The organism is Microbispora hainanensis (assembly GCF_036186745.1).
In the GTDB taxonomy this organism is placed as follows: domain Bacteria; phylum Actinomycetota; class Actinomycetes; order Streptosporangiales; family Streptosporangiaceae; genus Microbispora.
The window spans coordinates 228552-284729 of sequence record NZ_CP108086.1 but is presented as its reverse complement, the minus strand read 5'-3'; the positions used below and the strand labels follow the sequence as shown (position 1 = coordinate 284729).

The 56178-nt window shown below is 72.2% G+C and carries 51 protein-coding genes (2 of these 51 running past the window's edge); 26 read left to right on the top strand and 25 right to left on the bottom strand.

Features of this window, described 5'->3' with window-relative positions; all coding sequences use genetic code 11:
- The 6 genes in view from OHB01_RS01325 to OHB01_RS01300 are tightly spaced (at most 40 nt apart) and all read left to right on the top strand, a layout consistent with a single transcriptional unit that may run on beyond the window.
- On the top strand, positions 1–430 hold the 3' end of the coding sequence (locus OHB01_RS01325) for a hypothetical protein (protein WP_142648565.1). The gene continues 431 nt to the left of window position 1, outside the view; 430 of the gene's 861 nt are visible here — the last part of the coding sequence; its start codon lies beyond the left edge, outside the window; its stop codon occupies positions 428–430.
- Complete coding sequence (locus tag OHB01_RS01320; RefSeq protein WP_147943571.1) at positions 427–1008, top strand: hypothetical protein; 582 nt, start codon at positions 427–429, stop codon at positions 1006–1008. Before OHB01_RS01325 ends, OHB01_RS01320 begins: the two co-directional genes overlap by 4 nt.
- Positions 1001–2242 (top strand): acyl-CoA dehydrogenase family protein, encoded by a 1242-nt coding sequence (locus tag OHB01_RS01315; protein WP_142648567.1) that lies wholly within the window; start codon positions 1001–1003, stop codon positions 2240–2242. Before OHB01_RS01320 ends, OHB01_RS01315 begins: the two co-directional genes overlap by 8 nt.
- Complete coding sequence (locus OHB01_RS01310; RefSeq protein WP_142648568.1) at positions 2242–2613, top strand: holo-ACP synthase; 372 nt, start codon at positions 2242–2244, stop codon at positions 2611–2613. The genes OHB01_RS01315 and OHB01_RS01310 overlap by 1 nt, the downstream gene beginning before the upstream one ends.
- Before the next feature lie 23 nt (positions 2614–2636).
- A complete protein-coding gene (locus OHB01_RS01305; RefSeq protein ID WP_142648706.1) occupies positions 2637–3587 on the top strand; it encodes an ATP-binding cassette domain-containing protein in 951 nt (316 codons plus the stop codon).
- A gap of 40 nt (positions 3588–3627) precedes the next feature.
- A complete protein-coding gene (locus OHB01_RS01300) occupies positions 3628–4395 on the top strand; it encodes an ABC transporter permease (protein WP_142648569.1) in 768 nt (255 codons plus the stop codon).
- 47 nt (positions 4396–4442) lie between these two features.
- Here OHB01_RS01300 and OHB01_RS01295 read toward each other — a convergent pair whose 3' ends face one another.
- From OHB01_RS01295 to OHB01_RS01285, 3 genes are all read right to left on the bottom strand, one after another.
- Complete coding sequence (locus OHB01_RS01295) at positions 4443–5924, bottom strand: helix-turn-helix domain-containing protein (RefSeq protein ID WP_142648570.1); 1482 nt, start codon at positions 5922–5924, stop codon at positions 4443–4445.
- A gap of 273 nt (positions 5925–6197) precedes the next feature.
- A complete protein-coding gene (locus OHB01_RS01290; protein ID WP_328854820.1) occupies positions 6198–7151 on the bottom strand; it encodes a glycosyltransferase in 954 nt (317 codons plus the stop codon).
- A gap of 58 nt (positions 7152–7209) precedes the next feature.
- Positions 7210–7788: a D-glycero-alpha-D-manno-heptose-1,7-bisphosphate 7-phosphatase gene (locus tag OHB01_RS01285; protein ID WP_260617322.1), complete on the bottom strand. Its 579-nt coding sequence runs from the start codon at positions 7786–7788 to the stop codon at positions 7210–7212.
- 186 nt (positions 7789–7974) lie between these two features.
- Between OHB01_RS01285 and OHB01_RS01280 the strand changes: the two genes are divergently transcribed.
- The 11 genes from OHB01_RS01280 (at position 7975) to OHB01_RS01230 (ending at position 20057) form a co-directional block, all read left to right on the top strand.
- Complete coding sequence (locus OHB01_RS01280; RefSeq protein ID WP_328854819.1) at positions 7975–9615, top strand: carbamoyltransferase; 1641 nt, start codon at positions 7975–7977, stop codon at positions 9613–9615.
- Positions 9612–10619 (top strand): glycosyltransferase family 2 protein, encoded by a 1008-nt coding sequence (locus OHB01_RS01275; RefSeq protein WP_142648573.1) that lies wholly within the window; start codon positions 9612–9614, stop codon positions 10617–10619. The genes OHB01_RS01280 and OHB01_RS01275 overlap by 4 nt, the downstream gene beginning before the upstream one ends.
- A complete protein-coding gene (locus OHB01_RS01270) occupies positions 10616–11710 on the top strand; it encodes a glycosyltransferase family 9 protein (RefSeq protein ID WP_328854818.1) in 1095 nt (364 codons plus the stop codon). The genes OHB01_RS01275 and OHB01_RS01270 overlap by 4 nt, the downstream gene beginning before the upstream one ends.
- On the top strand, positions 11707–12900 hold the full coding sequence (locus tag OHB01_RS01265; RefSeq protein ID WP_142648575.1) for a glycosyltransferase: 1194 nt from the start codon (positions 11707–11709) through the stop codon (positions 12898–12900). Before OHB01_RS01270 ends, OHB01_RS01265 begins: the two co-directional genes overlap by 4 nt.
- 3 nt (positions 12901–12903) lie before the next feature.
- Entirely contained in the window at positions 12904–13455 is a 552-nt protein-coding gene (locus OHB01_RS01260) for a D-sedoheptulose-7-phosphate isomerase (protein WP_142648576.1), read from the top strand.
- Positions 13452–14924 carry a PfkB family carbohydrate kinase gene (locus OHB01_RS01255; RefSeq protein ID WP_328854817.1) on the top strand — a complete coding sequence of 491 codons (1473 nt, stop codon included), beginning with the start codon at positions 13452–13454 and terminating at the stop codon, positions 14922–14924. Before OHB01_RS01260 ends, OHB01_RS01255 begins: the two co-directional genes overlap by 4 nt.
- A 22-nt stretch (positions 14925–14946) precedes the next feature.
- Positions 14947–15627: an SDR family oxidoreductase gene (locus tag OHB01_RS01250; protein ID WP_328854816.1), complete on the top strand. Its 681-nt coding sequence runs from the start codon at positions 14947–14949 to the stop codon at positions 15625–15627.
- Entirely contained in the window at positions 15618–16565 is a 948-nt protein-coding gene (locus OHB01_RS01245) for a glycosyltransferase family 9 protein (protein WP_147943564.1), read from the top strand. The genes OHB01_RS01250 and OHB01_RS01245 overlap by 10 nt, the downstream gene beginning before the upstream one ends.
- Positions 16562–17521, top strand: a complete 960-nt coding sequence (locus tag OHB01_RS01240; protein WP_142648580.1) for a UDP-glucuronic acid decarboxylase family protein — start codon at positions 16562–16564, stop codon at positions 17519–17521. The genes OHB01_RS01245 and OHB01_RS01240 overlap by 4 nt, the downstream gene beginning before the upstream one ends.
- A gap of 106 nt (positions 17522–17627) precedes the next feature.
- The gene (locus OHB01_RS01235; RefSeq protein ID WP_328709393.1) at positions 17628–18797 is read left to right on the top strand and encodes an alpha-hydroxy-acid oxidizing protein; all 1170 of its coding nucleotides are present in this window, start codon (positions 17628–17630) and stop codon (positions 18795–18797) included.
- A gap of 129 nt (positions 18798–18926) precedes the next feature.
- Positions 18927–20057, top strand: a complete 1131-nt coding sequence (locus tag OHB01_RS01230; protein ID WP_147943563.1) for a methyltransferase domain-containing protein — start codon at positions 18927–18929, stop codon at positions 20055–20057.
- 296 nt (positions 20058–20353) lie between these two features.
- On the opposite strand, the gene OHB01_RS01225 is transcribed toward OHB01_RS01230, so the two are convergent.
- The 4 genes from OHB01_RS01225 to OHB01_RS01210 form a co-directional block, all read right to left on the bottom strand.
- Positions 20354–21487, bottom strand: coding sequence for a DUF6461 domain-containing protein (locus tag OHB01_RS01225; RefSeq protein WP_147943562.1), 1134 nt, complete (start codon positions 21485–21487; stop codon positions 20354–20356).
- A 66-nt stretch (positions 21488–21553) separates the two neighbouring features.
- A complete protein-coding gene (locus OHB01_RS01220; protein WP_328854815.1) occupies positions 21554–22471 on the bottom strand; it encodes a MerR family transcriptional regulator in 918 nt (305 codons plus the stop codon).
- Between the two features lie 38 nt (positions 22472–22509).
- Positions 22510–23229 (bottom strand): Mut7-C RNAse domain-containing protein, encoded by a 720-nt coding sequence (locus OHB01_RS01215; protein WP_142648584.1) that lies wholly within the window; start codon positions 23227–23229, stop codon positions 22510–22512.
- Positions 23230–23246: 17 nt separating this feature from the next.
- Positions 23247–23696 carry a MarR family winged helix-turn-helix transcriptional regulator gene (locus OHB01_RS01210; RefSeq protein WP_142648585.1) on the bottom strand — a complete coding sequence of 150 codons (450 nt, stop codon included), beginning with the start codon at positions 23694–23696 and terminating at the stop codon, positions 23247–23249.
- A gap of 63 nt (positions 23697–23759) precedes the next feature.
- Between OHB01_RS01210 and OHB01_RS01205 the strand changes: the two genes are divergently transcribed.
- Positions 23760–24629: an alpha/beta hydrolase gene (locus OHB01_RS01205; RefSeq protein ID WP_328709395.1), complete on the top strand. Its 870-nt coding sequence runs from the start codon at positions 23760–23762 to the stop codon at positions 24627–24629.
- A 1-nt stretch (position 24630) separates the two neighbouring features.
- Here the strand turns inward: OHB01_RS01205 and OHB01_RS01200 are convergent, their stop codons facing one another.
- Complete coding sequence (locus OHB01_RS01200) at positions 24631–26088, bottom strand: aldehyde dehydrogenase family protein (protein ID WP_142648587.1); 1458 nt, start codon at positions 26086–26088, stop codon at positions 24631–24633.
- 1 nt (position 26089) lies between these two features.
- A complete protein-coding gene (betA, locus tag OHB01_RS01195; RefSeq protein ID WP_142648588.1) occupies positions 26090–27724 on the bottom strand; it encodes a choline dehydrogenase in 1635 nt (544 codons plus the stop codon).
- Between the two features lie 29 nt (positions 27725–27753).
- Between betA and OHB01_RS01190 the strand changes: the two genes are divergently transcribed.
- Complete coding sequence (locus tag OHB01_RS01190; protein ID WP_142648589.1) at positions 27754–28596, top strand: IclR family transcriptional regulator; 843 nt, start codon at positions 27754–27756, stop codon at positions 28594–28596.
- 6 nt (positions 28597–28602) lie between these two features.
- Here the strand turns inward: OHB01_RS01190 and OHB01_RS01185 are convergent, their stop codons facing one another.
- The 6 genes from OHB01_RS01185 to OHB01_RS01160 form a co-directional block, all read right to left on the bottom strand.
- On the bottom strand, positions 28603–29769 hold the full coding sequence (locus OHB01_RS01185) for an NAD(P)/FAD-dependent oxidoreductase (RefSeq protein ID WP_328854814.1): 1167 nt from the start codon (positions 29767–29769) through the stop codon (positions 28603–28605).
- Between the two features lie 37 nt (positions 29770–29806).
- Positions 29807–30154, bottom strand: coding sequence for a bifunctional 3-phenylpropionate/cinnamic acid dioxygenase ferredoxin subunit (locus OHB01_RS01180; RefSeq protein ID WP_142648591.1), 348 nt, complete (start codon positions 30152–30154; stop codon positions 29807–29809).
- Between the two features lie 305 nt (positions 30155–30459).
- Entirely contained in the window at positions 30460–30804 is a 345-nt protein-coding gene (locus OHB01_RS01175; protein ID WP_142648592.1) for an SPW repeat domain-containing protein, read from the bottom strand.
- 138 nt (positions 30805–30942) lie between these two features.
- Positions 30943–31578 (bottom strand): hypothetical protein, encoded by a 636-nt coding sequence (locus OHB01_RS01170; protein WP_328709397.1) that lies wholly within the window; start codon positions 31576–31578, stop codon positions 30943–30945.
- Positions 31579–31659: 81 nt separating this feature from the next.
- Positions 31660–34395, bottom strand: a complete 2736-nt coding sequence (locus OHB01_RS01165) for a M14 family metallopeptidase (RefSeq protein WP_168066043.1) — start codon at positions 34393–34395, stop codon at positions 31660–31662.
- A gap of 229 nt (positions 34396–34624) precedes the next feature.
- Positions 34625–35284 (bottom strand): SDR family oxidoreductase, encoded by a 660-nt coding sequence (locus OHB01_RS01160; RefSeq protein WP_142648595.1) that lies wholly within the window; start codon positions 35282–35284, stop codon positions 34625–34627.
- Between the two features lie 148 nt (positions 35285–35432).
- Here OHB01_RS01160 and OHB01_RS01155 point away from each other — a divergent pair, with 148 nt between their 5' ends.
- Positions 35433–36200 (top strand): DUF4239 domain-containing protein, encoded by a 768-nt coding sequence (locus tag OHB01_RS01155; RefSeq protein ID WP_142648596.1) that lies wholly within the window; start codon positions 35433–35435, stop codon positions 36198–36200.
- A 1-nt stretch (position 36201) separates the two neighbouring features.
- Positions 36202–36831, top strand: coding sequence for a hypothetical protein (locus OHB01_RS01150; protein ID WP_147944328.1), 630 nt, complete (start codon positions 36202–36204; stop codon positions 36829–36831).
- A gap of 83 nt (positions 36832–36914) precedes the next feature.
- On the opposite strand, the gene OHB01_RS01145 is transcribed toward OHB01_RS01150, so the two are convergent.
- The 5 genes from OHB01_RS01145 to OHB01_RS01125 form a co-directional block, all read right to left on the bottom strand.
- The gene (locus OHB01_RS01145; protein WP_328854813.1) at positions 36915–40718 is read right to left on the bottom strand and encodes a helicase HerA domain-containing protein; all 3804 of its coding nucleotides are present in this window, start codon (positions 40716–40718) and stop codon (positions 36915–36917) included.
- Complete coding sequence (locus OHB01_RS01140) at positions 40715–41680, bottom strand: hypothetical protein (RefSeq protein WP_328854812.1); 966 nt, start codon at positions 41678–41680, stop codon at positions 40715–40717. Before OHB01_RS01140 ends, OHB01_RS01145 begins: the two co-directional genes overlap by 4 nt.
- Positions 41673–42899 carry an endonuclease domain-containing protein gene (locus OHB01_RS01135; RefSeq protein WP_328854811.1) on the bottom strand — a complete coding sequence of 409 codons (1227 nt, stop codon included), beginning with the start codon at positions 42897–42899 and terminating at the stop codon, positions 41673–41675. Before OHB01_RS01135 ends, OHB01_RS01140 begins: the two co-directional genes overlap by 8 nt.
- 283 nt (positions 42900–43182) lie before the next feature.
- A complete protein-coding gene (locus tag OHB01_RS01130) occupies positions 43183–43314 on the bottom strand; it encodes a hypothetical protein (protein ID WP_328854810.1) in 132 nt (43 codons plus the stop codon).
- 180 nt (positions 43315–43494) lie between these two features.
- A complete protein-coding gene (locus OHB01_RS01125) occupies positions 43495–44250 on the bottom strand; it encodes a DUF998 domain-containing protein (protein ID WP_142648600.1) in 756 nt (251 codons plus the stop codon).
- Positions 44251–44424: 174 nt separating this feature from the next.
- Between OHB01_RS01125 and OHB01_RS01120 the strand changes: the two genes are divergently transcribed.
- A complete protein-coding gene (locus tag OHB01_RS01120) occupies positions 44425–45030 on the top strand; it encodes a TetR/AcrR family transcriptional regulator (protein ID WP_142648601.1) in 606 nt (201 codons plus the stop codon).
- A 287-nt stretch (positions 45031–45317) separates the two neighbouring features.
- On the opposite strand, the gene OHB01_RS01115 is transcribed toward OHB01_RS01120, so the two are convergent.
- Positions 45318–47087, bottom strand: a complete 1770-nt coding sequence (locus tag OHB01_RS01115) for a bifunctional metallophosphatase/5'-nucleotidase (RefSeq protein ID WP_142648602.1) — start codon at positions 47085–47087, stop codon at positions 45318–45320.
- 121 nt (positions 47088–47208) lie between these two features.
- Here OHB01_RS01115 and OHB01_RS01110 point away from each other — a divergent pair, with 121 nt between their 5' ends.
- Both OHB01_RS01110 and OHB01_RS01105 read left to right on the top strand, forming a co-directional pair.
- A complete protein-coding gene (locus tag OHB01_RS01110) occupies positions 47209–48225 on the top strand; it encodes a DNA polymerase ligase N-terminal domain-containing protein (protein WP_328854809.1) in 1017 nt (338 codons plus the stop codon).
- 24 nt (positions 48226–48249) lie between these two features.
- Positions 48250–48618, top strand: a complete 369-nt coding sequence (locus OHB01_RS01105) for a hypothetical protein (protein WP_142648604.1) — start codon at positions 48250–48252, stop codon at positions 48616–48618.
- 12 nt (positions 48619–48630) lie between these two features.
- On the opposite strand, the gene OHB01_RS01100 is transcribed toward OHB01_RS01105, so the two are convergent.
- Together OHB01_RS01100 and OHB01_RS01095 are read right to left on the bottom strand one after the other, a co-directional pair.
- Complete coding sequence (locus tag OHB01_RS01100; RefSeq protein ID WP_142648605.1) at positions 48631–49266, bottom strand: sigma-70 family RNA polymerase sigma factor; 636 nt, start codon at positions 49264–49266, stop codon at positions 48631–48633.
- Between the two features lie 71 nt (positions 49267–49337).
- Entirely contained in the window at positions 49338–50615 is a 1278-nt protein-coding gene (locus tag OHB01_RS01095) for a site-2 protease family protein (protein ID WP_142648606.1), read from the bottom strand.
- A 246-nt stretch (positions 50616–50861) separates the two neighbouring features.
- Here OHB01_RS01095 and OHB01_RS01090 point away from each other — a divergent pair, with 246 nt between their 5' ends.
- The gene (locus OHB01_RS01090) at positions 50862–51323 is read left to right on the top strand and encodes an ester cyclase (protein WP_142648607.1); all 462 of its coding nucleotides are present in this window, start codon (positions 50862–50864) and stop codon (positions 51321–51323) included.
- Between the two features lie 271 nt (positions 51324–51594).
- Here OHB01_RS01090 and OHB01_RS01085 read toward each other — a convergent pair whose 3' ends face one another.
- A complete protein-coding gene (locus OHB01_RS01085) occupies positions 51595–53916 on the bottom strand; it encodes a cellulose binding domain-containing protein (RefSeq protein ID WP_328854808.1) in 2322 nt (773 codons plus the stop codon).
- Between the two features lie 641 nt (positions 53917–54557).
- Here OHB01_RS01085 and OHB01_RS01080 point away from each other — a divergent pair.
- On the top strand, positions 54558–55853 hold the full coding sequence (locus OHB01_RS01080) for an NAD(P)/FAD-dependent oxidoreductase (RefSeq protein ID WP_328854807.1): 1296 nt from the start codon (positions 54558–54560) through the stop codon (positions 55851–55853).
- Positions 55854–56052: 199 nt separating this feature from the next.
- Here the strand turns inward: OHB01_RS01080 and OHB01_RS01075 are convergent, their stop codons facing one another.
- Positions 56053–56178 carry the 3' end of a HAMP domain-containing protein gene (locus OHB01_RS01075; RefSeq protein ID WP_328854806.1) on the bottom strand. The gene runs 4251 nt beyond the window's last position, so only the last 126 of its 4377 coding nucleotides appear in the window; its start codon lies off the right edge, out of view; its stop codon occupies positions 56053–56055.

The following is a 56178-nucleotide window of genomic DNA, read 5'->3' as shown; positions in this document are numbered from 1 at the left end:
CCCCTACCCGGAGCCGTTCGCCCAGGACGGCGGCCTGGTGGATTCGGCGGTGCTGCTGGCGCTCGGACCCGGCGGCGGCTGGGAACTGGCCGGGGTCGGCTCCGCGGGCCCGCACTGCGACCTCGCGGATCTGCTCGGCAACCCGCCGGGACTGCCGCGGGACGAGCGGCCCGGCGAGCGGCTGGTGGTGACCGGTTCGTGGGGTGACTCCCTCGACCTGGGGCCGGCCGGGCCGAAGGCGCACCAGGCGCCTCCCGGCTCCTACTGCACCGGTGTCTGGCTGGAGTTCGCCCGGCACCACGAGGAGTGGCGCGACGCCTACCGGACGATCGTGTTCGGCGACGTCGATCCGCGCACCGGCGCCGGCCATGTGGCGACGTTCACCCGCCGCGAGCGCGCCGCCGGGAACGAGCGGAGAGGGCACCCATGACGACAGACGTATCGGCGACGTTCGGAGACTATCCGGCCCTGCTCGACGCCCTGCACGCAGACGTGGCGCCCGGTCGTCTCGTCGCCTCGCCCTCCGGGCGCGTCCTCGCGTCGGCGCAGGCGCTCGGCGAGGACGGGACGCGGAGGTTCACGCGCTTCGGGCTCGTGTGCGTGCCCGCACCCGGCGGCAGCGCCCGGGACGACGTGACGGCCGGCCGGTTCGCCGAGGGGCTGCTCACGCTGCAGCGCACGGTCGTCCACCGGACGCTGACGCACACGATCGCGCGCCTGGGCGAGCGGACGAGCGAGGGCACCAGCCTGCTGACGCGGCCTCAGCTCCAGGCCGACCTGGCCGATGTCGCGATGGAGCTGCGGGAGGCGGCGGTGGAACCGGCCGAGGAGACCGGCCGCGACCTCCGCTGGGCTCGCCACATGCGCCTGACCCGCGCGGGGCGGGTCCTGCTGCGCCTCCTCGGCGGCTCCAGCATGCTCGCCGAGGGGCCCGGGATCGATCTGTACCTGGCCGAGGTGACGGGGAACGTCTACCTCCAGCCCGAGGAGGGTGACGGCGATGTCTGAGCCCGGCCGGACGGCCTCGGCGTATCTCCCGGACACGTACGGCGGACGGGCGGGCGAGCTCGAACATTTCCTCCGGGAGGTCGCGCGGGACCTGCGCGGACCGGGCGAGGAGCTCGACGCCGATCCGGGTGCCGTCTCCCGGTTCCTGCACCTGCCCGCGGTGCGGATCCAGCAGCACATGCTCACCCCGGCCCGGTATGCCCGCGACCGGGATCTCCTGCCGCGTTTCGTGCCCGCCGAGGCCTCGTGCGCGGAGTGGGTGCTCGCGGCGGAGTGGCTCGCGTACGGCGATCCGGGCATGACGCTGGCCAGCCCGGGTCCGGCCCTGTCGACCGCGGTCCTGCGGGCACTGGCCGACGAGGCGCAGCGCGACTGGTTCTTCACCAGGACCTCCGACTGGCCCTCGTGGTCCTTCTTCGCGCTGACCGAACCCGGGAAGGGCTCGGCGGCGACCGAGCTCACGGCCCGTCTCGATCCCGCCCCCGGCGGCGACGGCTGGGTGCTGACCGGAGAGAAGATGTACATCGGCAACGGCGCGCACGCGCGGGCCGGTGTGGTGTTCTGCCGGCGGGCTCCGGGACCGTGGGGCATCGAGGCCGTCATGGTGGACACCGGCGATCCCGGCTTCCACGCCGAGATGCTCCCGATGACCGGGTTGCGCGGCGCGCGGATCAGCCGGTTGAGGTTCGACGGCATGTACATTCCGCCCGAGCGGATACTCGGCCGCGACCGGCCGCGCAGCCGGCGCGGGCTGCAGGGAGCGCTGCAGGCCATGCTGTGGTTCCGGCCGAGTGTGGCGGCGTTCGCCCTGGGTGCCGGGCGGGCGGCCTGCGACTACGTGCTGGAGCAGCGCCCCGCGCTCGCCGGTGCGGACCGCGCCCAGGTCGACGGCCTGGCCGACCGGCTGCGGCGGCTGCGCCGCCTCCTCCACGAGGTGGCGGCGGAGATCGACGCCGGTTCGCCCAACACGTTCCGGGTCAGCGGCGTCAAGATGCGCGCCGCGCACCTCGCGGAGGACGCCACGATGCTGGCCGCCCGGCTGCTCGGCCCGGCGTCGCTGGTCGAGCATCCGTGGCTGGACAAGCTCTACCGGGACGTGCGCGCGTTCGAGTTCATGGAGGGCACCGGGAACGTCCACCGCCGCGGCGTCTTCCAGGGGCTGTTGAGGGACGACTATTTCACGCCGCGAGACCGGGACGTCCGTCCCGGACGTGCCGTCGAAGGGGTGATCTGATGCGTGTCGGTGTCGACCTGATGTCCGTCGGCGAGCTGGAGCGGCTGCGCGCGCGCCGCTGGTTCGACGGCTACGCGTTCGCCCCGGCGGAGCTCTCGGAGGCCGCGGGTCTGTCGGACGCGCGCGCCAGAGAGTTCCTGGCCGGGCGGTTCGCCGCCAAGGAGGCCGTGCTCAAGGCGTTCCGGATGGGACTGTTCCAGGGCGTGGCGCCACGCGAGATCGTGGTCGCCCGCGCCTCTTCCGGAGCCCCCGAGGTCACGCTGCACGGCGCCGCCCGCACGGCCGCCGACGCCGCCGGGGTGCGCCATCTCGACGTCTCGATCACACACAAGGGCGACCTGGTCGTCGCGGTGGCGGCGGGCTGGTCATGAGCGCATCGGGAGCGGCCGTGCCCATCATCGAGGCCACAGGGCTGGCCCATACCTTCAGGGTCGGCGGCCGGCAGGTCGAGGCGGTCCGGGGCGTCGACTTCGAGGTGCGCCCCGGCGAGATCATCGGGTTCCTGGGGCCGAACGGCGCAGGGAAGACCACGACGATGCGCATCCTCACCACGCTGCTCAAGCCCACCGCGGGCCGGGCGGTCGTCGTCGGCGCCGACGTGGGCGCCGACCCCGGCGCCGTCCGACGGCGTATCGGCTACGTGGCGCAGTCCGGCGGCACCGACGGAAACTGCCGGGTGGCCGAGGAGCTGGTCACCCAGGCGCGGCTGTACGGCATCGCGAAGCAGGACGCGGTGCGCCGCGCCGCCGACCTGTGCGAGCGCCTCGACCTGACCGGGCTCGCGGACCGGCCGATCAGGACGCTGTCGGGCGGGCAGCGGCGGCGCACCGACATCGCCCTCGGGCTCGTCCACCAACCGCCGCTGGTCTTCCTGGACGAGCCGTCCGTCGGCCTGGACCCGCAGAGCCGCAGCGACCTGTGGGCGCACATCCGCCGCCTGCGGGACGACCTCGACACGACGGTCTTCCTCAGCACGCACTACCTCGACGAGGCCGACACGCTCTGCGACCGGATCCTGGTGATGAACCATGGGCGGATCATCGCGGAGGGCACCCCCGACGCCCTCAAGCGCCGGATCTCCGGCGACGTGATCAGCCTGACCCTCGGCGGCGACGCCGACCGGGCGAAGGCGGTGCTCGCCGAGTGCCCCGGGCTGGACGAGATCGCCGTGTCCGGGCAGACCGTACGGCTCACGGCGCGCGGCGGCGAGCAGGCGCTCGTCTGGCTGCTGCGGACGGCGGACCAGGCGGACCTCGACCTGCGCTCCGTCAACATCGCCCGGCCGACGCTGGACGACGTCTTCCTTGCCCTGACCGGTTCCTCGCTCAAGGAGAACCCCTCGTGACCGTGGCGCTGCGGCGGTCCCCGACCGTGGAGGAGCTTGCGTGTCCCTCATCCCTGCGAGCCTGCTGATCTTCACACGCCAGATGCGGCTGTCGCTGCGCTCCCCGGCGTGGCCGATCATCGGGCTGTTCCAGCCGGCGCTCTATCTGGCGTTCCTCGGCCCGCTCCTGGTCAGGGTCGCCGGGGCGGGCGTCGACGGCCTGCCCGCCGGGGCGGCGTGGCGCTTCTTCGTGCCCGGTCTGCTGATCCAGCTCGGCCTGTTCGGCCCCTTGTTCGCGGGCCTGTCGATCATCGCCGACCTGCGATCGGGGGTGTTCGAGCGGATGCGGGTCACTCCGGTGAGCCGGTTCGCTCTGCTCGCCGGCCGGGTCATGAGGGACACGGTGGTCCTGCTCGTACAGACGGCGGTCCTGCTCGCGGTGGCGTACGCGTTCGGCCTGCGCGCCCCCGTCGCCGGTCTCCTCCTGATGTTCCTCTTCGTCGCGGCCATCGCGGTCGGGCTGTCCGCCCTGTCTCACGGGCTCGGCCTGCTCGTGCGCCAGGAGGAGTCGTTCACGCCCCTGCTCAACGCGGCGGCCATCCCGCTGCTGCTCCTGTCGGGGGTCCTGCTCCCGATGACGCTCGCGCCCCAATGGCTCGACATCCTCTCCCGGCTCACTCCGTTCCGTTACGTCATCGACGGCATGCGCAGCGCCTTGTACGGCGATTACGGCAGTTCGGCCGTCGCGGTGGGCGCCGGGGTCGCCCTCGCCACCGCCGCGTGCTGCCTGGCGCTCGGCGCCCGCCTTTTCGCCAGGAGGAACGCCTGAGGACACCGGCCGGAGACGGCGACGCACAAGCGATCGTCCGGCGCGGGTCAGACGTCGCCGGAGTCGTTCAGACAGGCGCATCCGGACGCCCGGTCGCCGGCGCGGCGCAGGATCGCCAGGGCCTGTTCGCAACGTTCCAGCGCCTCGTCGAGATCGTCCGGGTCGCCGTGCGCCGTGGCCGGGTTCCCGCCCTCGGTGTCGAGCCGGCCGGGGGCGTCGTCACGCGCCGGCTGCCGGCCTGCGGCGTCCAGACACCACGTGAGCAGCCGGTGCACCGCGGCCGACCGGTCCTCGGGCGATTCGTCGGCCTCGGCGCAGTCGGCGGCGTACAGCCGGACCAGGTCGTGGAAGCGGTAGCGGCCACCGCCGGTCTCCTCCAGCAGGTGGACGGCGGCCAGCGCGTCGAGCAGCCGCCGCGCCTGCCGGTGACCGGTCCCGGCCAGCGCGGCGGCCGCCGGAACACCGAGATCGCCTCCGTGATGCAGGCCGAGCAGCCGGAACATGCGGGCGGCGTCCGGCGCGAGCGCGCGGTAGGACCAGGAGAGCACCGATCGCACGGTGGTCGCCTCGTCTTCCGTGGTGGCCAGCAGATCCAGCACCCCGCGGGTGGCCGCGAGCTCGGCGGCGAGCGTCGTCAGCCGCAGCGACGGGCGTGCCTGCGCCCGTTCCGCCGCGATCCGCAGCGCCAGCGGCAGATAGCCGCACCTCCTGGCGATCTCCGCCGCGGCCTCGGGCTCCTCCGCGACACGCCGGCCGCCGATGGCGCGGCCGAGCTGGTCCAGCGCCTCGTGCTCCGGCAGCGGCGCGAGCACGACGCGCGCGGCGCCATCCCTGACGACCAGGCCGGACAGCCGGCTCCGGCTGGTCACCACCAGCCGGCATCCGGCCGAGCCGGGGATCAGCGGACGCACCTGGCCGGACGTGGCCGCGTTGTCCACGACGATCAACGTACGCCTGCCGTCCAGAAGGGTGCGCAGCAGGACGGACCGCGGCTCCAGCCCGGCCGGTATGGACGCGGGGGAGCACCCGAGATCACGGAGGAACCGGGCGAGCACGTCGGCCGGCTCGGCCGGCACGCCGGTCGGGTCGAAGCCGCGCAGGTCCACGAACAGGCATCCGTCCGGGAACCGGTGGGCGGCGCGATGCGACCAGTGGAGCGCCGTCGCCGTCTTGCCCACACCGGCGGGGCCGGAAACGATCACCACCTGGTGGCCCTGCTGCGTGTCGTCGATTTCGGCGAGCGCGGCCGAGCGGCCGGCGAAGGCGCGGGGGGCCGCCGGAAGCTGTGCCGGACGAAGGAAACCTCCGGGCTGCCGGTGCCGCGCCGGGACGAGCCCGGCAAGGGCGCCCTCGGCCCGGAGCACCTCGTCGCAGCGCCTGGCCACCAGCGGCGTGGGCGGGCGTTCGCCCGTCTCGATCCTGCTCAGGTAGCCCTTGCTGTAGTGGGTCAACGCCGACAGCGATGCCAGGGAAAGGCCGCGTTCCCTGCGTAGATTCCGGAGTGCGGTCCCAAACGACGCGTTCTCCATCGAAACCCCAGACTCGGCGAATTCCGGACCGTCGTCACGCGCGGTGCCCAGGGGTTTCGCCCACTGGACCTCCTCTCGGCACACCTCGCCCAAGCAATCGTGTTGCCTCAGGCCGCGTCCCGCCTGATGGTGCAGGAGAAGGCAATCCCGCGATCTATCGACTATTTAAGCACTGATCGCCTCAATGGACATATTGATATCCGTTTGTACCATATTACGGACTGTAGCTTTCTTGATTTCGGGTTTTCCGTTGGCGTGTGCCTCACGGCCGGCTCATCCGGGGACGAGCTCGCCGAGGAGGCGGTCCCAGTCGGTGAGGAAGCGGTCGAGGTTGTAGCGGGCCAGGGCGGCCGAGCGGGCGGCCTTGCCCGCCTGTACGGCGAGCTCGGGCTCGGCGGCGAACCGGTGGAGTGCCCGCAGCAGCGTGGGCAGTTTGGTGGAGACGACCCCGGCCTCCGGCGGCACCGCCTCCACGGCTTCGGTGGTGGCGAGCGCGACGACCGGCATGCCGATCATCATGGCCTCGATGAGCGACAGGCCGAGCGAGGTCCAGCGGTAGGGGTGCAGGTAGACCCTGCGCCGGGCCAGCTCGGCGTGCATGGCGGCCTGCGGCAGGTCCTCGAACGCCTCCATCTCCCCGGCCAGGCCGAGCTTGGCGGGCAGGTTCGTGACCTTCATGCCGAACACGTCGAGCGGGGCCGTCGCGGCGAACGTGGGCAGCAGATCGGTGCCCGCCACCCGCCAGCGCCTGATCGGCTCGTTGACGACCACGCCGGCCCGGGCCAGCTCGCCGGTGTAGAGGTGGCCGGGATCGACGACGCCGTGCTCGATCACGTGGGTGGGGGCGCGGCCGGAGTCCCAGAACAGGTCGTTGAAGTGGGTGACGTGGACGATCGGGATGTCGTCGCGGTCGGCCAGCACATGACGGGTCTTGGGCACGTCCCCCGCGGGCGTGTTGTGCTCGACGTAGACGCCCGGCACGTCGCGGCCCAGCCACTCGCGGGCCAGGCGCAGCTCGTGCGGCCGCTGGTAGACGACCACGTCGACGTCCTCGCCGGCCAGCCGGTCGTACGGCACCTCGCGTACGCTGCCGGGCCAGGGATAGGTGTCGGCCCGGCCCCGCCCGTCGGGACCTCGATCGGGGGTGAGCGGCACCAGATAGTCGTGCCGCCCGTGCACGAAAGAGGTGGTCCACGAGCCGTGGACGTGCCAGACCATGATCTTCATCGCGTCGCTCCCCGTCCGTCGTCGTGCCGGAACACCGCGCCCTCCGCCCGCGGGCGCCTCACCCATCTGCCCTGGTCATGCCCGCACCATCCTCAGCCGTGAGCGGAACTCCCCCGAGCAGCAGATCGACGGCCGCCGCGAGGTCGGGCGCCACCTCGGGGGCGGCCGCCACCTCCTCCGCCAGCGTCACCGGGGTCGGCACGAGGACGCCCCGGGCCCCGGCGGCGCGGGCCGCCTCCATGTCGCGGCCGATGTCGCCGATGACCACGCAGTCCTCCGGGCGTACGCCGAGCCGCCGGGCCGCGCGCAGCACGAGACCGGGCGCGGGCTTGCGGCAGTCGCAGCGGTCGCCGTCGTCGTGCGGGCAGATCTCCCACACGTCGAAGGGGCCGAGCAGCGCGTCCACCCGGTCGTTCACGGCGCGCAGGGCCTCCGGGGCGATCAGGCCCCTGGCGACTCCCGACTGGTTGGTCACGATCCCGACCTTGACGCCTTCCGCGCGCAGCCGGTCGAGCACCTCCCGGGCCCCGGCGACGGGCTCCACCCGCTCAGGATCGGTGTTGTAAGGAACGTCGTGGATGAGCGTTCCGTCACGGTCGAAGAGCACCGCGGCGGGTGGACGGGCGGGCTGGGACACGGGCCACCTCCTGCGCGAATCGCCCGCCTGGCTACCCGGGGGACGGGTCGGCAAACACCGGTCGATAACTACGCAGAGTGACAGTTGTTGAGTGCATCACCCACTCACGTCGACTTCTCTACAAAACAGTGTTTGGGAGCGCTTCTCTCGGTAACCAGACCCCCACTGCGCAACGGAGGGAAACCGATGCGGTTCTTGGGGATAAACGCGATATTCCATGATCCAGCCGCCGCGCTGGTCGTGGATGGCGAGGTGATCGCCGCCGCAGAGGAAGAGCGCTTCAGCCGGCGCAAGCACGGCAAGCGCCCGGTGCCGTTCTCCGCCTGGGAGCTGCCGGAGCTGGCCGCCGCCTGGTGTCTCGAACAGGCCGGTCTGCGGCCCGAGGACCTCGACGGCGTCGCCTACTCCTACGACCCCGAGCTCGTGGTGCCCGGCGGACCGGGGCAGGACGGGCACTGGGAGGACCTGCGCACCGCCTACGCACGCCGCGCCCCCACCTTTCTCGCCAACGCGCTGCCCGGTCTCGACGCCGCCCAGGTGCGGTTCGTCCCCCACCACATCGCGCACGCGGCTTCGGCCGGGCTGGCCGCGCCCCATCGTGAGTCGGCGGTGCTGGTCTGCGACGGCCGCGGCGAGGCCGTCTCGCACCTGGCCGGGCACTACCGGGACGGCGAGCTGACCGTCCTGGCGAGCCAGGCGCTGCCGCACTCCCTCGGGCTGATGTACGAGGACCTCACCCAGCACCTCGGTTTCCTGCGCTCCAGCGACGAATACAAGGTGATGGCCCTCGCCTCATACGGCGAGCCGCGCTTCCTGCGCGAGATGCGCGACCTCATCTACGCCACGGGCGACGGCGGCTTCCGGGTCGAGCGGATCGACTGGAGCGTGTACGCCAAGGCGCTCGGCAAGGGCGAGAAGTGGACGGCCGACCACGCCGACCTCGCCGCGAGCGTGCAGATCCGGCTCGAAGAAGTGCTGCTCGACCTGGCGAGATGGCTGCACGAGCGCACCGGAGACCGCTGTCTCACGATGGCCGGGGGTGTGGCGCTCAACTGCGTGGCCAACACCCGCCTGTTCGCCGAGGGCCCGTTCGAGGAGGTGTGGGTGCAGCCCGCCGCGGGCGACTCGGGCACCGCGCTCGGGGGAGCGCTGCACCTCGCCCAGGCCGGCGGCGACCCCGTCAGGCCGATGCCCGGCGCCGACCTCGGGCGGAGCTGGACGGACGAGGAGCTGGGGGCGTGGCTCGACGTCGCGCGGGTGCCGTACGAGCGGCCCGCCGACCTCGCCGCGACCCTCGCCGCCGAGCTCGCGGCCGACCGCGTGATCGCCTGGTTCCAGGGGCGTGCCGAGTATGGCCCGCGCGCGCTCGGCCGCCGATCGCTGCTCGCACACCCGGGCAACCCCCGCAACACCGAGCGGCTCAACGACGTGAAGGGCCGCGAGCAGTTCCGCCCCATCGCCCCGATGGTGCTGGCGGAACGCGCCTCGATGATCTTCGGCAGGGGCCCGGTGCCGAGCCCGCACATGCTGTTCGTCCACGACGTGCGGCCGGAGTGGCGCGACCGCATCCCCGCCGTCGTGCACGTCGACGGCACGGCCCGGATCCAGACGGTCGAGCGCGGCCGAGACCCGCTGCTGGCCCGGCTGCTGGAGGAGTTCGAGGCGCGCACCGGGCTGCCCGTGGTGGTCAACACGAGCCTCAACACGGCCGGCCGCCCGATGGCGGACGACCCCCGCGACGCGCTGGAGTGCTTCGGCTCTGCCCCGGTGGACGTGCTCGTCCTCGGTCCGTACGTCGTGCGCAGGGGGGCGGTGTTCGCCGGATGACGACCGAGCTGACCCGGGAGACGAACCCGGCTTCCACCAAGGAGCCGCACCAAGAGGCGGGACCGGCCGTCACGGTCGTGATCCCGACGATCGGGCGTGAGAGCCTGGCCGCCACGCTCGCGGCCGTCGGCCCCGGCCCCGAGATCGTCGTCGTGGACGACCGGCCGGGTGATCGCCCGGAGCCGCTGCCGGTGCCCGGCCGCGTACGCGTGCTCAGGTCGGGCGGGCGGGGCCCGGCCGCCGCGCGCAACGTGGGATGGCGGGCCGCAGCGACGCCGTGGGTGGTGTTCCTGGACGACGACGTGGTGCCGGGCCCCGGGTGGGTCCGCACGCTGACGGAGGACCTCGCCCGCCTGCCCCAGGACGTCGGCGGGAGCCAGGGGCGGCTGGAGGTGCCGCTGCCGCCTGGCCGTCGTCCGACCGACGCGGAACGCAACACCGCCGGGCTGGCCGGCGCCGACTGGATCACCGCCGACATGGCCTACCGCAGGACCGCCCTGGAGGCGGCCGGCGGCTTCGACGAGCGTTTCCCCGGGGCCTACCGGGAGGACGCCGACCTCGCGCTGCGCGTCGAGCGGGCGGGATTCTCCCTGGTCAAGGGGGAGCGGCTGACCCGTCACCCCGTGCGTGACGACGGCTTCTGGTCCAGCGTGCGTTTCCAGCGCGGCAACGCGTCGGACGCGCTCATGCGGCACCTGCACGGCCCCGGCTGGCGGGCGGCCATCGGCGGCCACGGCGGCAGGCTCGGGCGGCACGCCCTCACCACCGGCATGGGCCTGCTCGCGCTCGCCGCCGCCGGGGGGCGTCGCAGGCGCCTGGCCGCCGTCGCGGGGCTGGCCTGGCTCGGCCTCACCGCCGAGTTCGCCCGGGTGCGCATCGCCCCCGGGCCGCGTACGCCGGAGGAGATCGCGCGCATGGCCGTGACCAGCGTGGTCATCCCTCCGGTGGCCTGCGCGCACCGGATCAGGGGCGAGATCGCGGTCCGGACGGGGAGGCGCTCGTGATCGGGACCGCTCTGGTGGTGCGGCCCGACAACGCGGGCGACGTGCTGCTCGCGGGGCCCGCCGTGCGCGCGATCGCCGCCGGGGCGCGGGAGGTCGTGCTGCTCGCCGGTCCGTACGGCAGGGCCGCGGCCGAACTGCTGCCCGGCGTCGGCCGCGTGCTGGAATGGCGGGCCCCGTGGATCGACGCCGACCCGGTGCCGATGACCTCCGAGCACGCGGCCCGCCTGGTGGAGCAGGTCCGTGCGGTCGGCCCGGACGTGGCCGTCGTCTTCACGTCCTTCCACCAGTCGGCGCTGCCCACGGCCCTGCTGCTCCGGCTGGCCGGAGTGCCGCGGATCGCCGCGATCAGCGAGGACTATCCCGGTTCCCTGCTCGACGTGCGGCACGTCGTGGACGAGAGCGTGCACGTCCCCGAGCCCGAGCGGATGCTCGGCCTCGCCCGCGCCGCCGGCTTCGACCTCCCGCCGGGCGACGACGGGCGGCTCGCCGTGCGCGGTCCGCTGCCGGATGTGCAGCACCTCACCGGCCCGCCCGGTTATGTGGTGGTGCATCCCGGCACGACCGCGCCGGCGAGGGCGTGGCCCGCCGAGCGCTGGGCGGAGGCGGTCGAGGCGCTGCTGGCCGCGGGCGAGCGGGTCGTCGTCACCGGCAGCCCCGGCGAGCGGGCGCTGACCGCGCTCGTCTCCGGATCCGCCCTCGTCTCTGGGTCCGTGATCGGCGCCGGCTCCGCGATCGATCTGGGCGGGGCGACCACGTTCGCCGAGCTCGCCGCCGTGCTGGCCGGGGCGTCGGCGGTGGTCGCCGCCAACACCGGCCCCGCCCATCTCGCGGCGGCCGTCGGCACGCCCGTGGTCAGCCTGTTCGCGCCGGTCGTGCCCGCCGCCCGCTGGGCGCCGTACGGCGTGCCCACGGTGGTGCTCGGCGACCAGGACGCCCCCTGCCGGGGGAGCAGGGCGCGGATCTGCCCCGTGCCCGGCCATCCGTGCCTGGCCTCGGTCGGTGGCGAGCAGGTGGCCCGGGCGGTGCGCCGCCTCATGCCGGCCGGGGAGCTCATGCCGCCCGAAGAGGCGGTGAAGGAGAGGGTGCCATGAGGATCGCCCTGGTGTCGGAGCACGCCAGCCCGCTGGCGACCCTCGGCGGGGTGGACGCCGGCGGGCAGAACGTGCATGTCGCCGCCCTGGCCCTGGCCCTGGCCGAACGCGGCAACGAGGTCGTCGTGCACACCCGGCGCACCTCCCCCGGCCAGCCGGACGCCGTCCCCATGGCGCCCGGCGTCACCGTCGAGCATGTGCCGGCCGGGCCGGCGGAGCCGCTGCCCAAGGACGAGCTGCTGCCGCACATGCCCGAGTTCGGCGCGCACCTGGCCCGCCGGTGGAAGGCCGAGCCGCCCGACGTGGCGCACGCGCACTTCTGGATGAGCGGGCTGGCCACGCTGGCGGCGGCGGAGCCTCTCGGGATCCCGGTCGTGCAGACCTACCACGCGCTCGGCACCGTGAAGCGGCGCTGGCAGGGCGAGGCCGACACCAGCCCGCCGAGCCGGCCCGCGATCGAGCGCGACATCGGCCGCCGGGCGGTCGCGGTCATCGCGACCTGCTCCGACGAGGTGCGCGAACTCGTCGCGATGGGCGTGCCGCGTGACCGGATCGCGGTCGTGCCGTGCGGCGTCGACCTCGGCGTGTTCCGCCCGGACGGCCCGGCCGCCCCGCGCGGCGACCGGCCCCGGGTGCTGAGCATCGGCCGCATGGTGCCCCGCAAGGGAGTGGACACCGTCGTGCGGGCCATGCGCCACGTGCCCGGCGCCGAGCTCGTCATCGCGGGCGGCGACCCGGGCGATGACGAGAGCGCGCGGCTGCGCACGCTCGCCGACGGCCTCGGCGTCGGCGACCGGGTGCGGCTGATCGGCAGCGTGAGCCGGGCCGGCGTCCCTGCCCTCATGCGCTCCGCGGACGTCCTGGTGACCGTCCCGTGGTACGAGCCGTTCGGCATGGTGCCCCTGGAGGCCCTGGCCTGCGGGGTGCCGGTGATCGCCTCGGCGGTCGGCGGCCATCTCGACACCGTCGCGGGATGCGGCGTGCTCGTGCCGCCACGGCGGCCGCGTGCGCTGTCCCGCGCGCTCTGCGACCTGCTGACCCGGCCGCGGCTGCGGGCGGCGCTGTCGGCCGCCGGGGCCCGGCGGGCCGCCGCCCGCTTTGGCTGGCCGAGGATCGCCGAGCAGACCGAGTCCGTCTACCGAAACCTGGCCGGCGGGTGCCTGGGCACCCTCGCCGCCGCGGGAGGCTGAGCGATGCATCCTCATCTGGCCCGGCTGAGCACCGCGCTGACGGCGGTGGACCCGGAGACGCCCAAGATCCACGCGTGGGGCTACAAGCTCGCGGCGGTGCTGAGCGGCGGCGGGCGGCTGCTCGCCTGCGGCAACGGCGGCTCGGCCGCCGAGGCGCAGCACCTGACCGCCGAACTGGTCGGGCGCTACCGCGCCGACCGGCGGCCGTACGCCGCCATCCCCCTGCACGGCGACACCTCGTCGCTGACCGCCATCGGCAACGACTTCGGCATGGCCGAGCTGTACGCGCGGCAGGTGCGGGCGCACGGCCGCCCCGGCGACGTGCTGATGTGCCTGTCGACCAGCGGGACGAGCCGCAACGTGACCGAGGCGGCCGAGGCCGGCCGCGAGTGCGGCCTGACGACCTGGGCGCTGACCGGCCCCGGGCCGAACCCGCTCGCCGAGCTGTGCGACGAGGCCCTGACCGTGCCCGCGGGCGACACCGCGACCATCCAGGAGGTGCATCTCACGGTGATCCACATGCTCTGTGACGTGATCGAGAAGGCGGTCACGTGAGCGGACCACTCGTCATCGTCGGCGACTCCCTGCTCGACGTCGACGTCGAGGGCACCGCCGACCGGCTGTGCCCCGACGCCCCCGTCCCCGTCGTGGAGGGGCAGGCGGAGCACCACCGGCCGGGCGGCGCGGGGCTCGCGGCGCTGCTGGCCGCCCGCGACGGCACGCGCGTGGTGCTGATCACCGCATTGGGCGACGACCCCTCCGGCCGCTGCCTGGAGGACCTGCTGTCGCCCATGGTCGAGATCGTACGGCTGCCGCTGCGCGGCACGACCGTGCGCAAGTCGCGGGTGCGCGCCCGCGGGCAGACGCTGGTCAGGATCGACACCGGCGACGGGCGGGCGATGGGCCGGCCGGGCCAGGTCGCCTCCGCCTCCGCGTTCGCCCGCGCGGCCGGAGCCCTTGCGGCGGCGAGCGCGGTGCTGGTCGCCGACTACGGGCGCGGCGTGGCCGACCTGCTGCGTGAGCCGCTGCGCGGGCTCGACGTGCCGCTCGTCTGGGACCCCCATCCCCGGGGGTCGCTGCCCGTGCCGGGATGCGCTCTGGTCACGCCCAGTGAGGCCGAGGCCCGCGGCATGTGCGAGGAGCCGTACGTCTCGCCGGAACGCACCGCCCGCAGGCTGGTGCGCGACCTCGGCGCCGAGGCCGTCGCGATCACCCTGGGCGAGCGCGGGGCGATGCTGGCCCGCCGCGGCGGCAGGTTCGGGCCGGTCCCCGCCCCGCACGTCGCGTCGGGCACGGACGCCTGCGGCGCGGGCGACCGCTTCGCCGCGGCGGCGGCGCTCGCTCTCGCGGACGGCGCGTCATCCGAGGACGCCGTCGCCCGCGCGGTCGGCGAGGCCACCAGGTTCGTGGAGGAGGGCGGGGCCGCCGCGCTGCGCCTGCACCACTCCGGCCGGTATCGGTCGGGCCGGTATCGGTCCGGCCAGGATCACTCCGGCCAGGATCACTCCGGGCAGTACCGCTCCGGGCGGCACTGTCCTGCGACGGAGCCGCCGGTGCCGTTCGGGCCCGGCGCGTCCGCCTTCGACGTTGCCGGTGCCGTACGCGCCGCGGGGGGCCGCCTGATCGCCACCGGTGGCTGCTTCGACCTGCTGCACGCCGGGCACGTGAGCCTGCTGCGGCGGGCCCGGGCCTTAGGAGACGCCCTGGTGGTCTGCGTGAACTCCGACGACTCGATCCGGCGGCTCAAGGGGCCGGGAAGGCCGCTGGTGAGCGAGCGCGACCGGGTCGAGGTGCTGCGCGCGCTCGGCTGCGTGGACGCGGTGACGGTCTTCGACGAGGACACGCCGTCGCAGGTCATCGAGCGCCTGTGCCCGGACGTGTGGGTGAAGGGCGGCGACTACGACGAGCGGTCGATGCCGGAGGCCGAGGCCGTGCGCCGGACCGGCGGGGAGATCGTCATCCTGCCGACCGTGCCCGGCTACTCCACCACGGACCTGATCGCCGCCGCCCGGGCCGCCTCGTGACCTCTTACCGAAAGGGACCCTGATGGTGGGAAACGTGTTGATCACCGGTGGTGCGTCCGGCCTGGGCCGGGCCACCGTCATGGCGGTCGCCAAGGCCGGCGGACGGCCGCTGATCGTGGACGTCAACGAGCCGGACGGCGGGTTCGACCACGTGCGGGCCGACCTGGCCGACCGTGAGCAGGCCGAGCGTGCCGTGCACGAGCTCGCCGAGCGGGCGGGCGGGCTCGACGGCGTCGTGACGGCGGCAGGCGTCGACGCCTGCGGACGGCTTGAGGACGTGGCCGCCGAGCAGTGGGAACGCGTGATCGCGGTCAACCTGCTCGGGACCGCCGCGGTGGTCCGGGCGGCCCTGCCCCACCTGCGCCGGTCGGGAGGAAAGGTCGTCACCGTCGCCTCCACGCTCGGAGTGCGGGCGCTCAGCGACGCGACGGCCTACTGCGCCTCGAAGTTCGGCGTCGTGGGCTTCACCCGGGCCCTGGCGGCCGAACTGGCCGGGCAGGTGGGGGTGACCCTGCTGATCCCCGGCGGCATGCGGACGAACTTCTTCGACGACCGCCCCGACCAGTACAGACCCGGCCCCGACGCCCGGCTCAACCAGCCGGAGGACGTCGCCTCGGCGATCCTGTTCGCGCTCGGCCAGCCGCAGGGCTGCGAGGTCAGGGAGATGGTCGTGTGCGCCTCGACGGAGACGTCATGGCCCTAGAACACGCGCGAAGACCGGTCCTGCTCGCCCTGCGCGGGCTCGGCCTCGGCGACCTGCTCGCCTCGGTGCCCGCCCTGCGCGCGCTGCGCCGGGCCCACCCCGAGCACCGCTTCGTGCTGGCCGCCCCGGCCTACCTCGGCGGGCTGCTGCCGCTGATCGGCGGCGTCGACGAGCTGCTCGACGTGTCCGGCCCCGGGCCGGTGCCGTACGGATCCCCGGACGTCGCGGTCAACCTGCACGGCAGCGGCCCGGAGAGCATCCAGGCGCTGCGCCGCACCCGGCCGGGCCGCCTGCTCACGCACGCCCACCACCTGGTGCCGGGCACGGACGGGCCGCCCTGGGAGCCGGAGACGCACGAGAGGCGGCGGTGGTGCTCCCTGCTGGAGTGGCACGGCATCGCGGCCGACCCGGAAGACCTCGCGCTGGGCGACCCCGGGCCGAGTCCCCTCGCCGGCGGCGTGGTGGTCATCCACCCGGGGGCGGCGTTCCGGGCGCGGCAGTGGCCGCCGGACCGCTTCGCCCAGGTGGCGGCCGAACTGGCCGGTCAGGACCACCGGGTCGTCGTCACCGGCGGCGTGACCGAGGCCGCGCTCGCCCGGCACGTCGCCCAGCTCGCCGGCCTGCCGGAGGAGTGCGTGCTGGCCGGCCGTACGAGCCTGCCCGAGCTCGCCGCGCTGACGGCGCACGCGGCGCTCGTCGTCTGCGGCGACACGGGCGTGTCGCACCTGGCCGTCGCCGTCGGCACGCCCGCGGTCATCCTGTACGGCCCGGTGCCGCCCGCCTTGTGGGGGCCGCCGCCGGACGGCCCGTACATCGCGCTGTGGGCGGGACGCAGGGGCGACCCGCACGGCGACCGGCCGTCGGAGGGACTGCTCGAAATCGGGGTGCCCGAGGTGCTCGACGCGGTCGGGAAGTTGCGAGGAGTGGGGGTGCGGTGAACGATTCCCGTGTCGTGGTCACCGGGGGAGCCGGGTTTCTCGGCTCCTACCTGTGCGAACGCCTGCTGGAGCGCGGTGCCGCGGTCGTCTGCCTGGACAACTTCCTCACCGGGTCGCCGCGCAACGTGGAGCACCTCATCGGGCGGCCGGCGTTCCGGCTCGTGGAGTGCGACCTCACCGGCTTCGTCCACGTGCCGGGCCAGGTCGACCTGGTGCTGCACTTCGCCTCGGCCGCGTCGCCCGCCGACTATCTGCGCCATCCGATCGAGACGCTGAAGGTCGGCAGCATGGGGACGCTGCACGCCCTCGGCCTCGCCGCCGAGAAGGGCGCGCGGTTCGTCCTCGCCTCCACCAGCGAGGTGTACGGCGACCCGCTGGAACACCCACAGAAGGAGACATACTGGGGCAACGTCAATCCGGTCGGGCCGCGCAGCGTGTACGACGAGGCCAAGCGGTTCGCCGAGTCGCTGACCACGGCCTATCGCAACTCGCGGGGCGCCGACACCGGGATCGTGCGGATCTTCAACACGTACGGCCCGCGGATGCGGCCCCACGACGGCCGGGCGATCCCCACGTTCATCCGGCAGGCGCTGCTCGGCGAGCCGATCACCGTGACCGGCGACGGCAGCCAGACGCGGTCGATCTGCTACGTGGACGACACGATCGACGGCGTGCTCGCGCTGGCGGACAGTGACTTCGCCGGGCCGGTGAACATCGGCAACCCGGCCGAGATGTCGATGACGGAGCTGGCGGAGACGATCCGCGACCTGACGGGCTCGTCCTCCCCGATCCGATATGTCGAGCGGCCGGTGGACGACCCCGCCGTCCGCCGTCCCGACACCTCGCTCGCGGAGGAGCGGCTCGGCTGGCGTCCGCGGATCGATCCCGTCGCCGGCCTGCGCCGCACGATCGACTGGTTCGCGAAGGCGCTCACCACCTACCCCCGCGCCTCCTGACCGGGACGGGCCTGGGCGGTTCCGCTCTTCGGCTCTTTTCCGCATAGTTGGCCGTCGCTTGCCGCCCGGCTCGGGTAGCGCACCCTGCCGGGGGTAACGCGCCCGTATGAGCTTCGCGAAGTATCAGGACGAGCTGTACGCCCAGGGGCAGACCGGCCATCAGCCGCCCTATCCGATGACCTTCGCGGAGCTGGAAAAACGGGCGTCGGCCGCGATGCCGCCGAAGATCTGGGCGTACGTGGCGGGCGGCGCCGGTGACGAGCACACCCAGCGGGCCAACCGCGAGGCGTTCACACACTGGGGCCTGTATCCGCGCATGCTCGTCGCGCCCGCCGAGCGCGACATGTCGATCGAGTTGTGCGGGACACGGCTGCCCTCGCCGGTGTTCATGGCGCCCATCGGGGTGATCGGGGTGTGCGCCCAGGACGGCCACGGCGACCTCGCCTGCGCACGGGCCTCCGCTCGCACGCACGTCCCGTTCTTCGCGGCGACGCTGTCCGCCGACCCGATGGAGGACGTCGCCGCGGAGCTCGGCGGCACACCCGGCTTCTTCCAGCTCTACACGCCGCCCGATCGGGATCTCGCCGAGAGCCTGGTGCACCGGGCCGAGGAGGCGGGGTTCAAGGGCATCGCCGTCACCCTGGACACCTGGGTCACCGGCTGGCGGCCCCGCGACCTGCGCGGATCGAACTATCCGCAGGTGCCCGGCGGATGCCTGAGCAACTACACCAGCGACCCCGTGTTCCGGCGGGGACTGCGTCCCGGCGAGGACGCCACCGAGGTGTTCGTACGCACAATGCCGATCTTCGGCGGACCGTTCAGATGGGACGACCTCGACTGGCTGCGCGCGCGGACCCGGCTGCCGCTGATGCTCAAGGGCATCTGCCATCCCGAGGACGTCCGCCGCGCCAAGGACCACGGCGTGGACGCGATCTACTGTTCCAACCACGGCGGACGGCAGGCCAACGGAGGACTGCCCGCCCTGGACTGCCTGCCCGGCGTGGTCGAGGCCGCCGACGGGCTGCCGGTCCTGTTCGACTCGGGTGTGCGCAGCGGCGCCGACGTCGTCAAGGCGCTGGCGCTGGGCGCCACGGCGGTGGGGATCGGCCGCCCCTACGCGTACGCGCTCGCGATCGGCGGCGTCGGCGGCGTCGTGCACGTGCTGCGCTCCATCCTGGCCGAAGCGGACCTCATCATGGCCGTCGACGGCTACCCCACCCTCAAGGACCTGACACCCGAGGCACTGCGCCGCGTGGGCGGCGTCACGACCTCGTGATGCCGGGCCGCGTACGACGGCCTGGTCGCCTGTCCGACCATCAACGACGGCGAGACCGGCCTGGACACGACCCAGCCCCGCACGTCACGCGCCGGAGTGCAACCCCGCCTCCGGCGGAGAATGAACGGCATGGACTGGATCCCGCACGCGCGAGCCCTGGCCGACCGGGTCACGCATCCCGCCTCGCGGTGGCGTGCCCCGGTCAGCGAGGTGCCGCGGCATCTGCTCGTGCCCCGCTGGTGGGCGCCCGGCCCGGGCGGCATGACGCTCCAGAACGGCCCGGCCGACCCCGAGCAGTGGATGCGCGCGGCATACTCCAACCGCACACTGATCACGCGGATCGGGCCTCTGCACGCCGACCACGCTGCGCCGGAGGACCGGCCGCGCGGGCTGCCGACGTCGTCCTCGACCCTCCCCAGCCTCGTGCTGAGCATGTTCGGCCACGCCCGCATCCATCCCGGACTCGACGTGCTCGACGTCGGCACCGGCACCGGGTACGGAGCCGGGCTCCTCACCGCCCTGCTCGGCGACCCTCGGGTCACGAGCGTGGACGTCGACGGCTACCTCACGAAGACGGCCGCCGAGCGGCTGGACGCCGCCGGTCTCCACCCGACGATCGCCACGGTCGACGCCACCGGCCCGCTGCCCGGGACGTTCGACCGGATCGTCGCCATGGTGTCCGTACGCCCGATCCCGGCCGGCTGGCTGAAAGCGCTGCGGCCGGGCGGCCGGCTGGTCACCACGGTCGCGAAAACCTCGCTCATCGTGGTGGCCGACAAGACCGACGACGGCGGAGCCGCCGGGCAGGTCGCCCGTGACTGGGCGATGTTCATGACGACCAGGTCCGGGGCGGACTACCCGCCCGGCCTTACCGAACTCATCGAGGTCGCGCGGACCGCCGAGGGCGAGCAGGTGTCCCGGGCACGCTTCCCTGTGCTCGACGTCAAGGAGTCGTGGGAGGTGCGGTCGATGCTGGAGATCCTGGCGCCGAGCATCGAGCACGACTTCGCCGAGGACGGCGGCGTGCGGACGGCGGTGATGGTGCACGCTGACGGGTCGTGGGCGCGGGCCGAGCAGGCGGGCCAGGAGCCGCCTGTGGTGCACCAGGCGGGTCCCCGTCGCCTGTGGGACGAGCTGGACCGAGTCCGCGACTACTGGCTCCAGCACGGCGCGCTGCCTTTGTACGGCGCTCAGGTGCGCATCAGCCCAGACGGGACGATCCACCTACAGCGCGGCCGCTGGAAGGCCACCATCGCCTGATCCCCCTGCCATGTACGCCCTGCCGGCCGGCCTGGTCGCCCACAGCCGACGTCGGCCGGATGAGGCCACGGTGCGCCGGGCCTGGCACTCGTCCGCGCCTACCCCCTGAATTGGAACGTTGGCACAGTTGGTCGATGACGACAGGTGGGGTCGGCAGCTTCCGGCGTCGTCGTCGGCGTTCATGGCAGCAGCGTCGGCCCTGGGCTGTACATGGCGGCGATCGGTGCGGTGTTCGCGGTCATCGGTGGGCTGGTCGCCGACCCGGCGAAGGCAAACGGATCGTGAGGCTGCGGTGTTCAGGCGTCCGTGGCGGACAGGATCTGGCGGAGGGTCTCGCGGGCCGCCGGCCAGTCGTCGCCCAGGGCCAGACCGGCGTGATGGTAGGCGTCGAACACCATCGGAATGTCGACGGCCGTCAGGGCGGCGCCCTTCGGGCCGCGGGCGGCGATCTGCAGGGCGATCCCCGCCTGCATCCGCTGCCATGCCGGGTCCTGCTCGAACGACAGGTCGTCCGCGCTGTTCTCCTCCCCGTCCTCCTCGTCGTCGTGGAAGACTTCCTGGGCCAGCGGCGCCACGAGCCGTTCGGCCAGTTCTCCGACTCGCTGCGCCCCGGCACGCCGCCCCGACGCGAGGTCGGCCAATACGTCCCGTACGACGGGGAACCCGCCCAGGCGGAACCGGTCGGCGAGCAGCTCGGCCAGGTGCGCGAGCGCGGCGAACTGCCGCGACTCCGGCGCGGCCTCGACCGCGTCCCTCAGCCGCACCTCCGGGTCGTTGCGATGTTCGGCGAGCTCCTCGGGCGCGGGCGGCTCCGTCGCGAGGGGCCACTGGAAGGTGAGGTAGGGATGCGTCCCTGACAGCCATTCGGCGGTGAGCCGCACCCCCGTCACCAGCTCGACCACGGCCATCGCGGCGGCCTGCCAGTCGTCCTCGTCCCCGGCCGGCAGCTCGGTCATGGCGCGCAGCTCGGGTTCGAGCACCGCGATGTCGTCGCCGGTCCACTCGTCCCAGAACATCGCGTCGAGGGAGGCCAGCACTCGACCGCCGGCCGCGTAGTTCAGCCTGTTGTCGCCCTCCACGTTCCAGTAGACGCCGCACACCCGTGCGTCGCGGCTGAGCCGCCGCAGCACGTGGGGCTGGGTGCCCAGGATTCCGTTGTTCTCGAACAGCATCACGGCCGGGCCCACGGGCGCCACCGACATCGGATGGACCCCGTCGAGGAAGGGGAGGGCCTCCAGCGGGGCGGCCTCGTGCACCTCGTGCGGGGTTCCGCCGCTGACCAGCGCTCCGATGCCGGTGATGGAGAACGGCCTGGGCTCGTGCGGGACGACGACCGTCCAGCAGATGGCCGTCTCCAGCCACGGCTCCTTCCGCAGCAGCTCGCGGTAGTGGGCGAACACCTCGGTGAAGGCTGGGCGGCCATCGGTCATGGCGGACACTCCGGAGCGCGCGGCGACATATCGGAGTGATCTTCGCAGGAGGGGCCGGGGCGTGTCTCACGAAGCGCGCAGGGCGTCGGCGAACCAGGTGAGGGCGCGGGTCGGGTCGTCCGGGGGCGGCCAGCCGTTGACCACGGCGAGCAGCCGGACGTACGTCTGGCGGCGCGGGTCCCGGGCGGTGTCGATCTGGGCCAGGAGCCGGTGCCGGAGGGCGGCGTCGTCCGGCCGGCCGACGAGGGAGGCGTACCGCGCGGTCGCGGCGGCGACGATCGCGGCGGCCTGCGGTGAGGCGGGGTCGGCGCCGGCGGCCAACGCGGGGGCGACGTGGTCGCGCACGATCGCCACCGCGTCCGGGCGTGGGACGTTCCCCCGGCCCTGGTCGGCCACGATCTGTTCGGCCAGGCGTCGCATGAGCGCGCCGAACTCCGGGTCGCGGGCCAGCCCGGCCAGCTCGATCCACGCCTCGACCTGCTCGTCCTCGGGGTCGTCGGGCAGCTCGGGGGTCATCGTGCGCCTGACTCCGGTCAGGTCCGCGTCCAGGCCGCCGAACGCGGCGTCGAGAAAGCCGCCGATCAGGCGTCGCCGTTCGTCCGCGGAAAGCCTGGCGAGTCTGTGCATGAGATCCATCTCCTCTGGGGTGGAGCCGCGCCGTGCCACCGCCGTCGCCACCGCGCGCCGCAGGCGCAGCACCCGGATCTGCGTCGCCAGCGCCTCGGCGTGCGCCGCCGCGACCTGGGCCAGGGACAGCTCCCGGTCGAGGACCCGCCGGATCGTGGGCAGGTCGATCCCCAGGTCACGCAGGGTCCGTACGAGCTCGAGCCGGGCGGCGGCGTCGGCGTCGTAGAGGCGGTGGCCGGCCGGGCTGCGGCCGGTGGGCGGCACGATCCCGCGGTCGGCGTAGAACCGGACGGCCTTGACCGTCAGCCCGGTCCGCCGTGCCAGCTCACCGATCGAATAGAGCGTGTCGCCGTCCATGCCCCCACCCTCGCGTCTCCCCTTACGGGAGACGCAACTCATGACCGCTGACCGGCACGTACGGCGTGGAGGGCGCGGCCGACGACGGCCGCGAGGTCGCCGCCGTGGGCGCCCCGCCAGTAGATCCGGCCGCAGTCGAGGCAGCGGGCGAACTCGTCATAGCTGCGCCGCGTGCCGGGCTCAAGCGCGTCCTCCACCTCGGCCTTGCCGACCGGGGCGAGCCGCCCGTTGCAGGCCGTGCATCGGGTCCACGGGGCCAGCGGCGGCCGGAAGCGGTCGAGCACATCGAGGAACTGGTCGTCCGGCCTGGCCCCGCGCACGTACGCGCCGTGCCGCAGCGACCGGCGCCGCAGGATGCCCCGGTCCTGCGTGAGCAGCACCCGGTCTTCGGCGTCGGCCTGCTCGATCAGGGCGTCGTCGTCCATGTCGTTGCGATAGGCGGTGTCCAGGCCGACCAGGCGCAGCCGCCGCGCCAGCGTCCCCAGGTGGACGTCGAGGACGAACCGGCAGTCGGGCACGGCCTGCGGCCTGGGCACGGGCGGCACCTCCACCACCTCGTCCGGGCCCGGCCGGTACGACCGCTCGACCGGGCGGCCACCCGCCAGGAATGTGCCGGCCTCGGTCAGCGGCACGCCCGCCGACTCGATCAGGTGGCCGAGCGAGGACGTCCCGTCGTACGGCACGGCCACCTCGGGCCGCCGGTTGCGCGGCGCGAGGAAGATCCACAGCTCGGGCGAGAAGCGTACGGACACGTCCATGCCCCCAGCATGCGCCTTCACGTCCGCAACGCGTCGAGCGTCGTACGGAGGAAGTGGCGCACCGCGGCCGTCTCCCGTTCGTCGAAACCGGACAGGACCGTGACCGCCGTGTCGATGAGCGGCCCGAAGTGGCGCCACCCCAGTTCCTTGGCGCGGTCTTCGACTCTCAGCAGGACCCGCCGCCGGTCCTTGACGTCGCGGACCCGGCTGACCAGGCCGAGCCGTTCGAGCCGGTCGACGACCCCCGTGGTGCCCGCCGAGTTGAGGCCAAGCCCGGCGCCGAGGAAGCCTGCCGTGGCGTCGATCCCGGCCCGCTCCGCGTCGAGCAGGCAGATGAGCGCCCGCACGTCGGTGACGTGCATGCCGTGCTCGGCCGCGAACTCCGCCTGCCGCAGGCCGTATTCCACCGTGACCGCCCGCAGCAGATGGAAGATCTCCATCTCCGGACCCTCGTGCCCACCCGACATGACCCACTCCTATTATCTCGTTCAACGAGATTATTGCTTAGCGAGACATTGTGAGGGGCAGGCATGACGAGCGCTGACGACGGGTTTCTCGCGGCCTACGACGCCGTCCTGGCGGCGCGCTGGCCCGCCTCCACCGAGCAGGCGGAGATCCGCACGCCGTACGGCACGACCCACGTCAACTCCGTCGGCCCCGCGGACGCGCCGCCGGTGGTCCTCCTGCACGGAGGCGGGACCACCTCGACCGTCTGGTACGGCACGGCGACGGCGCTCGGCACGGCCTACCGCGTGCACGCGGTCGACACCGTCGGCGACGCGGGACGCAGCGTCGCCGGCGAGCGGCCGATCCGGAAACTCGGCGACCAGATGGCCTGGCTCGACGCCGTGCTCGACGGGCTCGGCGCCTCACGGGTGTTTCTGTGCGGCCATTCCTACGGCGCGTGGAGCGCACTCCACTACGCGCTCCATCACGCGGGGCACGCGCCCGGCAGGGTGCGGGCCCTGGTGCTGGTCGATCCGACCAACTGCTTCGCCGGGTTCTCCCGCCGCTACCTGCTGCGCGCCCTGCCGATGCTGCTCCACCCGACCGTACGGCGGCGCCGCGCGTTCCTCGCCTGGGAGACGGGGCACGCGGCGCTCGACGAGACGTGGCTGCGCCTCTACGACCTGGCCGCCGCCTTCCCCGCCGCCCGACCCCTGACCGGGCCGCGTCCCGCCCCGGAGGCGCTGCGGGCGCTGCGGCTTCCGGTGCTTCTTCTTCTGGCCGAGCGCAGCAGGGCGCACGACATCGGCCGGGTGGCCGCCTCCGCCGCGGCGCTCCTGCCGCGCGTGGAGACGGCCGTGCTGCCCGGGGCCACCCATCACACCCTGCCCCTCGCGGCGCCGCCCGAGATGGACGCGCGCATCGGGGAGTTCCTCGCCGCGTACGGCGCCTGACTCAGGGGCGGAACCAGTGCTGGGGGCGGGGATCGGTGTTCTGCCAGATGTGCTTGATCTCGCGGTATTCGTTCAGGCCGGTCGGGCCGAGCTCCCGGCCGACGCCCGACTGCTTGAACCCGCCCCACTCCGCCTGCGGCACATAGGGGTGATAGTCGTTGATCCACACGGTGCCGTGCCGCAGCCGGGCGGCCACCCGCTGCGCCTTGCCCGCGTCGGTCGTCCACACGGCCCCGGCGAGGCCATAGTCGGTGTCGTTGCCCAGCGCGACGGCCTCGTCCTCACCGGAGAACCGCTCCACCGTCAGCACCGGCCCGAACGACTCCTCCCGGACGACCCGCATGTCGCGGTGGCAGCCGTCCAGCACGGTCGGCGGGAAGAAGTAGCCCTCGCCCTCCAGCCGCCGCCCGCCGCAGCGCAGTTTCGCGCCCTCGGCGATCCCCGCCTCGACGTACGCCTCGACCTTGGCCAGATGCGCGGCAGAGATCAGCGGCCCGGTCTCGGCCTCGGGGTCGAACGGCCCGCCCAGCCTGATCCGCTCGGCCCGGCGCACCACCGCGTCCACGAACTTCTCGTGGATGGAGTCCTCCACCAGCAGCCGCGCACCGGCCGAGCAGACCTGCCCCGAGTGCAGGAAGACGGCGGTCACGGCGAAGTCGACCGCGGTGTCGAAGTCCGCGTCGGCGAAGACGATGTTGGGGTTCTTGCCGCCCAGCTCCAGGGCGACCCGCTTGACCGTCCGCGCGGCGGCGGCCATGATCCACCGGCCCGTCGCCGGCCCGCCGGTGAACGAGACCAGGTCGACGTCCGGGTGCTCGGCCAGCGGCGCGCCCGCCTCCGCGCCGGCCCCGAGCACGAGGTTGCCCACGCCCGGGGGCAGGCCCGCCTCCTCCAGCAGCCGCATCAGCAGGATCGCGGTCGACGGGGTCAGCTCGCTCGGCTTGAGCACGAAGGTGTTCCCGGCCACCAGCGCGGGCGCCACCTTCCAGGAGGTCTGCAGCAGCGGGTAGTTCCACGGCGTGATCAGGCCGCAGACGCCGACCGGCTCGTACACCACCCGGCTGATCGCGTCGGCGCGCCCGGTGTCGACCACCCGGCCCGCGTCCGTGCCCGCGATCCCGCCGAAGTAGCGGAAACACGCGATCACGTCGTCGACGTCATACTCGCTTTCCACCAGGCGCTTGCCGGTGTCCAGCGACTCCGCCCGCGCGATCTCGGCCTTGTCGCGCTCCAGCAGAGCGGCCACCCGCAGCAGCAGCGCCCCGCGCTCCCGCTCCGGCGTACGCGGCCACGGGCCATCGTCGAACGCCCGCCGGGCCGCCGCGATCGCGGCCTCGGTGTCGGCGCGGGTGGCCTCCGCGACCGTGGCCACGTGCCGCCCGTCGGCCGGGCAGTGGATCTCGCGCCGGCCGCCCTCGGCAGCGTCGCGCCACTCCCCGCCGATGTGCAGGTCCTTCATCTCAGGCGTCCTTCCTGTGCCGGTAGAACTCCACCGGCTCGGGGGCCAGGGGAGTGTTACCGAGGATCAGGTCGGCCGCCTTCTCCGCGACCATCATCACGGGCGCGTAGATGTTGCCGTTCGTCACGTACGGCATGACCGAGGCGTCCACGACCCGCAGGCCCTCCAGGCCGTGCACTCGCATCGTCAGCGGGTCGACCACGGACATCTCGTCCACGCCCATCTTGGCCGTGCAGGAGGGGTGCAGCGCGGTCTCGCCGTCCTTGGCCACCCAGTCGAGGATCTGCTCGTCGGTCTCGACCTCAAGGCCGGGCGACAGCTCGCCGCCGTTGAACGCGTCCATGGCGGGCTGGTTGAGGATGTCGCGGGCCACTCGTACGGCCTCGACCCACTCGCGGCGGTCCTGGTCGGTGGACAGGTAGTTGAACCGCAGCGCGGGCTTCACCCGGGGGTCGGCGCTCTTGATCTTCACGGAGCCGCGGGCGTCGGAGTACATCGGCCCGATGTGCACCTGGTAGCCGTGCCCGCCGGCCGGCGCGCTGCCGTCATACCGTACGGCGACGGGCAGGAAGTGGAACATCAGGTTGGGGTAGTCGACGTCCTCGTTGCCGCGCACGAAGCCGCCGGCCTCGAAGTGGTTGGTCGCGCCGGGGCCCTTGCGCAGGAACAGCCACTGGGCGCCGACCATCGGCCGGTTGCGCCACTTCATCGCGGGCTGCATCGACACCGGCTGCTTGCAGGCGTACTGGATGTAGACCTCCAGGTGGTCCTGGAGGTTCTCGCCCACGCCGGGCAGGTCGTGGACCACGTCGATGCCGTGCGCCTTCAGGTGGTCGGCGTCGCCCACGCCGGACAGCTGCAGGAGCTGCGGGGAGTTGATCGCGCCGCCGCAGAGGATGACCTCCCCGGCCCGCACCCGCTTGCCGTCGAACTCGACGCCGACCGCGCGCTTGCCCTCGAACAGGATCTTCGTGACGAACGCCCGGGTCTTGACCGTGAGGTTCGGGCGGTCCATCACGGGGTGGAGGTAGGCCCGGGCGGCCGACAGGCGGCGCCCGCGGCGCAGGTTGCGGTCGAACGGCGCGAAGCCCTCCTGGCGGTAGCCGTTCACGTCGTCGGTCAGCGGGTAGCCCGCCTGCTGCACGGCCTCGAAGAACGCCTTGAACAGCGGGTTCTTCGCCGGGCCGCGCTCCAGCACCAGCGGCCCGTCGTGCCCGCGCATCGGGTCGGACGGGTCGGCGGCCAGGCAGTTCTCCATCCGCTTGAAGTACGGCAGGCAGTGCGCGAAGTCCCAGGTCTCCATGCCCGGATCGGCGCCCCAGCGCTCGTAGTCCATCGGGTTGCCGCGCTGGAAGATCATGCCGTTGATGCTGCTCGACCCGCCGAGGACCTTCCCGCGGGCGTGGTAGATCCGCCGGCCGTGCATGTAGGGCTCGGGCTCGGACTCGTACTTCCAGTCGTAGAACCGGCTGCCGATGGGGAACATCAGCGCCGCGGGCATGTGGATGAACACGTCCCACAGGTAGTCGGGACGGCCCGCCTCCAGCACGAGCACGCGGTTCGAGGGGTCGGCCGACAGCCGGTTCGCGAGCGCGCTCCCCGCTGATCCACCACCGACGATGACAAAGTCATACATGTCCGCCTCCCGGGCAGGATGATATTGATATGCGCAATAGAGTGCAGCATTCGCAACGTCACGCGCCGGACCCCGATCTCGCGGGGGCCGACGAGACCGCCGCGAGGTCCGAGGGAAGCGGCGGCGTCCAGTCGGTGGACCGGGCCGTCACGATCCTGGAGATCCTCTCCCAGCGCGGCGAGGCCGGCGTGAGCGAGGTCGCGGCGGAGATCGGCGTCCACAAGTCCACCGCGTTCCGGCTTCTCGGCGCGCTCGAGGCGCGCGGCCTGGCCGAGCAGGCCGAAGACCGCGGCAAATATCGCCTCGGCTTCGGCATCGTCCGGCTCGCCGCCGGGGTGGCCGCGCGGCTCGACCTCGTCCAGCAGAGCCGCCCGGTGTGCCGGCGTCTCGCCGAGGAGATCGGCGAGACCGTCAACATCGCCGTCGCGCGGTCCCACTACGCCATCAACCTCGACCAGGTGCGCGGCCAGGCGGCCGTGACCGCGCACAACTGGGTGGGCCAGCCCACCCCCCTGCACGCCACGTCGAGCGGCAAGGTCCTGCTCGCCCACCTCGACGAGCGGCGCCGCGAACGGCTCATCGCCGCCGCCGGGCTGGAGCGCTTCACCCCGGCCACGGTGACCGACGCGGGCGAGCTGCGCCGGCAGCTCGCCGAGGCGCTGCGGCAGGGCTACGCGGTCACCGTGGAGGAGTACGAGATCGGGCTGAACGCCATCGCCGCGCCCATCCGCTCCCACGAGGGCGAGGTGGTGGCCGCCGTCAGCGCCTCCGGCCCGGCCTACCGGTTCAGCGAGGAGCGCATGCACGAGCTCGCGCCCGTGCTCGTCGCGGGCGCCGCCGACATCAGCCACCGTCTCGGCCACGGTGGGTGACGGCGCTCATCGCGCCCCGGCGGGCTCGTTCACGCGGCGTCGCCACCGGGTGAACGAGCGCGGCTGGTCGACCCCGAGCACCGCGACCGTGCGGCCCTCCCGCCGGTAGACGGCCAGGAAACGGCGGGACGCGAGGTCGCCCTCCTCGACGCTCACCTCGTCTCCCGGCAGCGTGTGCCCGGCGAACTGCACGCGCATGCCGTACTGGTCGGACCACAGGTAGGGCGGCGCGAGCGTGTCCGGCACGGCCGCGCCGCCGGACAGCAGCGTCCGCGCGGCAGTGGCGGGACGCCGGGCGGCGCCGGTCCAGTGCTCCACGCGCAGGTGGGCGTCGAGAGCGGGGTCGAACCAGGCGGCGCAGTCGCCGACCGCGACGACTCCCGGCACGTTCGTCGCGCCGCCCGCGTCGCAGACGACGCCGTCGCCGAGCAGCACCCCGCTGCCGTCGAGCCACTCCACGACCGGCCGCGCGCCGATGCCGACGAGCACCACGTCGGCGTCCAGGCGGCGTCCGTCGTCGAGCAGCACGCCGTCGACGCGGCCCTCGCCCGTCAGGCCGCGTACGGCGGCGCCGCAGATGAGGCGCACGCCGTTGTCCTCGTGCAGCCCGGCGAGCGCGGTGCCCATCTCGGGCCCGAGCGCGCGGGCGAACGGCGCGGGCGCGGCCTCGACGATCGTCACGTCGAGGCCGAGCGTGCGGGCGACGCAGGCGACCTCCGCGCCGATGAACCCGGCCCCGATCACCACGAGCCGCCGGGCGGCGCCGAGGTCGGCCCGCAGGGCCGCCGCGTCGTCGATCGTGCGCAGCGTGTGCACGCCGGCGAGACCACCCCCGAGGGTGCGGGCGACCGCGCCGGTGGCGATGACCACGCCGTCGGCCTCGACCGCGGAGCCGTCGGCGAGCGCGACGCGCAGCGACCGCCCCCGGTCGAGGCCGGTGGCGGCGACGCCCAGCCGCCACTCGGCGCCGAGGTCCTCGTCGTCGCCCTCCAGAGCGAGATCGGCCGTCGTCATCTGCCCGGTGAGGAACTCCTTGGACAGCGGGGGACGGTCGTAGGGGCGGTGCGGCTCGGCCCCGACGATCGTCAGGCGCCCGTCGAAGCCCTGGGCGCGCAGCGCGCGGGCCGCCGACAGCCCGGCGAGCGACGCGCCGACGACAGCGACCGATTTCACGACATCCTCACGGCTTTCACGACACCCTCACGGCGTCTCAGGCCGAACCGGTGCGGACGCCGGGCGGCAGGTTCGGCGGCAGGTCCGACGGCACGACGTAGACGGTCTCGTCCTGGACCACCACCTGGTGGGTGCGCACCGGCAGCTTCGCGGGAGGAGCGTCCACCTGGCCCGTGCGCAGGTCGAAGCGCGACGCGTGCAGGGGGCACTCCACCTCGCACCCTTCCAGCCACCCGTCCGCGAGCGACGCGTCCTGGTGCGTACAGGTGTCGTCCACCGCGTACAGTTCACCGTCCTCTGTGTGGAAGACGGCGATCGGGGGATCTGTCTCGATTCGGAGGGCCTCACCCCTGGGCAGGGCGGCGAGGGGGCACGCAGGAATCATGCGAGGGTTTCCCAGTTTCGTAAGGTGGAACAGGAAGCGCTATGCGCAACAGACTGAGTGGAGATCGCGCCAAAGTCAAGGGGCGACATGCCGCCTGTGGAGTGATAAGCGCGACTCTGGTCCCCGCGCAGGTGAGGCCCCCTGTCTCCGCCATCCCCTGTCGTCGCACCGCCGCCGCCCTGTCGCACGCCGTCCCCGTGCCGGCCGTGCGAGCCGGAGGGACGCAAAGACGTACGGCCCCGCCGCCTGTCGCCGGGGGGACGACGGGCGGCGGGGCCGTACGCGTGGGTGGGGCGGTAGGGGAGTCAGGCGGCGACGGTCGTGCGGCCGCGCACCTGCAGGACGGTCAGCAGACCGACGATGACGGTGACGCCGCCGGTGATCCAGGCGGTCCACGCAGAGGCGGAGTCGCCGTCGAAGCCGAACGCCCAGGGGGAGACGAGCAGCAGAGCGCCGAACGCCGCGGTCACCCAGGAGCTGGCGCCGCCCGCGCCCAGGATGGACCACAGGGCGGAGACGACGAGCAGGGCGCCGAGGATGAGCAGTGGTTGCGTGGCCGCCTGGGCGTCGGCCCAGAAGAACGGTGCGAGCACCGCGACCAGCCCGGCGACGAGGGCGACGACGTCGGACAACGATCTCGTGAGATCCATCCGTGCCTCCGTACGGGGAGAGGTGACCTGTTATCTGACGGTCTGCCTGATTGACCGCCCGGTCAACAATCCGCTACGTCAGGATTTCCTAACCCTGCGTCACATCGTCCTGGACGGGACTGGTGCGGACCCGCCCGGTCAGGACTGGTTGAACAGCGACAGCGTGATGGTGGAGTGGTATTCGCCGGCGGCGACGTCGACCGGGGTGCGCAGGGCCAGATCGGCGTTGACCTCCGAAGTGCCGATCTCGTCGGCGGAGTTGGCGGTGGAGACCAGCAGCTCCTGCCCCTGCAGACCGACCGTGGGAGCGCCGGTGCCGTCGGAGATGGCGCTGGAGACCGGCTCACCGGCCGCCACCGAGCCGGTGGAGGAGTCGCTCAGCAGGTGGGGCCGCCAGCCCAGGTATTCCGGGCCGATGGTCTTGCTCGGGTCGTCGGTCGCGACGAACTCGCTGGCCTGGCCCACGACCGCCCAGTACTCACCGTCGGGGATCTCCTCGGGGGTGCGGGTGTCGGTCACGGTGACCGTCGGCAGGGTGCCGGTGAACTGGCGGGCGGTGGCGTCCGAGCCGTTCTCCTCCAGCGACACCCCCGTGTTGTCGGCCACCGTCATCGACAGCTGGCCGGGGGTGGTGGTCGGCTGGATGTTCACCGACACGTCGATGCCGCCGGTGCCGGCGGGGTCGTCGTCGGCCAGCGCGGGGGTGGCCGCGGCGGCGAGGGCCAGGCCGAGCACGGAGGCGGCGATTATCTGTGTGGTCCTGGTGATTCTCATGCGGATCGCTCCATTTATGGGGGGCGGGGCCGGCCGGATGGGCGGCCGGCCCCGGGTCTGTGCTACAGCGGTGTCAGCGGCTCAGTGGCAGTCGGCCGCGCTGTAGGCGGCGTCGTAGGACGAGGTGACCTGCTTGCCGTCGATCGTGGCGGTCGCCTTCACGGTGACCGTGCCGGCGTCGATGCTCCCGGCCCGGGTGTTGAAGGACTGGTAGGCCTGCTTGCCCGGGGCCACGTCGGCCACCGTCTTGGAACCGTACGGGGTGGTCAGCTCCACCGTCGCCGGCCCGTCACCGGCGTTGACGGCCGTCGCGGCGACGTACGCCGAGCTGCCCGTGCAACGGGACGAGGCGGTCACGGTCAGCGGCACCACCGGCGCCTTGTCGACGGTGACGGTCTCCTTGTTGTAGTTCTTGCCGTTGCCGTCCGGCTTGTAGTTCTTCTCGATGTTGCCCGCGAGGTCCATGGCGAACCAGTGCACCTCTGTCGTCTTGTCGACAGTGATCTTCGCGGCGCCCTCGCGCATGCCCGACGAGGTCAGCTTGGGCGAGCTCAGCGTCGGCCGGCTGCCGTCGAGGGTGTAGTAGACGTTCGCCGGCTCGTCCACGGTGAAGGTGAACGTGGCCGAGGTGTCGGTCCTGTCGGTCACCACGAGCTTCGACTCGGGCTTCTGCTTGTCCTTCTCGTACGCCTGGGCGACTTCGAGGATGCCGATCTGGCCGTTGGAGAACTCCATCGCCTCCTCGTGGCCCTCCTCGAACGGAGGCTGGAAGCCGACCGAGGTGTACCTGTTGGTCGCCGGGTCGTAGACGTCCGCGCCGACCTCGAAGTCCCAGCCGATGATGCCCTTGTTGTACCAGAACTCGTCGGCGCTGTTGCCGGCCGCCGAGTAGAGCACGTCGATCACCGGACCGGTGCGCCCCGGCCAGATGGCCGTGCCGCGCCAGCCCTGCACGGCCGACAGGATGTGGGCGGAGGCGTTCCAGAAGTACTCCTCGGTGCCCAGGTCCGGCCGCGGCAGCGTCTCGCGCCCGGCGCTCTTGTACGCCCCCGGAGGCCACATGAAGTAGCCGCCGTAGGAGTGGGTGTTCATCGCGAACTTGATGTTCGGGTACTGCTCCGTCAGCCAGACCTCGTTGCGGGTCTCCGGCTCCGACAGCTCGGACGGCCCGGAGTAGGTCTCACCGGTGCAGGTGGTCGAACCGCCGACGTAGCCGTCGAAAGCGCTGCCCACCGAGAAGTTGCGGTTGAGGTCGACGCCCCAGGAGTTGCGGCGCGCCGGGTCCGACCCGTCGGCAGCGCAGTAGTTCACCATGTTCTTGCGCTGCATGTTGTAGTCGTACATCGAGTAGTGCGCGCCGTCGGGGTTGATCGTCGGCACGATGAAGATGTCGAGGTTGTTCACCAGCTTCTTGGTGTCCGCGTCGAGCGCGTAGTTGCGCAGCAGCCGCTCGGCGGTCTCCACACAGGTCAGCGGGGTCACCCACTCGCGGGCGTGCTCCTGGCAGTAGAGGAACACCCCGGTCTTCGAGCCGTCCCGGCTCTTGCCGATGCGCAGCGCCTTCATCTGGAACGGCTGGCGCGAGACGGTCGCCGGCGCCTTCAGGCCGTCGGTCAGCTTCGTCGCCGCGGCCGCGGCCACCACGCCGGTGCCCGGGCTGGTGCGATAGAGGGCGGCGGTCAGCAGCGCCGAGGCCGCGGGGTCGCCGTTCAGCGCGGCGACCACCTCGGAGGCCGTGCTGGTGACCGAGCCGGAGGCGTCCGTCGCCAGGTTGACCACGACGTCCTTGCCGTTGACGGTGACCGAGAGCGGGGCCGAGGCGGTGCCGGGGTTCGCCAGCGCGACGCTGACGTCGTTGCCGCCCTCGCTGCCGTACGCCTTGGACGTCACGTAGAACGTGCTCGCCAGCGCGCTCCCCGAGCCGCTGCCGAACTGCGCCTGCGCCTGGCGGCGGTAGCCGTTCGTCTTGTACGGGAGGTCGATGATCTCCGAGATGTTCGGGAACTGCTTGGCCAGCGCCACGATCCGGCCGGTGACCTCGGTGGGGTCCATGTAGTGGTCGACGAAGTCCTGCACGTAGTGCTTGCCCGGCGCCTTGCGCGGCTCGCCCAGCCACTTGGTCACCGGCACGGTGACCGTGCCGCCCCGGCTGCTGGTGATCGTGACCTGGGTGGGGGTCTCCGTGATCGGCAGCGGCGAGTTGAACCGGTGGTACATGTACTGGCCCGCGTCGGTGAAGCGGGACATCGTCGTCGAGCCGCCGGAGTCGGGGGCCGTGCCGGGGCCGCTGTCCCAGGTGGCGGTGAGCACGGTCTGGGCGTCGGTCGCGCTCGTCTTCACTTCCACCGACAGGAAGCGCTGGTTGTCGAGGCTGGTGAACCACTCGGCGCGCAGCGGGGTCAGTGTGTCGGTCTCGGCCGCGTCGGCCGATGCGACGGCGAGAGCCTGCCGCCGTTCTGCCAGGTTCGCGGCGTAGTCGCTCTGGTCGGAGATGGCGTCGCGGACGTCGAAGCCCTGGTCGCGCAGGCTCCGCGCCTCGTCGGGGCTGAGCACGGCGTGCACCTCGATGCCGCCGTCGACGGGCTTGGTGTATTCGGCCAGGTCGACGCCCATGGCGACCAGCTTGTCCACGCCCGCCTGGTCGGCGACGACGACGCGCATGAGCGCTACGCCGTTCTGCGCGGTGCTGGAGGCCCGGTCCGGCGGGACCGGATCCGGGGAAGGATCGGCGAGCGCCGGGAGGGCGTTCAGAGTGATCGCCAGGGGGAGTGCGAGCGCGGCGGCATAGCGACGCGCTCTCCGGGGAGAGCTACTCATCGAGTTCCTCCATCTGGCGTGCCTTCCGGGGAGGGGGGCCGGCCCGGAGTGGATCACGCGAAGTTCGAGGGAAGTCTTCGTCACCCCGCAAAACGCGTCAAGCCGCATGAACCCCACAAATTCGGGATTTTTCCGTAACGAGATGATCTAGTGCCCAATTGGGTATTTAGTACCTCTTGCTATTCGGGGCGGTTTGGGTAACGGTCCTGAAAACGCCGCTGTGCGGTCGTCACATCAGCACGAGCCGTATGGCCTCGTCGATGGGCACGCCTCCGCCGATGAGTTCGAGGACGCGAAGCCGCGTCTCCGGTGTGTCGATTAGTGCGGCGATCACGGCGGCCACGTCGTCGCGCGGCACCGAACCGGGGGGAAGCGGCGGGTCGGCGAGCGTCACCAGGCCGGTGCCCGGCTCGTCGGTGAGCCGCCCGGGCCGCAGGATCGTCCAGTCGAGCGGGCGGGCGCGCAGGTCCTCCTCCGCCGCCGTCTTCGCGGTGATGTAGGCCGCCCAGACCTCGTCGCTCCCCGGTGCGGGCGGCGATCCCGCGCCCATCGAGGAGATCTGGATGAAGCGGGACACCCCGGCCCGTTCGGCCGCGTCGGCGAGCAGCACCGAGGCGCCCTGGTCCACGGTGAACTTGCGCGCGACGCCGCTGCCGGGCCCCGCCCCGGCGGCGAAGACGACGGCTCCCGCCCCCAGCAGGATCTCGGCCACCTTCTCCGGCGTGGTCCGCTCCAGGTCGCACACCACCGCCTCGGCGCCGGCCGCCTCCACGTCCGCGACCTGGTCCGGGTTGCGGATCAGCCCCACGGGCGCGTCGCCCCGCCCGCTCAGCAGGCGCGCCAGCCGAAGGGCGATCTTCCCGTGTCCGCCCGCGATCACCACGCGCATGCGATCACCTCCGCGCCGATCCTGCCATGACCTCTCCCGCCCGGCCGGGCAGGCCGCGCCGTGACTTGCCTGTCTTGGCTGGTCAATAATTACTTCGTGTGATAGTCATGTCACCACAAGTAATCGGCAAAGTGTCTGTGGAGATGTCATGCTCTTGGGCGTACTCGCGGTCGCGGCGGCCGTCGGGCTGGTGGCCGTGGCGGCCCTTCTCTTCCGCGCGCTGGGCCGGGGCACCGACGACCGCGATCCCGGCGGCGCGTCCGCCGGTCACGCCGGGTCGATGCTCTCCTCGCTGTTCCTGCTCGTGTTCGCCATCGCGATCGTCGTGCCGTGGACCTCGGCCGACTCCGCGCGGCAGAACACCTACGCGGAGACCCACGCGCTCGTGGAGGCCTACTGGGCCGCCGCGCCGCTCCCGGCCCCCGACGCCGCCCAGGTGCGCGAGGGGCTCCGCGAGTACGCGAGATACGTCGTCGAGGACGAGTGGCCCCAGATGGCGGCCGGACATCTCGGCAGCGAGGGATCGGCGCGGCTGGAGGCGTTACGCGCCCACGTGACCGAACTGCCGGTCACGACCGACGAGGCGCGCGACGCCAGAGACGCCGTGCTGGAGCGGATGGCGGACATGTCCGCCGCCCGGCGGCAGCGCGCCGCCGACGCGGGCACCGAGCCGCCCCCCGGCGTCATGCTGCTGACGGTGCTCACGGGCGTCCTGGTCATCGTCTTCCCGTTCCTGGCAGGGGCGCGGCCCCGGGGGCTCACGCTCGTGCCGGTGCTGACGATGGCGGTCCTGCTCGGCGTCGGCGTCTATCTCGCGTGGAACATCTCCCACCCCTTCAGCGGCGGCCTGGCGGTGCAGCCCGACGCGTTCGTGAGCGCCCTGCACGAGTTCCAGCGGATCCCCGAGGGCCACTGACATGGGCAGGACGGCGGGCCCGCGCGTGGCCGTCGCGGTCGCGGCCGTTTCCGCCTGCGCCGCGCTGGCCTGTGCCGTGCCGGCCTGCGCCGTGCCGGCCGCGGCGGCTCCCGCCCCGGCGGCCGAGCAGCAGGTGCGGGCCGAGCGGCAGGACACGGGCGCGGGCGGCACGGTGGCCCGGGGGATGGTGCGGGCAGCGGCCGATGTGTCCCTCACGGCACCCGATCCGGACGGACCGGGCCTGCGGGTCGGTGTCTGCCTCGACGTCGACGTGCTCATCGGCCTGCACGCCGAGGTCGGCATCGGACGGCCCGGCTGCACGTCACCCAGGCCCGTGCCGCCGCCCGCGCCCTCCCAGAAGCCTCCGCCACCGGCTCCCGAGAAGCCCGCACCGACGCCCCGGCATGCTCCGCACCGGGTGGTGGCCGTGGCCCGGCCGCCCGTGGCGGCGCCGTCCCCGCGCCCTCGTCCGACGCCGCGGCCCACTCCGTCGCCGTCACCGGTCTACCGTGTGCCGGCCATGCGCGCGATCGCGCCCGTACGGCACCGCAACCCCCTGGGCACGCTCACCGTCGTCATCGTCCTGTCGGTGGCGATCGCCGCCGCCGGTGGCGCCGCTTTCCGGCGATAGACCGCCGGAAGGGGAGCACGGGCGGCGGCAGGAAGGACGGGCGGCGGCAGGGAGCACGGGCAGGGAGCACGGGCGGCGGCGCCCTACCGGTTCGCCCGGGCCACGACCTCCTCGCTCGTCAGGGGGCTGCTCGGGTGGTGGGTCAGGCACAGCGGCGTACGGACCTTCGTGAACGACCCGCCCTCGAACGCCGCGTAGAACTGGCCCGACCGCAGCCGCGCCACGTCGGGGACGTCGCCGCCCTTGGCCCTGGCCAGCTCCCGCGCCGCCGTGATCTGGGCCGGCGCGTTGAGCAGGCCGAAGAACTGGGTGGCGGCGTTGCCCGTGATCCGGTTGTGCAGCCCCTTCGGCGCCTGGGTGGCGAACACCAGCCCCAGGCCGTACTTGCGGGCCTGCGCGGCGAGAGCGAGCGTGCTCTGGGTGCACACGGTCGTCGTACCGGACGGCGCGAACGTCTGGGCCTCGTCCATCACGAACAGCCCGCCGAGCGGCCGGTCTCCGGCGGGATGCCGCTTGATCCAGGAGAACAGCGCCATCTGCAGCTGGTTGACGAAGCCCTGCCGCTGCTGGTCGGAGGCCAGGCCGGTGAGGCTGATCACCGAGACACGGGCCCGCTTGCCCTCCGGCGGCGTCAGCAGGACGCCCGGATCGACGGGCGTCCCGGTCCCCGCGAACAGGGGATCGCTGATCGTCTCCGCCCTCAGGTGCTGGGCCATCTCGGTCGCGAGCCTGGGCGCGCCTTCGAGAGTGCTCACGCCGTCCGGCAGGTCGTCGAGGAGGGCGATCAGGCCGGCGAGGCTCGTGCCGCCGCGCCGTCCGTAGTGGGCGACGGCCTCGCGGAGCACCGCCTGGCCGAGATGCGCCTTTGCTGTCTTGGCCTCCAGCTTCGCCCGGGGCACGAGCGCGGCGAGAGCGGCGTCCACCGCCTCGCCGAACTCGTCCGGGTCGTCGGCGACGCTGCCGAAGTCGGGCAGCGGCTGGAAGCTCAGCGGCCGTCCCGCCTCCTTGCGCGGCGTCCAGATCACCACGTCGGTGTTGGCCAGGTAGTCGTCGGCCCTGGCCGCGTCGCCCTCGCCCCACTCCGCGGGTGGCTCCGGCCACCGGTCGCCCAGCCGCGCGAGGTCGTTGTTCGCGTCGAGGACGATCGCCGAGACCCCCTGAAGGGCGCACTCCTCCACGAGACGGCGGATCAGCACCGTCTTGCCGGAGCCCGATCCGGCGAAGATCGCCGTGTGCTTGCGCAGGGTCTCCAGGTGCACGCGCACCGGCCGGCCGTCCGCGGTCGCCGCCCCGATCGTCAGGTACGGCGACGCCGGGTCCTCATCCGCCGACAGCGGCCTTCGCGGCCGGGGAACCGCCGCCTCCACCACCGGTAGCTCCGAGGCCGGAATCTCCACAGTCGGCATCTCCGGGGCCGGTGCTTCGACCGGTGACGCCTCAGGGGCGGGCAGCGGCGGCCAGACCTGCAGATCGGGAACGGCCGGACCAAGGGTCAGGCCGCCGGAACTCGCGACGCCCGTATCGGAAGGTTCCGGCACATCCCCGGAAGCCGGAGGCGACTCGCCATCGGTGGCCGGCTGCGGTGCGGTCTCCGTAGCCGGGAGCTGCGCTATGCCCGTGACCGGAGACGCCGCGGTGTCCTGTGCGGGCGGCGGCGCGCTGTCGGTGATGGGGGACGGTGCGATGTCCGTGGCCAGGGGCGGGGCGATGCCCGTGGCGGGGGACGCCGCGGTGTCCGGAGCGGGGGACGGCGCGCTGTCGGTGATGGGGGACGGTGCGATGTCCGTGGCCAGGGGCGGGGCGATGCCCGTGGCGGGGGACGCCGCGGTGTCCTGTGCGGGCGGCGGCGCGCTGTCGGTGATGGGGGACGGTGCGCTGCCGGTGGCGGGCGACGGCGTGGTGCCGGAGGCCGGGGAGGGCGCTTCGGTCAACGGCAGCGTCGTGAGTCCCGGCACCGCCTCCCGGCGGAGCAGACGCCGTTCGGGGTTGGCGGTGCGCCGGGGGCGGTCCTGCGCCCGGTTCGACCGGGCGGACCTTCCGGTGACGGAGTCGGACACACGCGGAACGGCCGCGTCGCCCAGCGCCTCCGCGAACAGCTTCACCTCGCTCGTCGGCTTACGCGAGACGAGCCACGCCCGGAGGTCCGGCGAGTTCTCCGTCAGCAGGGTGCGAAGCGCCGAGAAGATCCGCAGGTCGTCCTCTTCGACCTGGAGCACCCGGCCGCCCGCCTGCTCGAAGGCGGCCAGGGCCGCCTGGGTGGCCGGTCCCTTGGCCCAGCTCTGGTTCCTGAGCACGAACAGCTTGCGCGCGGGGATCCGCTCGTCGAGCCCGGCCGCCGTGGACGCGGCCTTCAGCCGGTTGAGCGCGGCGGTGTGATGGGACGCCGAGATGGCGCGGAAGCACCAGTGGGCCTCGTTCTCCGTCGCCTCGTCCAGCGTCCGCCGCAGGCGCGCGTGCAGGGGCGGCTTCGTGCTCGGGGGCGGGTCCTGGGTGAACAGGCGCCCGTCCTCGCCCTGCTCGGCGATCCAGGCGGACAGTCCGGCCGACAGCAGCCCCGGCATCACGACGTCCTCGGTGATCGGGTCAAGCGCGTCCACCACGTCCGCACGCTGCCGCAACTCCGCGAACCGCCTGTCGAGCGCGCCGAAGTCGGGCTCCGGCTGCGGCGGCGGAGATACAGGAACGACCCTGACTGGCTGGGAGCCGGTCAGCCGTTCCAGCTCCACGACCTGTCCGCTCGCCAGGCACGACCGGACGTGCTTGTCGATCCGGATGAGCAACTGACGAGGCGTGTACTGATACGCCTCCTCGAACGCCTCCGGCTTCACCGGCCACGTCGGATAGGGCGGGGTGAAGCCGACCGCGCCGTACTGCGCGCTGAACCGCTTCTCGATCAGCTCGATGCCCGTTCGCGCATCGGGGATGTTGTCGAGCGGCACGGCTTCCTTGAACCGGTCCTGCACCGTATCGATGGCTTTCGTGCGGATGAGTTCCCACGTCGCGGGAAGGCAGGAGAGCACGGTCAGCGTCCGGCGGGTCACCTCGCGCAGAGTCATCAGACCGCCCGCGATCTGCTCGAGCACCAGCGCCTCCTGCCAGGAGTCCCTGGTGTCTCCCGCCATGGCGACGGACGACTGTGCGAGCAGGACGTCGATCTGGTCCACCGCGATGACGGAAGGACCGGTCAGCGCCATCAGGCGGGACAGGTCCCTGACCATCTCCTGAGGGGACTTCACGATCGTGGTGAAACCCCAGCCGGCCCGCTCGCCCGGTTCTCCTTCCGGCGCCGAGGTGAGGTAGGCGTCTCCGACGTCCTGCGCGGACGGGTCGTCGGCCGCGCGCAGGACGAGCGCCCTGGCGACGTCTTGGGCGACGCCGCCGACGTGCCGGTCGTACCGGCGCAGGGCGCGCACGAAGTCGTCCAGGTCCTGCCGGGAGAGCGGCGCCTCACCGGTCAGCGACCGGCGTGCTTCTTCCGGGATCTCGGCGAGCAGGCACAGCCGCCACAGAAGCTCGGTGAGCTGGGTCCCCGATCCCGGGATCGGCCGGGAAAGGCTGTCCAGCATGGACAGCAGCACGCTCTCCCACAAGCTCCTGGCGTCGAGCAGGCTCACCAGGAAGAAATAGCCGTCCTCCTCGTGCACCTTCTGCCGGACCCAGCCGAGCAGGTGCGTCTTGCCGGAGCCGCGCTGTCCCTCGATGACGATGCCGATGGGGCTCGCGTCGGCGCTCTCCTCGGCCTCGATGAACCCGTCGAGGACGGTCTGCGCGGTCTGCCGGTGCAGAGTGCCGACGTGGAACGGCGACGGCCGCCACACGTCGTCGGGGACATTGGCGTAGTTGAACCTCAACGCCGCCAGAGCGTCCAGTTCCTTGCCGGTCATCATGCTCCGATCAGAATGCGGTGCTTGGGCTGGTCACCGATGACGACGGCGGCGTCCCGATCAGCCTGAGACAGGCTCTTCTGGCTCTCCCAGGGCACGAGACGCACGTCGGGCAGGGCGATCATGCGACGGAGGGCGGTGTCGACCTGGTCCCTGGGGGCGTCGCCCAGCAGCGGACGCAACTGGGTCAGGCTCACCCAGGTGTTCGGCTTGTCAGCGAGCTGCGCGTACGCCTTGCGGATCAGAGTCTCGATGTCCTCGGACGAGAGTGCGGGCACGCTCGCGGGCGGGGTCTCCACGATCGGCGGTTGCGCGGTGGGCGTCTCCGAGATCGACGTCTCCGTGGTCGGCGTCTCAGCGACCGAGGGCTGTGCGACCGGCGGCTGCGGAACCGGCGGTTGCGCGGTCGGCGTCCCGGAGATCGACGTCTCCGTGGTCGGCGTCTCAGCGACTGAGGGCTGGGCGGCCGGCGTCTGTGCGACCGGCGTCTGTGCGACCGGCGGCTGCGGAATCGGTGACTGTGCGATCGGGGGCTGGGCGATCGGGGGCTGTGCGATCGGTTCTGGCGTCGTCTCTGCCTTCGGCGCCTCGTTCACCTCAGTGAGGAGGTCCTCCTGACGGCTGTAGATCTCGGCGAGGCTGTGCTCGCTCCGGACGATGTGCCGCTGGAGGTTGCCGACGAGGGCCTTGACCGCCGCCGCCGCGAAACCGGTGCCCGGCGCGCTGATGCCGTCCCGGGCGAGTTCGGACGCGTGGTGCCAGCCCTTGTCGGTAAGCACGTGGCTGAAGGAGCGCCCCGTCTTCCGGCTGGTGACGAATCCGCCCTCGTTGAGGGTTGTCCGCTCCTTGCCCGTGATGGTGACGCCGTACTTCTCCTTGAGCTCGGGATTGGGCATCTCCCGGTCTTCCGCCATCAGGATCAGCAGGGCGCAGGTCGCGGAGAAGGACAGGGGTTTGTCAGGCATGGGGTGACCCTTCGAACGTTCCATTGCGGCACTGGTGGAGGAAGCGTTCCAACTCGGCGAGCACGGTGCTGAGACGTTTCAGCACCTGCTCGTTGGTGAATCGGCGGACGGCGTAGCCGTCCCGGCGCAGGCGCTCGTCGCGCTGTATGTCGGCGGCGCGGCGGAGCGGGCCGAGGTGCTCGGGACCGTCGATTTCGACCACGCATCGTTCGGCACGCCAGAGCAGGTCGACGCGGATCGGGTTGTTGAGCGGTCCGGAGGCGTGGAGCTGGTTCCACTCGCGGCCCGCCGCCCAGTCGCACGGCGACAGCGCCGCCTCCAACCGTCGTTCGGCGGCACTGCCCGGGTGCGGCAGCCCGGCGAGAGGCGGATAGGTGAGCGCCGGCAGGTCGGACTCCTCGGCGTCGCCCGGCTCGATCCCGTGGATGAGCGCCGCCACATCGTCGGGGATCGGGGCGGCCACGGACTCGATGCGGTCGACGGCGCGCGGGGGTGGTCCGGTGAGCCAGACGCCGAACCCGCCGTGCTGGGCGAGCCATTCGCAGGCTGTGACCAGCACCTCCTCGGCGGCGGGCGGGAGACCGGAGGGAACCCGCACGAGGATCGCGGCCTCCGGCCGCCGGTAGCCCGCGCGGAGCACCCGGGCCAGCCCGGCGGCACGGATCTCGGGCGGGAACGTGCGGGCCCGGCCGGCCGTACGGCCTCCGGACGTCACGCCGCCCGTGAACCTGTCCGTGACTCCGACCGTGACCCGGCCCGTGCCCCCGGCTGTGAACCTGTCCGAGGCGGCCCGCTCGCGCAGGGCGCGTTCGGCCAGGTCGGCGAGGAAGGGCGCGAAGTGCCTGCTGGCCGAGCCCGTACGCAGCGCGAGGGCGCGGACGGCGGGCACGGCCGCGCCGCCGGACCCGGTGATGCCGGCGGCCTCTTGCAGCCAGGCGGGGAACATCGCCAGCGCGGCGTGCTCCAGCTCCCGCAGCACGTCGGCGACCAGGTCCGCGGGGGTCAGGGGCGCGGAGGCGAGGGACGCAGGGGTCAGGGACGTGGGGATCAAAGCCGGGTGGGGGACGTAGGTGACCAGCGCGGGCGCGTCGTCGGGCAGGGGGTCGAGCGCCAGCGCGACGACGTCCGAGTCGCCGTGCAGAGGCGGGTTCTGTCCCGCACGCAGATGCACGTCCGATCGTGCCTGCGGGTACGCGTCCTGGCCGGCGTGCGGGTGCACGTCTTGTCCTGCGCGCGCTTGCTCGTCCGATCTCGCGGGCGCATGCACGTCTCGCCCCGCGTGCAGATGCACGACACGGCCCGTGGGTAGCTCCCTCCACGAGCGCGTCACGCCGTCCCCGCCCCTGTTGTTGAAGATCCGACAATCTTGACCCGGCAGAGGTTATCGGGCAGTGACAGGACCGTCCACACAATCGGGAATTTCCGGTTTTGCGCTACGCCGTCTCGGCTCTGACCAGGCGGAGGAACGCCTTGATGCCGGCCAGGACCTCCTGGTTGTCGGGTCAGACGGCTGAGGGAGTCCTCGAACGTCCCGCCCGTCGCGTCGAGCCGCCGACGGTCTCGCCGGAGAAGCAGGTGACGGCCGCGAGCAGGACGGCCGACAGCAGGTGGGAGGCGATGGCCGCCCGGCGCATGCGCACCGCGATGCGGTGGGCCTCCGCCTCGCTGGCGAGACCTCCACCCCACGCTCGCGGCTCACCTGTTCTCGTGGATAAGGGTGGGGCTGGAAGAGGGTGCCTCGGATCCCGAATGTGATCTTGTATCGGGAGATGAGGGCGTAATCGTGCTGGGTCGCGGGCAGTGAACAACCCGGCTCAGCCGGTCGCCGAGGGGCGGCTGTACCCACGCCAGAGGGCGACCCCCGCGCAGATGAGGCCGAGCAGGAACGGATGGACGGCGCCGCGTTCGATGAGGCCGACGAGGACGTTGGCCCCGGAGATGAGGTCGGCGAAGTAGGCCACCATCGAGACCAGGCCGATCGCGCCGACCGTGACCAGCGTCCGCCCGAGTTTCAGGGAGAGCCCGACGCGTCGGTGCATGCTCCCGAGCGCGATGGCCAGGACGTTTCCGCCGACGAAGCCTGCCAGGGCGCCCAAGGCGTGGAAGTCGCCGGTGCCGTCGTTCATCGCCTCGCCGGATCCGGGAAACAGTCCCAGCAGGACGCCGCCGGCGGCCAGCAGCGTCGCGGGCGCGAGCGCTGCCCAGCGGTACCGGCCGTGTAGACCGCGCAGCACGGCCACACCGGCCGGAATCGGGATCCCGAACAGGAAGAAGCCGGTGTTCATCACCCATGCCAGTGGTGAGTACATGTACTGCCCGAACAGCGTCGAGGGCCCATGGACTCCGAGATTGCTGATGAAGTGGTACGTGTAGCTGTAGGGCGGATCCGTCCATGCCGCGGCGGCGATGAACTCGGCGAGTAAGAAGATCATCGGCCCCGCGATGAGCAAGGCTCCCGCGGTTCGGTGCTGCCAAGGCCGCCATGCGTCGGAGACGAGCGCTTCGGGCTTCGCGTCGTTCGCGGGTTCGTTTCGTTCCAGGCTCGAGAACGAGTCGATGTTGCCGCCCATGGTCATGGTCCTTTCCGGTGTCGGCGCTGGGCGCCGGGGTCGGTGCAGGGGGTCGTGCCGAGGCGGCGCAGCATGGGGATCGCAGCCACCCGATAACTTCACTCGCACACTTACTATATCGAGACTACTTTTACCGTCAATGTAGTTGTAGCTCGGGACTAGTAGGATCTGGTCATGGTTGACGGAACGGCCGTGGGACGGCGGGAACGCAAGAAGGCGGCAACGCGGGCGGCGATCTTGGACGCGGCGATGGCACTCTTTCTCGAGCGCGGCTTCGACGGGGTCAGCGTTCGCGAGATCGCCGACAAGGCGGACGTCTCACCCAAGACGGTCTTCACGCATTTCCCGCAGAAGGAGGCGCTTGTCTTCGGCGACGAGGACGAACGGCATGAGCGCCTCGTGGCCGCGGTCAGTGGCCGGGCGCCGGGGACGACGATCTCCGACGCGCTGAAGGCGCACTACCTCTCCGAGATCGCCGCGATGAGGTCCGGGCCCCAACGCCAGATCCTCACCCTCATGGAAGAGACGCCGGCCCTGATCGATTACGCGGAGAAGATGTGGTTCCGCCATGAGGACGCCCTCGTCGCCGCGATCACCAAGGAGTTCGGGTACACGGAGCCGACCGACGAGATCCGCTTCTACGTCCGTTTCGCTCTGCAGATCCAGCTCAGCGCCACCCACGAGGCGAATCCGGAATCGACCATCGACGCGGGGTTCCGGCTTCTCGATGAAGGCTGGGCGCGCTACCAGGAAGCAAGAGACCAGAGCGCATCCGGGTGAAGACTCGCGAGCTGGTGGCTTCGCCGAGGCGGACGGAGGCCCCGGTCACGAGGGCTCGCCGGGCCCGCAACACTGATCCCGAGCGCTGCGGCGCCCTGAATCCGCAGGTGAGGCGCCGCGGCAGCGAAGCGATGTTGCGGAGACTTTCCGCAGGCGGGCTCGACGAACCGTCGATGCGCGCGTTCCACGATCACCTATGGGGAGTGAAAACGCCCTCCGAGCACGACCGCTCAACGAAGAAGGGGGCGGCCCGGGATGGGCCACCCCCGAATGTCACTCCGTGAAGGTCACTCGGAGAAGACGGGAACCCCGTCGCGGACGAGCTTCCAGTTCGGCTCGGCGAACGAGGCCGGGTCGATGGTGCCGGTCGCGGCGGCGTACTCGATCAGCGCCTGGCGGATCTCCACCTGGGCGTTGTAGACCACCGGGGCGGTCGAGACGTGCGGGAAGCCGCCGCCGCCCGACTGGCGGTAGTTGTTGATGGCCACCACGAACTGCTGGTCGGCGGTGACGGGCTGGCCCTGGTACGCCAGGTTGACGATGCGCTGGCCGACCGGCTTGGAGATGTCGATGTCGTACGTCACGCCGGAGAGCTGGTCGTAGTTGTAGTCGGGCGTGCCGCCGGCGTTGGTGAGCGTGCCGAGGTCGATCGGCGCGCCCGGGGCGACCTGGGCGAAGTACTTCGCCGAATACTCCAGGAAGTCCTTGATCTGGGCACCGGTCAGCTTGATGCCGAGCAGCGTGTTGTCGTAGACGTACAGCCCGGCCATGTCGCGGACGCTGACCGGCCCGGCCGGGAACACGGCGGTGCGGCTGAACGGCGCGGCGATCGACAGCACGGGCAGCGAGGCGTCGGCGGTGCCGGCGATGGCCTTGCTGACGAGGTCGGTCTGGACCTTCTGGATGTAGTCGAGGATCGGCGTGTCCTTGTACGGCGACTCGGCGGCCGACAGCTCCTGGGACGACTGGGCGATGACCTTGTTGACGTAGCCGACGGTCTTGTCGTGCGCCTCCTTCATGAGGGCGACGATCTTCGGGTCCTCGGCCACGGTGTTGGTGTTGAGCGTGGTGGACGACTTGCCGGTCACCGTCCACTTCCCGCGCTGCTTGTCGAGCGTGAAGTCGACGACGCTGAGGCGCTGGCCCCACTTGCTGGGTTCGGTCAGCAGCACCTGCTGCCCGGTGACCTTGTTGGTGACGAAGCGCTGGGGCACCTCGTTGTGCGCGTGGCCGAACAGGACGGCGTCGATGCCCGGCACCTGCTCGGCGACCAGGGCGGCGGCGTTCTCGACGGGCAGCTCCGAGCCGTAGGAAGACATGCCGTCGTCGCCCGAGTGGGCGGTGACCAGCACGACGTCGGCGCCGTGGTCGCGGATGACGGGCACCCACTTCTTGGCGGTCGCGACGAGGTCGAGGAACTTCAGCTTGCCGTCGACGTTCGCCTTGTCCCAGATCGCGACGCCGGGGTTGGTGAGGCCGAGCACGCCCACCTTGATCGGCTTTTCGCCCTTCACCTTCATGGTCTTGATGATGTACGGCTCGTAGGCCGGCTGGCCGGTCGTGGCCGAGACGGCGTTCGCGCCGAGGACGGGCGCCTTCATCTGCTCGACCCAGGCGCCGAGCAGCGGCAGGCCGTAGTTGAACTCGTGGTTGCCCAGGGTCACGGCGTCGTACCCGATGGCGTTCATGGCCTTGGCCATGGGGTGGGTCGCGTGGGTCGAGGTGATCGGCTCGACCTTCGCGTAGTAGTAGTCCAGCGGCGTGCCCTGGAGGATGTCGCCGGAGTCGAACAGCAGGGTGTGGTCGGCGCCGCGGTCGGCCCTGATCTTCGACACCATCGTCGAGATCTTCGCGAGGCCGACGTCGTTGTGCGCGCTGTCGTCGTACTCCGCGTTCTTGTAGTAGTCCCAGTTGAGCGCGTTTCCGTGGATGTCGGAGCTGGCCATGACGGTGATCTTGACCGTGTGGCTCGGGGCCGCTGTGGCGGGGGTGCCGGGCAGGAGGAGACCGAGGGCCACGATCGTGGCGCCGGCGGTCAACCTGATCGCTGAACTCATGCTGGGCGACGATAGCCACCCCCAATCACCAAGTGGTCACGAAGTCCTTAACCGGACATGTCGCTACAAGGTGACACGCTTGTCACCCACAGTGGGTCATGCCGTGGGTAGGACCACGGAGATGGCGGACAAACTCGAGACCTACCGGGCCAAACGCGACGCGACGCGCACCCGCGAGCCGATCCCCGCCGAAGGGCCGCTGCCGCGGGGCGAGGACGACACGTTCGTCATCCAGGAGCACCACGCCCGCTCCCTCCACTGGGACCTGCGCCTGGAGCGGGGCGGGGTGCTGGTCTCCTGGGCCATCCCCAAGGGCCTGCCGCCCGACCCCGCGACCAACCACCTCGCCGTCCACACCGAGGACCACCCGATGGAATATGCCCGGTTCGAGGGCGAGATCCCCCAGGGCGAGTACGGCGGCGGCACGATGACGATCTGGGACCGCGGCCATTACGCGACCGAGAAGTGGAGCGACCGCGAGGTCAAGATCGTGCTGAGCGGCTCCCGGGTCACGGGCCGCTACGTGCTGTTCCGGACCCGGGGACGCAACTGGATGATCCACCGGATGGACCCGCCCGACGGGCAGTGGGAGCCCCCGCCTGCCTCGCTCGCGCCGATGACGCCCGTGACCCGCGCCCGGGTGCCCCGCGACCCCGAGGCGTACGCCTGGGAGTTCTGGTGGGGCGGCACGCGGGCGCCGGCGTACGTGGAGGGCGGCAGGCTCACGCTGCGCGACGCGGGCGGCGCGGACGTCACCGGGGAGCACCGCTGGCTGCGCCCGCTCGCCGAGTCGTTGGGCAGCAGGGCCGTCGTGCTGGACGGCGAGGTCGTCACGATCGCCGGCACCCCCGTCTACGTCGCCTACGACCTGCTCTACGACGACGGCCGGTCGTTGCTCGGCGAGCCGTTCGAGCGCCGCCGTGCGAGCCTGGAGGGCCTCGCGGTCGGCGGGCCGCGCTGGCAGACGGCGCCGTCCTGGCCGGGGGAGGCGGGCGCGGTGCGGCGGGCGGCGGCCGAGCAGGGCCTGCCCGGCGTCGTGGGCAAGCGCCTCGACTCCGCGTACGCGCCGGGGGAGGAGTCCCCCGCGTGGGTGCGGCTGCCGGGGAAGGCCCCGGGTAGGGCCGGTGGCGCGGGGTAGGGCGACCAAAGGGGAGGTGGCGAGATGTCCGAGCAGCACCACCCGGTCACCGGCGAGCACAAGTACGAGCAGGAGATCTCCTCTGCCGAGGAGCACGAGGAGCGCCCCGGACGCAGCCTGATCACGACCGACCACGAGGTCATCAGGCGGTGGGCCGGGGAACGGGGCGCCAAGCCCGCCACCGTTCCCGGCAGCGAGCACGAGGGCCGCCCAGGCGTCCTCCGGTTCGACTTTCCGGGATACGGCGGTGAAGACCTGAAGGAGATCTCCTGGGACGAGTGGTTCAGGACGTTCGAGGAGCGCGACCTCAACTTCATCTACCAGGAGCACCGCAAGGACGGCAGCCCGAGCAACTTCTTCCGGCTGGAGAGCCCCGAGCACGCGGACGCCTGAGCTCCTTTCGTTTCAGGGCGTTTCGGCGTCCTGGGCTTTCTGGCCGTCCGGTGCGGCGGCGCTCGCCGACCGGAGCAGACCGAGCTCGGCGGCGTAGTCCTCCAGCTTGGTCCGCAGCTGCCGGCGTCCCCGGTGCAGCCGTGACATGACCGTGCCGATGGGGACGTCGGTGATCTGCGCGATCTCCTTGTAGGCGAAGCCCTCCACGTCGGCGAGGTAGACCGCCATCCGGAAGTCCTCGGGCAGCTCCTGCAGCGCGCGCTTCACCCGCGAGTCGGGCAGCCCCTCCAGAGCCTCCACCTCGGCGGACTTGAGCCCCGACGAGGTGTGCGAGGCCGCCTCGGCGAGCTGCCAGTCCTCGATGTCCTCGGCCGCGGACCGCTGCGGCTGCCGCTGCTGCCTGCGGTAGGTGTTGATGTAGGTGTTGGTCAGGATGCGGTAGAGCCAGGCCCGCAGGTTCGTGCCCTCGCGGAACTGATGGAAGTTGCTGAAGGCCCGCATGTAGACGTCCTGCACCAGGTCTTCGGCGTCGGCGGGGTTGCGCGCGAGCCGTAGGGCGCCGGCGTAGATCTGGTCGATGTACGGCAGCGCGTCCCGCTCGAACCGCAGCCGCCGTCGTTCGGCCGCCGTGTCGTCGACGATCGTCATGTCCCCACCTCCCTGAGAGCCTGCCCTTATCCGTTACGACTGCTCTCGGCTGACGCGGGAGCCGGCGGCGTTCAGGCGGCGTCGCGGCGACCGGATGGCGGGACGGTTCCGCCAGGAGCCGGGCCTCCAGAAGCAGGGCCTCCGGAATCAGGTCCGCCGGGCGTACGGCCCGCGGGCGGCGGCGGGGCGAGGTCGGCGCCGCGCGGCGTCCGGTACGGCTCGCGCGCCCGCAGATCCACCGTCTGGATGATCCGGCTGATGTCGGTGGGTGTGACCAGGCCGATGAGGCGTCCGGCGTCGTCGAGCACCACGGCCCGGCCGTCCGCGTCGCCGCTCATTCGCTGGAGCAGCTCCGTGAGCTGGTCGCCGGGGTGCGCGGTGGGTACGTCCGACGGCGGGCACGCGATGTCGCGCAGCCGGGTGATCGCGCGGTCGTCGGGTGGCACCCGCCGGACGCGGCCCAGGGTCACCAGTCCCGCGAACCGGCCGTCGTCGCCCAGCAGTGGATAGGTGGACAGGTGACGGCGCAGCACGAGCCGGTCGATCAGGCCGGCCACCGTCTCGTCGGGGTGCGCGACGACCGGGTCGCGCGACATCACCTCGCCCACCGTGATGCCGTGCAGCGCGGCGTCGATCTGCGTCTGCTGCTCCTCGGCGGTGGCCGCGTTCACCAGGAACAGGCCGATCAGGGCCAGCCAGAATCCCTGGAGGCCGAGGCCGGAGACGAGGTTGAGGAAGCCGAGCGCGATCAGGACGTAGCCGAAGACCCGGCCCGCCCGGGCGGCGGCCACGGCGGCCCGCATGCGGTCGTGCCAGCGGGCCCACAGGAAGGCGCGCAGCACCCGGCCGCCGTCCAGCGGTGCGGCGGGCACCAGGTTGAACACGGCGAGCAGCACGTTCACCACGGCCAGATAGGCGAACATCCCGCTGATCAGCGGTGGCGCCGCGATGGCCGAGACTCCCCAGGCCACCAGGGCGAACAGGCCGCCGAGCACGACGCTGGTCAGCGGCCCAACCCCGGCGATCTTGAGGTCGGCGCCGGGGGAGCGGGGCTCACCGCGCAGTTCGGCCACCCCGCCGAGCAGCCAGAGCGTGATGCCGTTGACCCCCAGCCCGTGCCGCTTGGCGACGATCGCGTGGGCCACCTCGTGGGCCAGCAGCGAGGCCAGGAAAAGCAGTGCCGACACCACCGCGGCCAGCACGTACGCCGCCGTGGACAGGCCGGGGAAGGCGATGGGGAAACGCCCGAAGGCCAGGCCGACCACCAGGATCACGACGATCACGACGACGCTGATGTTGAGCCCGACCGGGACCCCGCCCACACGGCCGAGACTGATCGATGATCGCATCCCTGCCACCCCCTCGGACCTCTGCTGTGACTGGCCTACCCACAAAGGCACAGGTCACGCGGCGGCCGGGGACCTGGAGACTCTCGACACGCCGCCGCTGGAACCGGTGTAAGAAAACCGCGCAAATGTGTAAAAACTGGGACCCATGTGTGGTGTTCCGGCGGCGTAAGCGTGACAGACTCCTGACTGGCTGCTGGGTAACGTTGTCAGGCAGCGTTGCAAACCGATCGTCAAAGGATTGTCGCCATGTCCGATGCGTGGGAAGTGAAACGCCGGCTGGCCCGAGCGCTGAACGAACACGATCTGGAGGCCTTACTCGACACCTTCAGCCCGGACGCCGTGCTCGTCTCGCCCTTCGGGATCGCGGAGGGACATGAGCAGATCGGGTGGATGTACGAGCAGGTCTTCAAGAGCTTTCCCGATTTCCAGCTGTTGGTGTGGTACGAGGCCACCGGCTGTGACGCGCCCATGATGGTGGAGTGGACGGCCACGGGCACGCACCTCGGGCCGATCCTGCTGCCGAGCGGGCGCGAGCTGGACGGGACCGGTCGCCCGGTCACCTTCCGGGGCACCTGTGCGTCCTTCATCGAGGACGGCAAGATCAAGACCCATCGGGAGTATTTCGACCAGTTGGAGATCTACACCCAGCTCGGTCTGTGCCTCGCGGAGGTCCCGGAAGACTCGGAAAGCTCGGACGCCGCGGGCTGAGCGTTCCGGGTGCACGGGCGTGGGCTGCGTGTTCCGGGTGCGCGGGTGGGGGCTGAGCGTTCCCGGTGTGCGGGTTGCGCGTGTTTCCGGGTGCATGGGTGCCGGCTGAGCGTTCCCGGTGCGCGGGCGCGGGTTGCGCGTGTTCCGGGTGCGCGGGCGCGGGCGTGGGTTGCGTGCTTTCCGGGTGCGCGGGCGCGGGACGTCGGCCGGTCGGGCAGCGCGGCGGCGGCCGCGGACCTCGCCAGGTTCGCCCGCGGCCGCCGTCGGCGGATCACCTCAGATAGATGTTCGGTCTGGCGGGGGTGGACATGCCGTCGCCGAGGAAGAAGCCCGTGTGCGGCGGCTGGTTGTAGGCGGTGTTCTGCCACGCGATCGCGACCCGGTAGGTCGGGTCGTGCATCAGCGTGTAGATCTGGCGGTTCGTCGTCGCGGTCGTGCTGTAGATCCGCAGAGCGTTGTCGTTGCTCGTCGGCCAGACGACCTCCTCGCGCCAGTCGCCGAACAGGTCGGCCGACAGCGACGGGGTGGACTTGGTGCCGTTGTTGGAGTGCACGCCGGAGGCGGTCAGCAGGCGGGTGTCGCCGCCGGTGCCGTACTTGTCGATGTGGGTGCCGTCGAGCAGCTCACGCACCGGGTCGGCGTCCCACCAGGCGAGGAAGTTCGCCGAGCCCGGCTTGCGGCCGATGTTCTGCCCCCTGGTGTTGAACATGCCGCTGACGCCGGACGACCACGACTCGGCGCCCGGGCTGCCGGACCAGATGTCGTCGGAGACGCCGCGCCCGTTGTCACAGCCGCAGGACTGGCTCCACAGGACCGAGCCGGTGCGGGCGTCGGCCATGAACGCGCCGGGCTTGCTGGTGTCCTCGTCCACCTTGAACACCTCAAGGCCGGCGCGCGACGGGTCGAGGTCGCCGACGTGCATGGCGTCGCCGTGGCCGTTGCGGGTGTTCCACAGCGGCTGGCCGTTGTCGTTGATCGCCATCGCGCCGAAGACGATCTCGTCCTTGCCGTCGGCGTCCACGTCGGCGACGGCGAGGTTGTGGTTGCCCTGGCCGGTGTACTGGCTGCCTGCGGAGTTGGAGTCGAACGTCCACCGCTTGGTGAGCGAGCCGTTGCGGAAGTCCCACGCCGCGATCACCGTACGCGTGTAATAGCCGCGCGACATGATCAGCGACGGGCGGGTGCCGTCGAGATAGGCGGTGGCGGCGAGGAAACGGTCGACCCGGTTGCCGTAGTTGTCGCCCCAGGAGGAGACCGTGCCGCGCGGCGGGTCGTAGTCCACCGTGGACATCGCCGCGCCGGTCTGGCCGTTGAACATGGTCAGATACTCGGGCCCGGACAGCACATAGCCGGAGGAGTTGCGGTAGTCGGCGTTCGCGTTGCCGATGACCCTGCCGGTGCCGTCCCTGGTGCCGTCGGCGGTCTTCATCGCCACCTCGGCCCGGCCGTCGCCGTCGTAGTCGTACACCTGGAACTGCGTGTAGTGGGCGCCGGCGCGGATGTTGCGACCGAGGTCGATGCGCCACAGCCGGGTGCCGTTCAGCTTGTACGCGTCGACGAACACGTTGCCGGTGTAGCCGGACTGGGAGTTGTCCTTGGCGTTGGACGGGTCCCACTTCAGCACGAACTCGTACTGTCCGTCGCCGTCGAGGTCGCCCACGCTCGCGTCGTTGGCGCTGTAGGTGTAGGACACCCCGTCGGGTGTGGTGCCGCCGGACGGCCGCTGGATCGGCACATCCAGGTAGTCGCCGCCGGTGAAGCGCAGCGACGACTCCGACGCCGCCTGCTCCGTGCCGTTCACCACGGCCCGCACGGTGTACGTGGCGTCGGCGGCGGCCCCGGAGTCGAAGTAGTTCGTGGAGTTGGTGATCGGCGAGGAGTTCAGCTTCGTCGAGCCTCGATAGACGTTGAACCCGGTGCCGATGCTCTCGGTGCCGAGCAGGCGCCAGGAGACCAGGTTGCCGCTGCCCGACCGCACGCTGATCAGGCCGCGGTCGAGGTCCTCCATCTGCCGCGCGCCCGCCGGGATGCTCGTGGGACTGGGGGACGGGCTGGGGGACGGGCTCGGTGAAGGGCTTGGTGAGGGGCTCGGCGACTGCGTCGGGCTCGCACTGGGGGAAGCACTGGGAGAAGCGCTGGGCGAGGCGCTGGGACTCGGAGAGGGGCTGCTCGTGACCCCGCCGGTGCAGGTCGTGCCGTTGAGCGCGAAGCTCGTGGGCGCGGGGTTGGACGAGTTGTTCCACGAGCCGTTGAAGCCGAACGACGTCGTGCCGCCGGTGGGGATCGAGGCGTTGTAGCCGGCGTCTTTGGCGCTGAACTGCGCGCCGCTCTGGGTGACCGTGGCGTTCCACGCCTGCGTGACGGTCTGGCCCGCCGCGTACGACCAGGTGAGCGTCCAGCCGTTGACGGCGTCGCCGAGGTTGGTGATCGTGACGGCGGCTCCGAATCCGTCCTGCCACTGGCTGGTCACCTGGTAGTCCACCCGGCAGCCCGCCGCCGCGGAGGCGGGCAGGGACGGCAGGACCGCGGTCCCCGCGAGCGCGGCGGCCGAGGCCACGGCGGCGACCAGAGCAGATCTTCGTCGTGTGGTCATCTGGAACTCCATGAGGGGGTGCCGATGGGGGGCGCAGTGCTCCAGCGGCGCTCAGCGGTGCTCGGCCGGTGCTCGGCCGGTGCTCGGCCGGTGCTGGGCCGGTGTCCGGCGGTGTCCGGCGGTGCTGAGCCGGTGTTCAGCGGTGTCCGGCGGTGTTCAGCCGTGAGGGCGCTGGAAGCAGGGGAGTGATCGGGGTTCTCCGATGCGGGACCTCCGGGATCGGACCTGGCCCGGCGGCTGGGTGCGGCGGCTGGCGTGCGACGGGTTGGGGTGCGATGGGTGGGGTGCGATGGGTGGGGTGCGACGGGATGCGCCGGGGTGCGTCATCACAACGCGAAACCGGTGGTGTGGTCAATCAGCCCGGTTCATCGATGTGAACGCAATCATCCGAGGCATCCGGCCCTGGCGATCTGCGGCTGGTCGGAGCCACCGCGGGCGTGTCACCTGCGCATCGACGCCGACCACCGATCATTGAAACTTTCAGTCACGCCGGCTTACGGACTCCTGTGAACGATCACAGATCTGATCTCTCACTCCCGGTTCCGAGCCCGTACGGAGCCGCTGCATCCGCCCCGCCGTTTCCGTTCGAAGTCACTGAAGGGAGCCGTCGCGCGTGCGGCCGCCGGGGAGGAGATCCGCCCATGCCACAGCCCGCCACCGTGATCGTCGTCGGCGCGGGGCTCGCGGGCCTCGCCTGCGCCTGGCACCTGCGTCAGGAGGGGGTGCCGGTCCGCGTGCTGGAGGCGTCCGACGGCGTGGGCGGCCGGATCCGCACCGACCGGCTGGACGGCTTCCGGCTCGACCGTGGGTACCAGGTCTTCAACACCAGCTATCCCGAGGCCCGCCGGGTCCTCGACATCGGCGCGCTGGACCTGCGGCGGTTCACCAACGGAGCGATGATCTTCAAGGACGGCCGGCGCGAACGGGTCGTGCTGCCCTGGCGGCATCCCCGGCACGCGCTCAGCGGCCTGCTCGCCCACGTGGGCACGCCGTTCGACAAGGCGGTGCTCGCCGCGATGACCGCCCGCGATCTGCTGCTCCCCGACGCCCTCGTACGGCGGCGCGGCGGCGCCGGGCGCACCACCCTGGCCGAGCTGCGGCGCTGGGGCGCGTCTCCCGAGATCGTCGAGAACCTCTTCCGGCCCCTCCTCGCCGGAATCGTGCTGGAACGGGAGCTGGAGACCTCCGGCCGGATCTTCCATCTGCTGTGGCGGTCGTTCGCCCGCGGCAGGATCGGCGTGCCTGCCCTCGGCATGGAACGGATCCCCGCGCAGCTCGCCGCCCGCCTGCCGGACGACGCGATCTCGCTGGAGACGCCGGTGAGCGCCCTGACGGCCGACGGCGTGGCCCTCGCGGGCGGGGGCGAGATCGCCGGCGCGGCCGTGGTGGTGGCGGTGGACCCGCCGGCCGCGGCGCGGCTGGTGCCCGGCCTGCCGGTGCCCGCGATGCGGGCGGTCACGACCTTCTACCACGCCGCCCCCGCCTCGCCGCTCGGCGAGCCCACGCTGGTCGTGGACGTCGAGGGGATCGTCACCGACACGATCGTGATCACCGACGCCGCGCCCGGATATTCCGCGGACGGCCGCGCCCTGATCGCCACCTCGCTCCTCGGCGTCCACGGCGACCGGGACGAGCCCCGGGTGCGCGCCCGGCTCACCGAGATCTACGGTGACACCTCGTCGTGGGAGCACATCGCGACCTACGCGATCGAGGCGGCCCTGTCCGCCATGCCGCCCCCGATGCCGCTGCGCCGCCCTGTGCGTACGGAGGTGGTGGGGCGGGGCGTCCGGCGCTACGTCTGCGGCGACCACCGGGACACCGGTTCCCAGCAGGGCGCGCTGGTCTCCGGACGACGGGCCGCCCAGGCTGTGCTTGAGGACCTGAGCCGGGCGGCGCGGCTGCGGGGCCGTAGGGCCGCCCCGGCGCGTCAGCGCTGAGCCCGTCGGTCCTGAGCCCGTCAGCTCTGAGCCCGTCAGCGCTGAGCCCGTCAGTCCTGAACCCGTCGGTCCTGAGCCCGTCGGCGCTGAGCTCGTCAGCTCTGTGCCGTCGCGTCGCCTCGGCTCCTGCGCGTCAGCTCTGAGCCCGTCAGCTCTGAGCCCGTCAGCTTTGAGGCCCGTCGGCTTGGAGCCGCCGCGCCTACTGGTCGCCGTCGCCGGGCAGCTCCAGCCAGCGCCGCATGCAGACGATGAGCTCATCGGCGTCCACCGGCTTGGTGACGTAGTCGCTCGCGCCCGATGACAGCGTCTTCTCCCGGTCGCCGTG

What these genes read in the sequence shown, in the direction of transcription:
- OHB01_RS01315 (WP_142648567.1), top strand. Translation starts at nt 1,001, where the DNA reads ATGTCTGAGCCCGGCCGGACGGCCTCGGCGTATCTCCCGGACACGTAC.
- OHB01_RS01235 (WP_328709393.1), top strand. Translation starts at nt 17,628, where the DNA reads ATGAGCTTCGCGAAGTATCAGGACGAGCTGTACGCCCAGGGGCAGACC.
- OHB01_RS01090 (WP_142648607.1), top strand. Translation starts at nt 50,862, where the DNA reads ATGTCCGATGCGTGGGAAGTGAAACGCCGGCTGGCCCGAGCGCTGAAC.
- betA (WP_142648588.1), bottom strand. Translation starts at nt 27,724, where the DNA reads ATGTATGACTTTGTCATCGTCGGTGGTGGATCAGCGGGGAGCGCGCTC.
- OHB01_RS01130 (WP_328854810.1), bottom strand. Translation starts at nt 43,314, where the DNA reads ATGCGCCGGGCGGCCATCGCCTCCCACCTGCTGTCGGCCGTCCTGCTC.
- OHB01_RS01190 (WP_142648589.1), top strand. Translation starts at nt 27,754, where the DNA reads ATGCGCAATAGAGTGCAGCATTCGCAACGTCACGCGCCGGACCCCGAT.
- OHB01_RS01150 (WP_147944328.1), top strand. Translation starts at nt 36,202, where the DNA reads ATGGGCAGGACGGCGGGCCCGCGCGTGGCCGTCGCGGTCGCGGCCGTT.
- OHB01_RS01160 (WP_142648595.1), bottom strand. Translation starts at nt 35,284, where the DNA reads ATGCGCGTGGTGATCGCGGGCGGACACGGGAAGATCGCCCTTCGGCTG.
- OHB01_RS01180 (WP_142648591.1), bottom strand. Translation starts at nt 30,154, where the DNA reads ATGATTCCTGCGTGCCCCCTCGCCGCCCTGCCCAGGGGTGAGGCCCTC.
- OHB01_RS01120 (WP_142648601.1), top strand. Translation starts at nt 44,425, where the DNA reads ATGGTTGACGGAACGGCCGTGGGACGGCGGGAACGCAAGAAGGCGGCA.
- OHB01_RS01310 (WP_142648568.1), top strand. Translation starts at nt 2,242, where the DNA reads ATGCGTGTCGGTGTCGACCTGATGTCCGTCGGCGAGCTGGAGCGGCTG.
- OHB01_RS01085 (WP_328854808.1), bottom strand. Translation starts at nt 53,916, where the DNA reads ATGACCACACGACGAAGATCTGCTCTGGTCGCCGCCGTGGCCTCGGCC.
- OHB01_RS01260 (WP_142648576.1), top strand. Translation starts at nt 12,904, where the DNA reads ATGCATCCTCATCTGGCCCGGCTGAGCACCGCGCTGACGGCGGTGGAC.
- OHB01_RS01175 (WP_142648592.1), bottom strand. Translation starts at nt 30,804, where the DNA reads ATGGATCTCACGAGATCGTTGTCCGACGTCGTCGCCCTCGTCGCCGGG.
- OHB01_RS01275 (WP_142648573.1), top strand. Translation starts at nt 9,612, where the DNA reads ATGACGACCGAGCTGACCCGGGAGACGAACCCGGCTTCCACCAAGGAG.
- OHB01_RS01080 (WP_328854807.1), top strand. Translation starts at nt 54,558, where the DNA reads ATGCCACAGCCCGCCACCGTGATCGTCGTCGGCGCGGGGCTCGCGGGC.
- OHB01_RS01110 (WP_328854809.1), top strand. Translation starts at nt 47,209, where the DNA reads ATGGCGGACAAACTCGAGACCTACCGGGCCAAACGCGACGCGACGCGC.
- OHB01_RS01225 (WP_147943562.1), bottom strand. Translation starts at nt 21,487, where the DNA reads ATGACCGATGGCCGCCCAGCCTTCACCGAGGTGTTCGCCCACTACCGC.
- OHB01_RS01215 (WP_142648584.1), bottom strand. Translation starts at nt 23,229, where the DNA reads ATGGACGTGTCCGTACGCTTCTCGCCCGAGCTGTGGATCTTCCTCGCG.
- OHB01_RS01210 (WP_142648585.1), bottom strand. Translation starts at nt 23,696, where the DNA reads ATGTCGGGTGGGCACGAGGGTCCGGAGATGGAGATCTTCCATCTGCTG.
- OHB01_RS01265 (WP_142648575.1), top strand. Translation starts at nt 11,707, where the DNA reads ATGAGGATCGCCCTGGTGTCGGAGCACGCCAGCCCGCTGGCGACCCTC.
- OHB01_RS01220 (WP_328854815.1), bottom strand. Translation starts at nt 22,471, where the DNA reads ATGGACGGCGACACGCTCTATTCGATCGGTGAGCTGGCACGGCGGACC.
- OHB01_RS01290 (WP_328854820.1), bottom strand. Translation starts at nt 7,151, where the DNA reads ATGAAGATCATGGTCTGGCACGTCCACGGCTCGTGGACCACCTCTTTC.
- OHB01_RS01200 (WP_142648587.1), bottom strand. Translation starts at nt 26,088, where the DNA reads ATGAAGGACCTGCACATCGGCGGGGAGTGGCGCGACGCTGCCGAGGGC.
- OHB01_RS01095 (WP_142648606.1), bottom strand. Translation starts at nt 50,615, where the DNA reads ATGCGATCATCGATCAGTCTCGGCCGTGTGGGCGGGGTCCCGGTCGGG.
- OHB01_RS01230 (WP_147943563.1), top strand. Translation starts at nt 18,927, where the DNA reads ATGGACTGGATCCCGCACGCGCGAGCCCTGGCCGACCGGGTCACGCAT.
- OHB01_RS01145 (WP_328854813.1), bottom strand. Translation starts at nt 40,718, where the DNA reads ATGATGACCGGCAAGGAACTGGACGCTCTGGCGGCGTTGAGGTTCAAC.
- OHB01_RS01105 (WP_142648604.1), top strand. Translation starts at nt 48,250, where the DNA reads ATGTCCGAGCAGCACCACCCGGTCACCGGCGAGCACAAGTACGAGCAG.
- OHB01_RS01320 (WP_147943571.1), top strand. Translation starts at nt 427, where the DNA reads ATGACGACAGACGTATCGGCGACGTTCGGAGACTATCCGGCCCTGCTC.
- OHB01_RS01245 (WP_147943564.1), top strand. Translation starts at nt 15,618, where the DNA reads ATGGCCCTAGAACACGCGCGAAGACCGGTCCTGCTCGCCCTGCGCGGG.
- OHB01_RS01125 (WP_142648600.1), bottom strand. Translation starts at nt 44,250, where the DNA reads ATGGGCGGCAACATCGACTCGTTCTCGAGCCTGGAACGAAACGAACCC.
- OHB01_RS01170 (WP_328709397.1), bottom strand. Translation starts at nt 31,578, where the DNA reads ATGAGAATCACCAGGACCACACAGATAATCGCCGCCTCCGTGCTCGGC.
- OHB01_RS01165 (WP_168066043.1), bottom strand. Translation starts at nt 34,395, where the DNA reads ATGAGTAGCTCTCCCCGGAGAGCGCGTCGCTATGCCGCCGCGCTCGCA.
- OHB01_RS01155 (WP_142648596.1), top strand. Translation starts at nt 35,433, where the DNA reads ATGCTCTTGGGCGTACTCGCGGTCGCGGCGGCCGTCGGGCTGGTGGCC.
- OHB01_RS01250 (WP_328854816.1), top strand. Translation starts at nt 14,947, where the DNA reads ATGGTGGGAAACGTGTTGATCACCGGTGGTGCGTCCGGCCTGGGCCGG.
- OHB01_RS01115 (WP_142648602.1), bottom strand. Translation starts at nt 47,087, where the DNA reads ATGAGTTCAGCGATCAGGTTGACCGCCGGCGCCACGATCGTGGCCCTC.
- OHB01_RS01280 (WP_328854819.1), top strand. Translation starts at nt 7,975, where the DNA reads ATGCGGTTCTTGGGGATAAACGCGATATTCCATGATCCAGCCGCCGCG.
- OHB01_RS01100 (WP_142648605.1), bottom strand. Translation starts at nt 49,266, where the DNA reads ATGACGATCGTCGACGACACGGCGGCCGAACGACGGCGGCTGCGGTTC.
- OHB01_RS01140 (WP_328854812.1), bottom strand. Translation starts at nt 41,680, where the DNA reads ATGCCTGACAAACCCCTGTCCTTCTCCGCGACCTGCGCCCTGCTGATC.
- OHB01_RS01205 (WP_328709395.1), top strand. Translation starts at nt 23,760, where the DNA reads ATGACGAGCGCTGACGACGGGTTTCTCGCGGCCTACGACGCCGTCCTG.
- OHB01_RS01295 (WP_142648570.1), bottom strand. Translation starts at nt 5,924, where the DNA reads ATGGAGAACGCGTCGTTTGGGACCGCACTCCGGAATCTACGCAGGGAA.